At 55.8% G+C, this 57,671-nt stretch carries 55 protein-coding genes (1 of these 55 cut by a window edge); 32 read left to right on the top strand and 23 right to left on the bottom strand.

All coding sequences use genetic code 11. The features are described from left to right. The first annotated feature begins 8 nt into the window (after positions 1-8). Positions 9-1,253, top strand: a complete 1,245-nt coding sequence (gene rlmN / locus Q8O73_RS14235) for a 23S rRNA (adenine(2503)-C(2))-methyltransferase RlmN (RefSeq protein WP_305558825.1) — start codon at positions 9-11, stop codon at positions 1,251-1,253. A 694-nt stretch (positions 1,254-1,947) separates the two neighbouring features. After that, positions 1,948-2,850, top strand: coding sequence for an EamA family transporter (locus tag Q8O73_RS14230; protein ID WP_305558824.1), 903 nt, complete (start codon positions 1,948-1,950; stop codon positions 2,848-2,850). Positions 2,851-2,858: 8 nt separating this feature from the next. Here the strand turns inward: Q8O73_RS14230 and Q8O73_RS14225 are convergent, their stop codons facing one another. Together Q8O73_RS14225 and Q8O73_RS14220 are read right to left on the bottom strand one after the other, a co-directional pair. Continuing rightward, positions 2,859-4,145, bottom strand: a complete 1,287-nt coding sequence (locus tag Q8O73_RS14225; RefSeq protein WP_305558823.1) for a murein transglycosylase A — start codon at positions 4,143-4,145, stop codon at positions 2,859-2,861. A gap of 135 nt (positions 4,146-4,280) precedes the next feature. Beyond that, positions 4,281-5,012, bottom strand: a complete 732-nt coding sequence (locus Q8O73_RS14220; protein WP_305558822.1) for a Tim44/TimA family putative adaptor protein — start codon at positions 5,010-5,012, stop codon at positions 4,281-4,283. A 316-nt stretch (positions 5,013-5,328) separates the two neighbouring features. Here Q8O73_RS14220 and Q8O73_RS14215 point away from each other — a divergent pair, with 316 nt between their 5' ends. Both Q8O73_RS14215 and secB read left to right on the top strand, forming a co-directional pair. Further along, a complete protein-coding gene (locus Q8O73_RS14215) occupies positions 5,329-5,883 on the top strand; it encodes an FxsA family protein (RefSeq protein WP_305558821.1) in 555 nt (184 codons plus the stop codon). Positions 5,884-6,102: 219 nt separating this feature from the next. Beyond that, positions 6,103-6,591, top strand: a complete 489-nt coding sequence (secB, locus tag Q8O73_RS14210; protein ID WP_305558820.1) for a protein-export chaperone SecB — start codon at positions 6,103-6,105, stop codon at positions 6,589-6,591. A gap of 88 nt (positions 6,592-6,679) precedes the next feature. On the opposite strand, the gene hemJ is transcribed toward secB, so the two are convergent. The 3 genes from hemJ to hemE form a co-directional block, all read right to left on the bottom strand. Next, positions 6,680-7,108 (bottom strand): protoporphyrinogen oxidase HemJ, encoded by a 429-nt coding sequence (hemJ, locus tag Q8O73_RS14205; protein ID WP_305558819.1) that lies wholly within the window; start codon positions 7,106-7,108, stop codon positions 6,680-6,682. A 23-nt stretch (positions 7,109-7,131) separates the two neighbouring features. Next, positions 7,132-8,241 carry a ferrochelatase gene (gene hemH / locus Q8O73_RS14200; protein ID WP_305558818.1) on the bottom strand — a complete coding sequence of 370 codons (1,110 nt, stop codon included), beginning with the start codon at positions 8,239-8,241 and terminating at the stop codon, positions 7,132-7,134. Between the two features lie 174 nt (positions 8,242-8,415). Further along, positions 8,416-9,453 carry a uroporphyrinogen decarboxylase gene (gene hemE / locus Q8O73_RS14195; RefSeq protein WP_305558817.1) on the bottom strand — a complete coding sequence of 346 codons (1,038 nt, stop codon included), beginning with the start codon at positions 9,451-9,453 and terminating at the stop codon, positions 8,416-8,418. Between the two features lie 530 nt (positions 9,454-9,983). Between hemE and Q8O73_RS14190 the strand changes: the two genes are divergently transcribed. From Q8O73_RS14190 to rho, 12 genes are all read left to right on the top strand, one after another. Further along, entirely contained in the window at positions 9,984-10,826 is an 843-nt protein-coding gene (locus tag Q8O73_RS14190) for a pyruvate, water dikinase regulatory protein (RefSeq protein ID WP_305558816.1), read from the top strand. Further along, positions 10,823-11,419, top strand: a complete 597-nt coding sequence (locus Q8O73_RS14185; protein WP_305558815.1) for a nucleoside triphosphate pyrophosphatase — start codon at positions 10,823-10,825, stop codon at positions 11,417-11,419. Before Q8O73_RS14190 ends, Q8O73_RS14185 begins: the two co-directional genes overlap by 4 nt. 28 nt (positions 11,420-11,447) lie before the next feature. Further along, positions 11,448-12,311 (top strand): shikimate dehydrogenase, encoded by an 864-nt coding sequence (locus Q8O73_RS14180; RefSeq protein ID WP_305558814.1) that lies wholly within the window; start codon positions 11,448-11,450, stop codon positions 12,309-12,311. A 20-nt stretch (positions 12,312-12,331) separates the two neighbouring features. Beyond that, a complete protein-coding gene (gene coaE / locus Q8O73_RS14175) occupies positions 12,332-12,934 on the top strand; it encodes a dephospho-CoA kinase (RefSeq protein ID WP_305558813.1) in 603 nt (200 codons plus the stop codon). Next, a complete protein-coding gene (dnaQ, locus tag Q8O73_RS14170; protein WP_305558812.1) occupies positions 12,927-13,613 on the top strand; it encodes a DNA polymerase III subunit epsilon in 687 nt (228 codons plus the stop codon). The genes coaE and dnaQ overlap by 8 nt, the downstream gene beginning before the upstream one ends. 4 nt (positions 13,614-13,617) lie before the next feature. Continuing rightward, a complete protein-coding gene (locus Q8O73_RS14165) occupies positions 13,618-14,517 on the top strand; it encodes an ABC transporter substrate-binding protein (RefSeq protein ID WP_305558811.1) in 900 nt (299 codons plus the stop codon). Positions 14,518-14,671: 154 nt separating this feature from the next. Then, the gene (locus Q8O73_RS14160; RefSeq protein ID WP_305558810.1) at positions 14,672-15,463 is read left to right on the top strand and encodes a (Fe-S)-binding protein; all 792 of its coding nucleotides are present in this window, start codon (positions 14,672-14,674) and stop codon (positions 15,461-15,463) included. A 4-nt stretch (positions 15,464-15,467) separates the two neighbouring features. Then, positions 15,468-16,916 carry a LutB/LldF family L-lactate oxidation iron-sulfur protein gene (locus Q8O73_RS14155; RefSeq protein WP_305558809.1) on the top strand — a complete coding sequence of 483 codons (1,449 nt, stop codon included), beginning with the start codon at positions 15,468-15,470 and terminating at the stop codon, positions 16,914-16,916. Beyond that, a complete protein-coding gene (locus Q8O73_RS14150) occupies positions 16,913-17,608 on the top strand; it encodes an LUD domain-containing protein (RefSeq protein WP_305558808.1) in 696 nt (231 codons plus the stop codon). Before Q8O73_RS14155 ends, Q8O73_RS14150 begins: the two co-directional genes overlap by 4 nt. After that, on the top strand, positions 17,598-18,284 hold the full coding sequence (locus tag Q8O73_RS14145; protein ID WP_305558807.1) for a Smr/MutS family protein: 687 nt from the start codon (positions 17,598-17,600) through the stop codon (positions 18,282-18,284). The genes Q8O73_RS14150 and Q8O73_RS14145 overlap by 11 nt, the downstream gene beginning before the upstream one ends. Next, entirely contained in the window at positions 18,281-18,640 is a 360-nt protein-coding gene (locus tag Q8O73_RS14140) for a helix-turn-helix domain-containing protein (RefSeq protein WP_305558806.1), read from the top strand. The genes Q8O73_RS14145 and Q8O73_RS14140 overlap by 4 nt, the downstream gene beginning before the upstream one ends. A 291-nt stretch (positions 18,641-18,931) precedes the next feature. Then, complete coding sequence (gene rho, locus Q8O73_RS14135) at positions 18,932-20,194, top strand: transcription termination factor Rho (protein WP_305558805.1); 1,263 nt, start codon at positions 18,932-18,934, stop codon at positions 20,192-20,194. 69 nt (positions 20,195-20,263) lie between these two features. Here the strand turns inward: rho and Q8O73_RS14130 are convergent, their stop codons facing one another. Next, positions 20,264-20,569, bottom strand: coding sequence for a hypothetical protein (locus tag Q8O73_RS14130; RefSeq protein WP_305558804.1), 306 nt, complete (start codon positions 20,567-20,569; stop codon positions 20,264-20,266). A 133-nt stretch (positions 20,570-20,702) separates the two neighbouring features. Here Q8O73_RS14130 and Q8O73_RS14125 point away from each other — a divergent pair, with 133 nt between their 5' ends. Continuing rightward, a complete protein-coding gene (locus Q8O73_RS14125; protein ID WP_305558803.1) occupies positions 20,703-21,257 on the top strand; it encodes an HD domain-containing protein in 555 nt (184 codons plus the stop codon). Between the two features lie 2 nt (positions 21,258-21,259). Here Q8O73_RS14125 and Q8O73_RS14120 read toward each other — a convergent pair whose 3' ends face one another. Further along, positions 21,260-21,742 (bottom strand): methylated-DNA--[protein]-cysteine S-methyltransferase, encoded by a 483-nt coding sequence (locus tag Q8O73_RS14120; protein ID WP_305558802.1) that lies wholly within the window; start codon positions 21,740-21,742, stop codon positions 21,260-21,262. Between the two features lie 44 nt (positions 21,743-21,786). Further along, positions 21,787-23,829 carry a thioredoxin domain-containing protein gene (locus tag Q8O73_RS14115; protein ID WP_305558801.1) on the bottom strand — a complete coding sequence of 681 codons (2,043 nt, stop codon included), beginning with the start codon at positions 23,827-23,829 and terminating at the stop codon, positions 21,787-21,789. A 165-nt stretch (positions 23,830-23,994) separates the two neighbouring features. On the opposite strand from Q8O73_RS14115, the gene Q8O73_RS14110 reads away from it, so the two are divergent. The 7 genes from Q8O73_RS14110 (at position 23,995) to Q8O73_RS14080 (ending at position 30,855) form a co-directional block, all read left to right on the top strand. After that, on the top strand, positions 23,995-24,246 hold the full coding sequence (locus Q8O73_RS14110; protein WP_305558800.1) for a DUF6489 family protein: 252 nt from the start codon (positions 23,995-23,997) through the stop codon (positions 24,244-24,246). A 6-nt stretch (positions 24,247-24,252) separates the two neighbouring features. After that, a complete protein-coding gene (locus Q8O73_RS14105) occupies positions 24,253-24,627 on the top strand; it encodes a ferredoxin (RefSeq protein WP_305558799.1) in 375 nt (124 codons plus the stop codon). Further along, positions 24,624-25,994: a tRNA uridine-5-carboxymethylaminomethyl(34) synthesis GTPase MnmE gene (gene mnmE / locus Q8O73_RS14100; RefSeq protein ID WP_305558798.1), complete on the top strand. Its 1,371-nt coding sequence runs from the start codon at positions 24,624-24,626 to the stop codon at positions 25,992-25,994. The genes Q8O73_RS14105 and mnmE overlap by 4 nt, the downstream gene beginning before the upstream one ends. Positions 25,995-26,157: 163 nt before the next feature. Further along, the gene (gene mnmG, locus Q8O73_RS14095; protein ID WP_305558797.1) at positions 26,158-28,050 is read left to right on the top strand and encodes a tRNA uridine-5-carboxymethylaminomethyl(34) synthesis enzyme MnmG; all 1,893 of its coding nucleotides are present in this window, start codon (positions 26,158-26,160) and stop codon (positions 28,048-28,050) included. 153 nt (positions 28,051-28,203) lie between these two features. Next, positions 28,204-28,851, top strand: a complete 648-nt coding sequence (gene rsmG / locus Q8O73_RS14090) for a 16S rRNA (guanine(527)-N(7))-methyltransferase RsmG (RefSeq protein ID WP_305558796.1) — start codon at positions 28,204-28,206, stop codon at positions 28,849-28,851. Then, positions 28,835-29,650 (top strand): ParA family protein, encoded by an 816-nt coding sequence (locus Q8O73_RS14085; protein ID WP_305558795.1) that lies wholly within the window; start codon positions 28,835-28,837, stop codon positions 29,648-29,650. Before rsmG ends, Q8O73_RS14085 begins: the two co-directional genes overlap by 17 nt. Further along, entirely contained in the window at positions 29,647-30,855 is a 1,209-nt protein-coding gene (locus Q8O73_RS14080; protein WP_305558794.1) for a ParB/RepB/Spo0J family partition protein, read from the top strand. The genes Q8O73_RS14085 and Q8O73_RS14080 overlap by 4 nt, the downstream gene beginning before the upstream one ends. 38 nt (positions 30,856-30,893) lie before the next feature. Here Q8O73_RS14080 and holA read toward each other — a convergent pair whose 3' ends face one another. The 4 genes from holA to Q8O73_RS14060 form a co-directional block, all read right to left on the bottom strand. Continuing rightward, entirely contained in the window at positions 30,894-31,925 is a 1,032-nt protein-coding gene (gene holA, locus Q8O73_RS14075) for a DNA polymerase III subunit delta (RefSeq protein WP_305558793.1), read from the bottom strand. A 15-nt stretch (positions 31,926-31,940) separates the two neighbouring features. Next, entirely contained in the window at positions 31,941-32,453 is a 513-nt protein-coding gene (locus Q8O73_RS14070; protein WP_305558792.1) for an LPS assembly lipoprotein LptE, read from the bottom strand. Then, positions 32,453-32,980, bottom strand: a complete 528-nt coding sequence (locus Q8O73_RS14065; protein ID WP_305558791.1) for a hypothetical protein — start codon at positions 32,978-32,980, stop codon at positions 32,453-32,455. Before Q8O73_RS14065 ends, Q8O73_RS14070 begins: the two co-directional genes overlap by 1 nt. A 98-nt stretch (positions 32,981-33,078) precedes the next feature. Next, the gene (locus Q8O73_RS14060) at positions 33,079-33,639 is read right to left on the bottom strand and encodes a DUF3576 domain-containing protein (RefSeq protein WP_305558790.1); all 561 of its coding nucleotides are present in this window, start codon (positions 33,637-33,639) and stop codon (positions 33,079-33,081) included. Positions 33,640-33,881: 242 nt separating this feature from the next. On the opposite strand from Q8O73_RS14060, the gene Q8O73_RS14055 reads away from it, so the two are divergent. Both Q8O73_RS14055 and Q8O73_RS14050 read left to right on the top strand, forming a co-directional pair. Next, the gene (locus Q8O73_RS14055) at positions 33,882-34,925 is read left to right on the top strand and encodes a porin (RefSeq protein ID WP_305558789.1); all 1,044 of its coding nucleotides are present in this window, start codon (positions 33,882-33,884) and stop codon (positions 34,923-34,925) included. A gap of 290 nt (positions 34,926-35,215) precedes the next feature. Continuing rightward, complete coding sequence (locus Q8O73_RS14050) at positions 35,216-36,238, top strand: porin (protein WP_305558788.1); 1,023 nt, start codon at positions 35,216-35,218, stop codon at positions 36,236-36,238. 69 nt (positions 36,239-36,307) lie between these two features. Here the strand turns inward: Q8O73_RS14050 and Q8O73_RS14045 are convergent, their stop codons facing one another. After that, positions 36,308-36,943, bottom strand: coding sequence for a thiamine phosphate synthase (locus tag Q8O73_RS14045; RefSeq protein WP_305558787.1), 636 nt, complete (start codon positions 36,941-36,943; stop codon positions 36,308-36,310). Between the two features lie 47 nt (positions 36,944-36,990). On the opposite strand from Q8O73_RS14045, the gene Q8O73_RS14040 reads away from it, so the two are divergent. Continuing rightward, positions 36,991-37,698, top strand: a complete 708-nt coding sequence (locus tag Q8O73_RS14040; protein ID WP_305558786.1) for a YggS family pyridoxal phosphate-dependent enzyme — start codon at positions 36,991-36,993, stop codon at positions 37,696-37,698. Positions 37,699-37,895: 197 nt separating this feature from the next. On the opposite strand, the gene Q8O73_RS14035 is transcribed toward Q8O73_RS14040, so the two are convergent. Then, positions 37,896-38,585 carry a response regulator transcription factor gene (locus tag Q8O73_RS14035; protein WP_305558785.1) on the bottom strand — a complete coding sequence of 230 codons (690 nt, stop codon included), beginning with the start codon at positions 38,583-38,585 and terminating at the stop codon, positions 37,896-37,898. 245 nt (positions 38,586-38,830) lie between these two features. Here Q8O73_RS14035 and ribA point away from each other — a divergent pair, with 245 nt between their 5' ends. Beyond that, entirely contained in the window at positions 38,831-39,994 is a 1,164-nt protein-coding gene (ribA, locus tag Q8O73_RS14030; RefSeq protein WP_305558784.1) for a GTP cyclohydrolase II, read from the top strand. 147 nt (positions 39,995-40,141) lie between these two features. Further along, entirely contained in the window at positions 40,142-41,554 is a 1,413-nt protein-coding gene (locus Q8O73_RS14025; RefSeq protein WP_305558783.1) for a hypothetical protein, read from the top strand. A gap of 69 nt (positions 41,555-41,623) precedes the next feature. On the opposite strand, the gene trpS is transcribed toward Q8O73_RS14025, so the two are convergent. The 4 genes from trpS to mutS all read right to left on the bottom strand — a co-directional run bounded on the left by trpS (position 41,624) and on the right by mutS (position 50,189). Continuing rightward, on the bottom strand, positions 41,624-42,622 hold the full coding sequence (trpS, locus tag Q8O73_RS14020) for a tryptophan--tRNA ligase (RefSeq protein ID WP_305558782.1): 999 nt from the start codon (positions 42,620-42,622) through the stop codon (positions 41,624-41,626). Between the two features lie 139 nt (positions 42,623-42,761). Next, on the bottom strand, positions 42,762-44,315 hold the full coding sequence (gene murJ, locus Q8O73_RS14015) for a murein biosynthesis integral membrane protein MurJ (protein ID WP_305558781.1): 1,554 nt from the start codon (positions 44,313-44,315) through the stop codon (positions 42,762-42,764). A 379-nt stretch (positions 44,316-44,694) separates the two neighbouring features. Then, on the bottom strand, positions 44,695-47,436 hold the full coding sequence (locus Q8O73_RS14010) for a [protein-PII] uridylyltransferase (protein ID WP_305558780.1): 2,742 nt from the start codon (positions 47,434-47,436) through the stop codon (positions 44,695-44,697). A gap of 38 nt (positions 47,437-47,474) precedes the next feature. Then, positions 47,475-50,189, bottom strand: a complete 2,715-nt coding sequence (gene mutS, locus Q8O73_RS14005; protein ID WP_305558779.1) for a DNA mismatch repair protein MutS — start codon at positions 50,187-50,189, stop codon at positions 47,475-47,477. A 123-nt stretch (positions 50,190-50,312) separates the two neighbouring features. Between mutS and Q8O73_RS14000 the strand changes: the two genes are divergently transcribed. The 3 genes from Q8O73_RS14000 (at position 50,313) to Q8O73_RS13990 (ending at position 53,931) form a co-directional block, all read left to right on the top strand. After that, positions 50,313-50,825, top strand: coding sequence for a hypothetical protein (locus Q8O73_RS14000; protein WP_305558778.1), 513 nt, complete (start codon positions 50,313-50,315; stop codon positions 50,823-50,825). Between the two features lie 256 nt (positions 50,826-51,081). Next, positions 51,082-53,349 carry an NADP-dependent malic enzyme gene (locus tag Q8O73_RS13995; protein ID WP_305558777.1) on the top strand — a complete coding sequence of 756 codons (2,268 nt, stop codon included), beginning with the start codon at positions 51,082-51,084 and terminating at the stop codon, positions 53,347-53,349. Between the two features lie 129 nt (positions 53,350-53,478). Next, entirely contained in the window at positions 53,479-53,931 is a 453-nt protein-coding gene (locus Q8O73_RS13990) for a hypothetical protein (RefSeq protein ID WP_305558776.1), read from the top strand. A gap of 77 nt (positions 53,932-54,008) precedes the next feature. Here Q8O73_RS13990 and Q8O73_RS13985 read toward each other — a convergent pair whose 3' ends face one another. The 5 genes from Q8O73_RS13985 to ppa all read right to left on the bottom strand — a co-directional run. Beyond that, positions 54,009-54,878, bottom strand: a complete 870-nt coding sequence (locus tag Q8O73_RS13985; RefSeq protein WP_305558775.1) for a glucosaminidase domain-containing protein — start codon at positions 54,876-54,878, stop codon at positions 54,009-54,011. A gap of 316 nt (positions 54,879-55,194) precedes the next feature. Further along, positions 55,195-55,764, bottom strand: a complete 570-nt coding sequence (locus tag Q8O73_RS13980; protein WP_305558774.1) for a NifU family protein — start codon at positions 55,762-55,764, stop codon at positions 55,195-55,197. A gap of 150 nt (positions 55,765-55,914) precedes the next feature. Next, a complete protein-coding gene (locus Q8O73_RS13975) occupies positions 55,915-56,889 on the bottom strand; it encodes a DUF2333 family protein (RefSeq protein WP_305558773.1) in 975 nt (324 codons plus the stop codon). 85 nt (positions 56,890-56,974) lie between these two features. Continuing rightward, positions 56,975-57,508 (bottom strand): L,D-transpeptidase, encoded by a 534-nt coding sequence (locus tag Q8O73_RS13970; RefSeq protein WP_305558772.1) that lies wholly within the window; start codon positions 57,506-57,508, stop codon positions 56,975-56,977. A gap of 107 nt (positions 57,509-57,615) precedes the next feature. Continuing rightward, positions 57,616-57,671, bottom strand: partial view of an inorganic diphosphatase gene (gene ppa, locus Q8O73_RS13965; RefSeq protein WP_305558771.1) — the 3' end only. Its footprint extends 469 nt past the window's final position; 56 of the gene's 525 nt are visible here — the last part of the coding sequence; its start codon lies beyond the right edge, outside the window; the stop codon is at positions 57,616-57,618.

The following is a 57,671-nucleotide window of genomic DNA, read 5'->3' as shown; positions in this document are numbered from 1 at the left end:
AAACCGGGATGACTGACGTCCTGACCGCCACAGACTCCGGCCTGATCAACAGCAATGTCGCGTCCAATGGGCCGACACTGACAGATTTTGTTGGCCGTGCCCGCGCCGGACAGGCTTTTGACGGTCGTACCGACCTGATCGGTCTGTCGCGCGAGGAACTGACGGAAATCCTTTCAAGCCTTGGCGAAAGCAAATTTCGCGTCAAGCAGGTCTGGAACTGGATATATAACCGCGGTGTCACCAGCATCGACGGCATGTCCAATATTTCCAAAAAACTGCGCGAACGTCTGGAACAGGATTATTATATCGGTCGCCCGGTCCTGACGGCGGATCAGAAAAGCGAAGACGACACCCATAAATGGCTGATGCGGTTTAACGACGGCAACGAGGCCGAAACCGTCTATATCCCGGATCGCAACGAGGATCGCGGCGCGGTTTGCGTGTCATCCCAGGTCGGCTGCACCCTGACATGCCGGTTTTGTCATACCGGCACGCAATTGCTGGTGCGCAACCTGACACCGGGCGAAATCATCAGCCAGTTCATGGTGGCACGCGACAGTTACGGCGAATGGCCGACCCCGGCCAATGGCATCCGCCGCCTGTCCAACATCGTGATGATGGGCATGGGCGAACCGCTGTTTAATTATGAAAATGTCCGCACCGCCCTGAAAATCGCCATGGATGGCGAAGGTATTTCGATTTCACGCCGCCGTATTACCCTGTCCACATCCGGGGTGGTGCCCGAAATCGTCCGGGCGGGCGAGGAACTGGGCGTGGGTCTGGCGATTTCGCTGCATGCGCCCGATGATGATCTGCGCAATGAACTGATGCCGATCAACAAGAAATACCCGTTGAAGGAATTGATGGCGGCCTGCCGCAATTATCCGGGCATTTCCAATTCGCGACCGATCACCATGGAATATGTGATGCTTCGGGGCATCAATGATCAGCCGGAACATGCAAGGGCGCTGGCCAAACTGGTGCAGGGGGTCCATTGCAAATTCAACCTGATTCCGTTCAATAAATGGCCGGGATCGGATTATGAATGCACGCCGACATCGGGCATCAAGAAATTTGCCGCAACGCTGAATGAAAACGGGTACGAAGCACCGATCCGCTGGCCGCGGGGCCGCGATATTCTGGCGGCCTGCGGGCAGTTGAAATCCGAAAGCCAGCGCCTGCGCAAATCCCGCGCCTGTGCCCGCGAAGCAGAAGAAACAGACGCCAGCCCCGCGATATCTGCCGCCGAATGACAGAATTGTCGCCGTGATGGTGCATGTGAAGTTTTTTGCTTTTTGGGTAAAATAGTTCTTGATTTGTTCTTTTCGCTATGGCATAAGACAAAAATCAACGGGGCAAATGCGCCCGGAGAGAAACCCGCAAGGCCTTGTGTCTTGCGGGTTTTTGCGTTTGGCGGCAAGTGAAAGAGGCGATGATGATGCGGCGATATAAAGACAGACAAGGCGGCGGGCCAGCCCGCAAGACCCTGACCGGCGGATGGAAAAGCCATTACGGGGGCAGTGCGCAGGCGGTCTGACCCGGCCATTTGTCAGGACGCCCGAATTGCGTCTTGTCTGCGGCGTGCATGGTGGCAACATTTCCTGACAGTTTCGGTCGGTGTCCGGTTTTGCCGGGGGCGGCGGGAGCGGATATCGGGTCCGTTGGCGAGGCTGGCGGATGCCCGAGGTGTGTCTGGTGGCTGTCCGGATTCCGTGTTCACGACAAAGACGGGCTTTGAGTGGGGAATCCCCTTTGTCATCACACTGGCGAAAGCGGATGATCCTGGCGCAGCACCTTCACCTGTTGGTTTTTGAGGATACTGCAACGCCGCATGAACACCCGCCCTTGGCGGCTGTGACGGAATTGTGGTATCCCTGCCTTGCCCCCCAAATGACCAAAACCCAAAAAGATATGTGCATCCTTTTGTAATCGTGGGAGATACCCCTGATGTCTGTTGGCCAGTTATCTGCGATCCTGCTGGTGGTTGTCATCTGGGGCGCGAATTTTACCGTCATTCGGCTGGGACTGGACGAAATCCCGCCGATCCTGCTGTCCTCTCTGCGCTTTGCCTTTGCGGCGATTCCGGCGGTGTTTTTCCTGCCGCGCCCGAAATGTTCCTGGCGTTATATCGTCGGCTTTGGCGTCATGCTGGGCTGCGTCAAATTTTCCCTGTTATTTATCGGCATGGATGTCGGCCTGTCTGCCGGACTGGCGTCGCTGGTCCTGCAATTGCAGGCGTTTTTTACCCTGATTCTGGGTTTTGTCTGGCTGCGCGAACCGATCGGGCCGCATCGCTATGTTGCGATGGTCGTTGCCTTTTCCGGGGTCGCCTTGCTGATGCTGGTATCCGATGGTTCGATGAGCGGGGCAGGGTTGCTGTTTGTTGTGCTGGCCGCCGCCGCATGGGGCGTTGCCAATATCATCATGAAACAGGCCGGACGTATCGAGATGTTGTCCTTTGTCGTCTGGGCCAGTCTGGTGCCGCCGATCCCGCTTTTGATTCTGTCACTGCTGATCGAAGATCGCGCCAGTCTGGATCATCTGGTCGCCTCGGTCGGCTGGACCAGCATCGGCGCAGTGTTTTATCTGGCTTATCCGGTGACGCTTCTGGGCTTTGCCATTTGGGGGCATTTGCTGTCCACCCTGCCGGTCGGGCTGATCGCGCCCTTTACCTTGCTGGTGCCAATTGTCGGTATGGCTACATCGGCACTGGTACTGGAGGAACAGTTCGGGCCGGTCAAGATCGTTGCGGCCCTTCTGGTGATCGCTGGATTGCTGATCAATATTTTCGGCCACCGGGCATGGCAGGCATTGTTTGCCCGCCGTCAGCCCGGCCCCGGCCCGGTTTAAACCGGTTTTTATTGCGTCGGGGCTTCTGTTATTGCCGGTACCGCATCCACCCCGCGGGGTAACAGGATAAATTTCCGGCCCTGCCGGTTCATATGCCCGGCATAAAGGGCGGCCTCGTCTCCCGGCCCAAAGAAAATATCGCCGCGCACTGGCCCGCGAATCGCCCCGCCGGTATCCTGGGCAATCATCAGGCGGTGAAATTGCCGGTCGGCATTCATCGCATCGCTGGTTTCCAGCCATACCGGCGCGCCCATCGCATGAAACCGCCGGTCCACGGCCAAAGACCGCCCGGTTTCAAGCGGCACCCCCTGCGACCCCAGCGGCCCGGCATCGGGATCGCCCGGCAAACTGGTGAAAAAGACATAGGACGCATTTTTATTCATCACATCGGCCGCCTGATCGGGATTGGCCGACAACCACGCCTGAATAGTCTGCAAGGATACGGTTTCGCGGGTCAGGGCACCGCGTTCAATCAGATCGCGGCCAATGGCAAAATAGGGATGGCCATTGGTTGCGGCATAGCCAACCTTGAGAACAGACCCATCTTCCAGAACCACCCGGCCTGATCCCTGAATTTGCAGAAAAAACGCCGCCACCGCATCATCAACCCAGACCAGTTCCAGATCCTGCCCGGCAAGGGCACCGCCCTCGATCGCGGTCCGGTCATGATAGGGTTGCAACCGCCCGCCTGATACAAGTCCGGCAATGCGTTTTCCGGCAAGATCGCTGCTGAAATCGCCCAGATTGACCTCGATCAGATCATCAGGCCGGGCATAAAGCGGGGTTTGATAATTGCCGTGGCGGGTCAGGCTGCCCTGAAGTTCCGGTTCGTAATAGCCGGTAAACAATCCTTCGGCCTTGCCATTATTGCCCGCCAGCCATGGGGTAAATCCGGCCTCGAAAAAGGCGCGGGCGGCATCGTCTGTGATCTGGTCTGCATCGAGCATCAGGGCGGTTTCACAGACACCGCGCCATTGACCGGTGGTGCCCATGCGAGGATCAGGGCCAAAATCGCGATCATCGTCCCGTTTGAGGATCGGCGTGCAGGATCGCTGAAAGGCGCGCAGCGCCCCTTGCATGTCATCTACCCGCCAGCCCGCCAGATCGTCAAAACCGGCCCGGGTCAGGGTCAGGGCATCGGCAGGCTGTTCGTCAGGTTCCCCGACCGGGACGATGCCGGTGATCTGTGGCCAGAACATCCAGATCAGGGCGGCAATCGCCCCCAACCCAAGGGGGCCGATCCAGACAATCCGTTTCATCAGGGGCGACAGGGGATTTTTTTTCAAAGCCGACATCCAGATACCCGAAATTCTCAAAACACAGAGGTCAGAGATACCGCAAAGGAGTTAAAAAAACCCGATGACCGGATGGCAGGACCAAAGAAAAAGGCGGCACATGCCGCCTTGATCGTCAGATATGTCCGGTTTGGCCTATTCGGCAGCGTCCGGGGTTTCGGTCGCGACAAGCTGCCAGTTGGGATCGGAGCTTTGCACATTGCGGGCGAAAGTCCACAAATCCTCGGCCTCGATCACCTGATTGGGATCGCCCGAAATCACATCGCCCTTGCTGTCGCGGATCACGGAAACTTCTTCGGAGACAAAACGCACCGTCACATAAGCGGTGCGGCCTTCCAGCGTCGCATCGTGAATTTGCGCCGATTTGATGCCAACCAGTGTGGTTTCTTCGTATTCGCCTTTTTCCGCGCGGGCATCAATCGCCTGGGCAAAGTTTTTGTAAACTTCCGGCGACAAAAGCGGGTTCAGCGAATCCTTGTCACCCTTGGCGAACAATTCGACAATCATTTCAAAGGCCATCCGCGCACCGCCGACAAATTCCTGCGGATTGAAGGACGGATCGGCGCGTTCGATCTGGGCCAGAACCGCAGCCTTGCCAGTCGGCACCACATCCTCGGCGGCACCATCGGCAGCATCGCTTCCCGGCAGGCGATAGACATTGTCATTTCCTGCACTGCCATTGGCAGTATCACCGGGTGCGACCGGACCATCGGCCTTGTCGTCATGCTGACGACGGCCAAAAACATCGGTGGGACCCTGTTTTTCATTGCCGGTACGACGGCCCAGCACATTGCGCAGGCGCAACACCAGAAAAACAGCAATCAGCGCAAAAAGGATAATATCGAAAAACTGCAAACCCGGACCCATGATCTGTGAGGTGCCAAAATGGCGGGATGCCACATATTAGAGGCTGTGAACGAAAAATGGTATGAACTGAAGCAAATGCAAGGGCAACCTTCGATTAGCACAGATGTGACCAACATCACCTGATTTTGCGCAAAGCGGTGCAAAAAATCATGCCGGGACTGGCAACCTGCCGCATTTTTGTCCAGTTATGTCTTTAGGTAGTCGAGATATTCATCATAATAGAGCATAAATCAAGATGTTGGCGCAACCGGGCCTTATCGGGCATCTGATTAAATAATTCAGTTTTTAATAATATACATTGCCAGCCGGAGCAACCATGGCCTTTTTTATCCTGATCGCCTTTATCGCCATTCCGATTATCGAAATTGCCGTTTTTATTCAGGCCGGGGCACTGATCGGTTTGTGGCCGACCATTGCCATTGTAATCCTGACGGCGGTGGCCGGAACAGCCCTGATGCGCGCCCAGGGTTTGCAAACCCTTGCCCGCGCTCAGCAGGAAATGGATCAGGGCAATATGCCGCTGGGCCCGCTGTTTGACGGCCTGTGCCTTTTGATTGCGGGTATGCTGTTGCTGACCCCCGGTTTTGTCACCGATACCATCGGGTTTTTGTTGCTGGTGCCGCCCTTGCGCAAGGCAATCGGGGCCGGATTGATCCTGAAACTGATGAAATCGGGAAAATTCCGCATGAATGTCGGCGGTCGCCCGATGGGCGGCGGACCCCGCGGAGGACCCCATGGAGGAATGGGCGGACGCGGACAGGGACCGATCATTGATGGCGATTTTGAAGATCTGAGCAATGATAACCGCCCCGATCACGGGAATGGCAACGACGAAAACACCGGCCCGGACCGCCATCTGCCCCGGAATTGAGGCGGGGCAAAATCATCGATAAAACATCCCGCCGGAATGGCTTTTTAGCGTGTGCTGCTGCTTGCCCGGCGGGGGCAGACATGCTAGGCCATTGGGCATAAAAACCGCGTCTGGCGGTGTCAAAAACAAGTTGAATAGCCCCGGTTTGCAAACGATTCTGCCCGGCTGCGCAGCTTGTTTCTGGCCCTATATGATGAATTTTGCAGGAGTGACCCTTTAATGGCTGACGAAAATACCGGTGCAGGCGCAGAGGCCAAACAGCCCGCAGGCAATCCGATTACCCTTCATACCCAGTATATCAAGGATCTGTCGTTCGAGAATCCGAACGCCCCGGAAAGCGTTGCCATGCAACAGCAGCCCAAGATCGCCATTGATGTCGATGTCGAAGCCCGCACGACCCAGGATCAGAAACTGCATGAAGTGATCCTGAAAATCAACATCAAGGCCGAAGCCGGGGACAAGGTCGCCTTTATTGCCGAATTGCAGTATGGCGCGGTTGTGACCCTTAATGTGCCCGAAGAACATCGCCTGCCGGTTCTGCTGATCGAAGTGCCGCGTCTGTTGTTCCCCTATGCGCGCAAGATTATCTCGGGTCTGACATCGGATGGCGGTTTCCCGCCGCTGATGATGCATCCGATTGATTTCGCAGAACTTTTCCGCAAGAAATTTGCGCAGCGCATCGAACAGGAACCGGCCGGGAACGCCTGATTGCGTTTTCGGATCGAAACCAAAACAAAGGCCGCCTGATGGGCGGCCTTTTTATTTTGGTATCGTAACTTTTATCGATGCCGGGCGATCAGAAAGGTTTTCCGATGACCATAAAGATGATGATAACCATTAAAACTGTCGGTACTTCGTTGAAAAACCGATAGAATTTTTCAGATTTGGTATTGGCATCATATTCAAACTGGCGACGGTATTTTGCCAGCATCATATGGGCCGCCGTCATCAGGACAACGCAAAGCAGTTTGACATGAAACCACGGTTGCGACAGCGCACCGGCCCCGTGGATCAGATATCCGCCAAACACCCAGGAGGCGATCATTGCCGGATTCATGATGGCACGCAGCAAGCGGCGTTCCATCACCTTGAATTTTTCCGAGGCTTCGGACCCCGTTGCCACCTGACAGTGATAAACAAACAGGCGCGGCAAATAAAACAATCCTGCCATCCAGGCGATGACGCTGATCACATGCAGCGATTTGATAATACTAAATAAATCCATCAATCTCTCGTGGTTTATTGTTTTCAGGCCGACGCATCTGCCGGTTTTGGACCGGGTTGTTTTGCCACCGCACAGCTATGGTCGTCCGGGCACCACCAGCCGCGTGTTTCAATACGATGATCATCCGATCCTTTTTCATCAAGTTCTTTCTGGGTTTCTTCTACCACAGAAACCAGACCTTCGATAAAGCGCGGATGCGAACAGACGGTTTTGACCCGTTCATAGACCGGAATGTTCAAATGATCCGCAATTTCGCGATATTCGATATCGAGTTCAACCAGCGTTTCGGAATGTTCCGTCACAAAGGCAATCGGCACAATCACCAAAGGCACACCATCCTTGCCTGCCCGTTCAATTTCATGTTCGGTCGAGGGTCCGATCCATTCCATCGGCCCCACCCGGCTTTGATAACAAACCAGCCAGTCGAGATCGGCAATCGCCATTTTATCGACCACCGCCTGCGCCGATTTTTCAATTTGCAACTGATAGGGATCGTTGCGTTTTTTGATGACGGCAACCGGAACGCCGTGGGCAGAAAACAACAGGCGCGGTTTACCCTTGTTTTGGGCGACGGCACGGTCATAACCGGCGCGGATCATTTCGGCACTGGCATCAATGAAACCGGGATTGGTCGGATAGCAACAGGCCGTCTTGATCGGGGTGCGCAGGCCAACCTGTGCGCAGGCTGCTTTCCAGTCCTTGACCGATGATCCGCTGGTGGTTGTTGAAAATTGCGGATACAGCGGCAGCAAAATCTGTTCATCAGCACCCCAATCGCGCACCTGACGCGCCGTATCCGCCGCAAAAGGTTTCCAATAACGCATGGCGATAAAACAGCGGTTTTCATAACCGTTATCCCCGTCATTCAGGGCCTTTTCCAGCGCGTTCGCCTGATCGCGGGTCAGTTCCAGAAGCGGTGATTTGCCCCCGATATGGGCATAGATTTCCTGTGCAACCGGTGCCCGGCGCGTTGAAATCAGTTTTGCCAGCAACCAGCGAAACGGGTTGGGCAGGCTGATAATCGCCGGGTCATTGAACAGATTGAACAAAAAGGGTTGAACGGCTTCTGGACTGTCGGGACCGCCAAGATTGAACAATATAATTGCCCGTTTCCGGCGCAGTGTTTCAGACATCGGATGATCCTTATGCGTTTTGGCAATGGCCGATCAATTGACAGCCATGGCCCGACGAAATCCGTTCCCTATTCCCCATACCGTGCGGCAAATAAGGTTTATTTACAGGGATGGCAACGGCTTAACCCCTCAGATACGCAGCAAATTTCCCGGCAGATCGGAAATTTGAAAATTTCATTTCTGCGCCCGGATATAATCCACCAGCAATCCGACATTTTCCGGCGGCGTTTCGGGTGTAATGCCGTGACCCAGATTGAAAATAAACGGGCCATTGCCCAGCACATCCAAAATCCGCCGGACTTCGGCCAACATTTCATCGCCACCGGTAATCAGATACATCGGGTCCAGATTGCCCTGAACCGGACCCAGTTTTTGCAGGTTTTCCGCCACCCATTTTAATGGAACGCCACTGTCAAGGCCGACGGCATCGACACCGGTGAGGGTTTTGAAATCGATCAAATGCAAACCGGCACCCCTTGGAAAGCCAATCACCGGAACATCCGGGTGAACAGCCTTGAGATTGGCGACAATTCGTCTGGTCGGTTCAATAACCCAACGATGGAACCCGTTTTCGGACAAAACACCGCCCCAGGTTTCAAACAATTGAATGCATTCAGCGCCTGCCGCAACCTGACGCAACAGATATTGCGTCGTGGCTTCGACCAGAATGTCGATCAGCTTTGAAAAGCCTTCGGGATCGCCATAGGCAAAGCGTCTGATATTGGCAAAATCCTTGCTGCCCTTGCCTTCGACCATATAGGTCGCGACCGTCCAAGGGGCGCCGGCAAAGCCGATCAGCGCCGTATGGGCGGGAATGGCATCGGACAGCAGGGAAACTGTTTCGTAAACCGGCCCCAATGTTTCATGGATTTTATCGATATTCAGGCGTGAAAGCCCGCTGGCATCACGGATCGGATCAAGCTGTGGGCCTTCGCCCTGTTTGAAGGCCAGTTCCTGACCCAATGCTTGGGGGATGACCAGAATGTCGGAAAACAGAATGGCCGCATCGAAATCATAGCGCCGAAGCGGTTGCAAGGTGACTTCGCAGGCCAGTTTCGGGTTATAACAGAGGTCGAGAAACGATCCTGCCTCGGTACGGGTGGCACGGTATTCCGGCAAATAGCGCCCGGCCTGACGCATCAGCCAGATCGGAGGAATGGCAAGGGTTTCGCCTGCCAGCGCACGCAAGAACCGTTTTTGTTCAGAAGGCATATGTTTTCCAGCTTTCTTGTCGCAGAACCCGATGAAACCGGTTGTTTATCGGGCCCCGTGGCCTTTCCAGGCGGTTTTCCCTCGTGGTCTCTAACAAAAGAATCTTTATTTAAAAAGGATGTTGTTTGTTAGTGGTTCCCTGTGGATAACCGGGATTAAATTTCATGCACATCTTATCCACATCGGGACTCGAATAAATTGATCGACCGCAAGATTTTACGGGAAAAACTGGGGATGGTTTTAACAGACTCCCTGATATTGTGGTGTGGACAAGCGATTTTTAAAAACGGGGATAACGGGGATAAAACTGTTTTTCGCCGGGTTATCCCTGTTATCACAGAAAAAATTTTCCGGTTATCCAGCACGGGATAGAGTCATAGAAGAAAAAGGGAGAGGGGGGAGGATAAAAATTCCCCCGACAAAACAGGTGGAGTCGTACCCGTTATCCCGACTTATCCACAGGGGCGACTCCGGTTTGATCAATTTACCTTTGATTTTTGTCGTATCTGAACAAAAAAGCGATGCCGATTATGAGTGACGATACCAACGACACTACCGTTTTTCATCTGCATCTGGTTTCAGATTCCACCGGGGAAACCGTTGATGGTGTGGCGCGTGCCTGTGTCGCACAGTTTCCCGATGTTCAGGCCCATGAACATGTCTGGCCGCTGATCCGTACCGATGCGCAGCTGGCCCGTGTTCTGGCCGATATCGAGCGGCATCCGGGCATTGTGCTTTATACGGTTTTCAATACCGATATCCGCCGCAAGCTTGAAGAAGGCTGTCGCCGGTTGCAGGTGCCCCACAGCCATGTTCTGGATAATACCGTCACCATGATGGCAGGCTATCTGGGCCAGCAATCGCGCGGACGCACCGGCGCCCTTCATAAAATGGATGAGGATTATTTCGACCGGATCGAAGCGATTGATTACGCCCTGGCCCATGATGACGGGCAATCGACCTGGGATCTGGAAGAAGCCGATGTGGTGATTGTCGGGGTTTCGCGGACCTCGAAAACCCCGACCTCGGTTTATCTGGCCAATCGCGGGATCAAGACGGCGAATGTGCCGTTTGTGCCGGGCTGTCCCTTGCCGCCGGAGCTTGATCTGCTTAAAAAGCCGCTGGTGGTCGGGTTGATCAAGGATGTCGATCAGCTGGTATCGATCCGAAAAAACCGCCTGCGCCAGATTGAACGGGGCGAAGGCGGCAATTATGTGGATCCGGTTGCCGTTCGCGAGGAAGTGTTTCAGGCACGGCGTTATTTTACCGAACGTGGCTGGAAAATTATCAATGTCACCCGGCGTTCCATCGAGGAAACCGCGGCGATGATCATGTCCACGATCCATGACCGGCGGGAGATTGAAGAACAATGACGCGGCTTATTCTGGCATCGGCCAGTGCATCCCGGCAAATGATGTTGAAAAATGCCGGGGTGGACTGCGAGGCGATTGCCTCGATGATTGACGAGGATTCCTTTAAACAATCGCTGAAATCCGAAGGGGCGAGTGCAGACGAAGCCGCCGAAATGCTGGCGGAAATGAAGGCGATGCGCATGTATCGCCAGCATCCCGAGGCGATTGTGATTGCAGCCGACCAGATGCTGGAATGCAATGGTGTGTGGTTTGACAAACCGGTCGATGCCGATCATTGCCGGGCACAGCTTCAGGCGTTGCGCGGTAAAACCCACAAACTGGTTTCAGCCGCCGTGGTGTTTAAGGAAGGATCGCGGATTTGGGGCAAGATCGACAGTGCCGATCTGACCATGCGCAATTTCAGTGATGAATGGCTGGACTGGTATTTGCACCAGGCCGGGCCGGATATTTTGAACTGTGTCGGCGGTTATCAGCTTGAAGGGCTGGGTGCGCAGCTTTTTACAGCTGTGCGGGGCGATTATTTTACCGTTCTGGGATTGCCGCTGTTGCCGTTGATCGGGTTTTTGCGCGATCATGGCATTCTGAAATCATAAAAAGAACCGGGCGGGAGAAACGACCATCATGTCTGCACCAAAAATTCGCACCCTGACCGGAACCTCGCGCCTGGCCGGGGTGATGGGGTGGCCGGTATCGCATTCAAAATCGCCGCGATTACAGGGATACTGGCTGGCGAAATACGGGATTGATGGCAGTTATATGCCCTTGCCGGTCGAACCGAAAAATTTTCAGGCGGCTCTGGAATCCTTGCGCAATCTGGGCTTTGCCGGGGTCAATGTGACAATTCCGCAAAAGGAAATGGCCCTGCCGGAATGTGATGAATTATCCGAACGTGCCCGGCGGATCGGCGCGGTCAATACTGTGACATTCGCCAGGGATGGCCGGATTCAGGGCGATAATACCGATGGGTATGGGTTTATCGAAAATCTGCGTCAGGAAACCCCCGATTTTGATTTTGGCAGCGGCCCCGCAGTGATTTTGGGGGCAGGCGGGGCGGCGCGGGCTGTTTTGGTGGCGTTGCTTGATGAAGGATGCCCGGAAATTCGCCTGACCAATCGCACCCGTGCGCGGGCAGAAGAATTGGCCGATGCCCTGAATGATCCGCGTATCTGCGTGGTTGACTGGCCCCTTGCCACATCGGGCATGGCCGATGCCGCCTTGCTGGTCAACAGCACGGCTTTGGGCATGGTCGGACAACCGAAACTCGATATCGATCTGGATGGTTTGCCACAAACCGCCCTTGTGACCGATATTGTCTATGCGCCGTTGATGACCGATTTGCTGGATCAGGCGCAAAAGCGCGGCAACCGGGTGGTTGACGGTTTGGGGATGTTGTTGCATCAGGCCCGGCCGGGTTTTCGGCGATGGTTTGGAATTGATCCTGAAGTGACATCGGAATTGCGCGAATTCGTGCTTTCGCCCGATTAAAATAACCGGATTAGGATATAATGATTATTCTTGGTCTGACAGGATCAATCGCAATGGGCAAATCGACCGCGGCCGGGATGTTTCGGTATCTGGGTGTTCCGGTTCATGATGCCGATGCGGTTGTGCATGATCTGATGAAACCGGGTGGGGCGGCGTTTGACGCGATTGCCAAAAATTTTCCGGGGGCAATACAGGCAGGCAAGGTTGACCGTAAAATTCTGGGCGGGCTTGTGTTTGGCAATGCGCCGGAATTGGCCAGGCTTGAAGGCATTTTGCATCCCTTGGTCCAGTCCCGCGAAAAGGCGTTTTTGCGCCAGCAGCGCCGGGTGGGGCGGCGGCTTGTGGTTCTCGATATTCCGTTATTGTTTGAAACCGGTGGGGATGCCCGTTGCGATTATGTGGCGGTGGTATCGGCGCCGGCCTTTGTCCAGCGTCAGCGGGTTTTGGCCCGGCCCGATATGAATGATGAAAAATTCCGGCATATTTTACAAAAACAGATGCCCGATCGTGATAAACGCCGCCGGGCGGATTTTATCATTCCAACAGGACTGGGTCGTGCGGTGACTTTTGGCTATATTCGATCCATCGTGACTGCCCTTGCAAAACGGAACCATCATGCGTGAAATCGTTCTCGATACCGAAACCACCGGTCTTGATCCCTATGCCGACCATCGTCTGGTTGAAATCGGGTGTATCGAACTGTTCGATCACTTGCCGACCGGGCGGCAATATCACCAATATATCAATCCGCAACGCCCGGTTCCCAAAGAAGCCTTTGACGTGCATGGCCTTGGGGATGAATTTTTGGCGAAACAGCCGGTTTTCAGCGTCATTGTGGACGAGTTTCTTGAATTCATCGGCCATGATTCCCATCTGGTGATTCACAATGCCGCCTTTGACATGAAATTTTTGAATGCGGAACTGGGCTGGATCAACAAGCCATTGATCGCGATGGAACGCGCCATTGATACGGTTCAAATGGCGCGCCGGAAATTTCCGGGATCGCCGGTCAATCTGGATGCCCTGTGCCGCCGGTTTAAAATCGACAATACCAACCGGACCCTGCACGGGGCGTTGCTTGACTCGGACTTGCTGGCGCAGGTTTATCTTGAACTGATTGGCGGGCGGCAACATGGCCTGTTGCTGGACCCCAATGCCGGGGATGGCGATGCCGCTGAACGCATATTGGGACCGAAATCCGGGATGCGTCCGCCGCGCCCCCACGCCGCAAAACCCGACGAACTGGCCGCACATCAGGCCTATATTCGCGAAAAAATAAAGGATTCCCTTTGGCTGAAATAGCAAAATGACATGCAGGGTACCGGGCAGGGCCGGTACATTCAGGGTCTGGCAAAATATTGCTGGCCGTCTTTTGTCTTTGCTGTTTTTCGGGGGCTTTCCGGTTTGTAGCAGTGCCGGGCAGCAGATTGATCTCGCCGCCCCCTATACCCTGCATCTTTATGAAATCGACAATTCCGGTCCCCGGCCCGATCTGGCCTATTTTGATACATTGGTTCAAACCGTGTTTGATCAGGCGGGCCTGCCGCATATCGAGGAAAAAAATCCCTGGAAACGCGCCTATCAGGCGACCCTGAGCGGGCCGCGTCAGGTGATATATCCCACGACCCGCACCCCGGACCGCGAGGATTTGTTTACATGGGTCGGGCCGGTCAGCCGTACCGTCTGGTCGCTTTATGGATTAAGCGACGGGCCTTGGCGCGAGATGCCGTTTGAAAATGTCCTGTCACAGGCGCGAATCGGGGTGGCGATGGGGGCTGCCCGCGAGGATTATCTGCGGCAACGCGGGGTGGCAAACCTTGTATCGGTGCCGCGCCAGGAATTGCTGGTTCCGATGTTGATGGCGCAACGTCTTGATCTGGTGGCGCTTGGTATCAGTCATCTGCGTGCCGACCTTGCCACCCACAATATCCCGGCCAACAGGATTTCCTCGATGGCGGTGTACCGGATTTGTTATCTGTATCTTGCGTTAAGCCGCGATACTCCGTCCGATCATCTTGATGCTCTGCAAAAATCATTAAACAGGATCAAGGAAAGTGGCGAATTTGCGAAAGTTCGCCAGAAATTTGGCCTTGAAAGTGACGAACAGGGGTCTTTCATGCGGGCGATGATGGATCGCGGCAATGATGGCCTGGGCTGTGTGGATGTTGGCAGCGGTATGGAAAGCGGTTCTACCACCGGCGAATGACCCTGCTGTAAATCCGGACTGGCGATCATTTTGTGGACCGGGGGTGGCAAAATTGGTATTACCAGTTGTGGCGTATCTGCATCACGGTTGGGGAACCGCGCAGACAGGCCATTGACCGTCCCGCATTCATCCGGTCCGCAGAGAGGAAACCGCCATGACGTCACCGATTCCGCCCGTTCGTCCCCGGGTTGGCCTGTTTGTTACCTGTCTGGTTGACATGTTTCGACCCACCGTCGGGTTTTCGGCGGTCAAATTGCTTGAAGATGCCGGATGTATCGTCGATATGCCGATGGACCAGACCTGCTGCGGGCAGCCTGCCTTTAATTCCGGCGACCGCGACTCGGCCAAAAAGGTGGCGCGGCCGTTAATTGCGATGTTTGCCGGTTATGATTATGTTGTCGCGCCCAGCGGGTCCTGTGCCGGGATGATCAGCAAACATTTTCCCGAACTGTTTGCCGATGAACCGGCGATTTTGGCCGATGTCAAAGCCTTGTCGGCCAAGACCCATGAACTGGTGTCGTTTTTGACCGATATCATGCAGGTGAAAACCCTGAATGTGCAGTTTGACGGCACGGTGACCTATCATGACAGTTGTTCGGGCCTGCGCGAACTGGGCGTCAAACAGCAGCCGCGTGCGCTTTTGCAAACAGTATCGGGGCTTGCGATCCGCGAAATGAAGGAACCCGAAACCTGTTGCGGTTTTGGCGGGACCTTTTGCGTCAAATATCCTGAAATTTCCGGCAAGATGGTCGGGGATAAAACCGCCGATATTGCTGCAACCGGGGCCACCACCCTGTTGGCGGGCGATCTGGGTTGTCTGATGAATATGGCCGGAAAATTGCGGCGCGAGGGATCGGATATCGAAGTTCGCCATGTTGCCGAAATTCTGGCCGGGATGACAGACCATGCACCGGGCATTGCCGGTCGCGATCCGGAAGGGAAATAACGCCATGCATGTTTCGACATCCCCGAAATTTCGCGAAAATGCCCATGACGCGCTGTTGGATCAAAGCCTGCAACGTGCCCTTGGCCGACTGAAAACCGGGTTTAAGGACAAACGCAGTGCCGCGATTGCCGCGTTGCCGGAATTTGAGGCGCTGCGCGACAAGGCGGTGGAGATCAAAAACCACACGCTGGAAAATCTGGATCATTATCTGACGGCGTTTGAAGCCAATGTGAAAGCCAATGGCGGGCATGTGCACTGGTGCAAGGATTCCGAAGAAGCCTGTCAGACGATTTTGAAGATTTGCCGTGACAAGGATGCCAAATCAGTCCTGAAGGGCAAATCGATGATTTCCGAGGAAATCGGCCTGAATGCCTTTTTGGAAAAACAGGATTTGCAGGTCGTGGAAACCGATCTGGGCGAATATATCATCCAGTTGCGCCATGAACCGCCCAGCCACATCATCGCGCCCGCCATCCATGTCCACAAGGAACAGGTTGCCGACAGTTTCCGCGCCACCCACAAGGGCCGTGATCCCAACCGGGTGCTGGATGAACCGCGTGATTTGCTGGACGAAGCCCGCGAGGTGATGCGCGAACATTTCTTTGCCGCCGATATCGGCATTACCGGGGCCAATTTCCTGATTGCGGAAACCGGGACATCGGTAATTGTCACCAATGAAGGCAATGGCGATCTGACGCAAACCCTGTCACGGGTGCATATCGCGGTTGCCAGTCTGGAAAAGGTGGTGCCGACCCTTGAAGACGCATCAACCATCCTGCGCGTTCTGGCGCGGTCCGCCACCGGACAGGAAATGTCGTCCTACACCACGTTTTCGACCGGGCCGCGCCGGGCAGAAGACCTTGACGGGCCGCAGGAATATCATGTGGTCCTGCTTGATAATGGCCGGTCCAACATGCTGGGCACCGATTTTCAGGATATGTTGCGCTGTATCCGCTGTGCCGCCTGCATGAATCATTGCCCGGTTTACGGGGCGGTGGGCGGTCATGCCTATGGCTGGGTTTATCCGGGGCCGATGGGATCGGTTCTGACGCCATCCCTGATCGGGATCAATCAGTCGGGGCATTTGCCCAATGCCTCGACTTTCTGCGGGAAATGCGAGGAAGTCTGTCCGATGCGCATTCCCTTGCCGAAAATGATGCGCCATTGGCGCGAACGCGAATTTGAAAAACATCTGGGGGCCAGTTCGGTGCGTTATGGCCTGAAAGGCTGGGCCTTTATGGCTTCCAGACCCCGCCTGTACCGGGCGGCGACCGGGCTTGCAGCGCGATTATTGCGGATTCTGGGCGGTGGCAGGGGAGCCTTGCGATCCTTGCCTTTTGCCGGAGGCTGGACGCAAATCCGTGATTTGCCGGTGCCTGAGGGCAAAACTTTCAAACAGCTTTGGGAGGAACAGCAAAAAAACAAATCCCGGCAGGACGGAGGACCGAAATGAGCAATTCCACATCGCGAGATGCCATTCTGGGCCGTATCCGTCACAGTCTGGGTCGTCCGGCCCAGATGCCTGATACCCCACCTGATACCCCGGATGAGGTGACAGACCGCCTGAAAAACCCGGTGGCAAACCTGATTCCGGCCCGTGCGCAATTGCCCCATGCACAACAGATTGATCTGTTCATCAAGATGGCAACGCAGGTTTCCGCCACGGTGACACGGGTGGGCAGCCCGGATGATATTCCGCGTGAAGTGGCGCGGTATCTGGCCGATCAGAACCTGCCTGCACGGGTGCGTGTTGCTCCGGATGCGGGTATTTCCGGTCTGGCGTGGGATCAGACCATGCTGGATATTTCTGCCGGGATTGCCGGGCCGGAAGACGCGGTCAGCGTCACCCCCAGTTTTGCCGCTGTGGCGGAAACCGGCACGGTCATGGTGCGATCCGGTCCGGATCATCCCTATACCCTGAACCTTTTGCCCGACACCCATATTGTGGTTGTCCACGCCAGCAGGGTGACCGGATGTTACGAAGATGTATGGGCACGGTTGCGTCAAAGCGAAGGACACGGCAATATGCCGCGAACATTCCTTTGGGTGACGGGTCCGTCGCGGACAGGCGATATCGAACAAACGATACAGCTGGGCGCACATGGACCGCGTCGCCTGCATATCGTTCTGGTCGATGACACGTAATCACAAACCCAAAAAGCATCGCAGCGTCAGCGACAGTGAAAAAGCCCTGTGGGAGGCTTTTACACATGATGTCAAACCCCTGCGTTCCCGTAAAAAGGAACGTAAAGGTGCCACTATATCCGGGTTGTTAGGCGATGTTGCCAATGGTCCCGATAATGGCGGCGAAGACGGCGATACCGCCCTGTCACAACCGGGTTTCCCAACGCAGCCCCTGCGCGAGGCAATGGCAAAATCCGAGGAAAACCGTGCAACGCGCAATTTACCGTCGGCGCGTGATGCAGACCGTGGGCCCCAGATCAAAAACCCGCAAACCACCGAATTGAAACCCGGTGTAACCGCCGGAATTGATGGATCGACGGCGCGCAAATTCCAGAAAGGCCAGATGACGATTGATGGCCGGATCGATTTGCACGGCATGACCCAGGAAGTGGCCCACCATGCGCTGGATGCCTTTATCAATGATTGCTGGTATGCCGGGAAACGCTGCGTTCTGGTGATTACCGGCAAGGGGTCGCGGGCCGATGAATATGGCCGCACCGGACTTTTGCGGTCCCGCACGCCGCAATGGCTGAGCGCGCCGCATTTGCGACCGCGCATTCTGGCGATCAGTCAGGCCAGCATCCAGCATGGCGGGGCGGGGGCCTATTATGTTTTGCTGAAACGGAGACGCCCGTGACACCTTTTGGCAACCGCATTCGCGAATTGCGGGCACGGCACAATGTTACCCTGACCGATATGGCCAATGCGCTGCAATTGTCGCCGGCCTATCTGTCGGCGCTGGAACATGGACATCGCGGCCGGCCCAGCCCCGGACTGGTGCAGCAGATTTGCGGTTATTTCAATCTGGTGTGGGATGATGTTGACGATATCAAACGTCTGGCGCAGTTGTCCCACCCCAAGGTGACGGTCGATACCGCCGGACTGGCCCCCGAGGCGACCGAACTTGCCAATCTTCTGGCGGAACGGATTGCCGGGATGGGGGATCAGCAATTGGCGAGGATGCTGGAAATTGTGCGGGAAAAATCCGCATAAAGGATCGCGATTATGAACCAGATCACAATAAAAGGTGCGATTTTGGCGATGATTTGCCCGATTTCATCCGTGCAGGTGCGAAACACGGTTTGACTATTGCAAAAATCGGGGGTATCTATCAGCAGGGTTTCGATCCTGTTGAACGAAACTGCCCTGCCTTATAGCAACCCAAGGGATAATTCGGACGCAAGGCGACCGTGATACAACCCGGGCCTGTCTGAACTTCATTTCCTGAAAATCATCCCTTCCCGTTTTCGCCCTTCCCGGCAATTACAGATCATTTTTGCACATATGCATCTCCAAGACCTGAAAAAGAAATCTCCGACCGAGCTTCTTGCCCTGTCCGAGGAACTTGAAATCGAAAATGCCAGCACCTTGCGCAAGCAGGAGCTGATGTTTGCCATTCTCAAACAGCTTGCCGAAAACGACCATGCCATTTTTGGCCTTGGCGTTCTTGAAGTGCTGCCGGATGGTTTCGGTTTTTTACGCAGTCCCGAAGCCAATTATCTGGCCGGTCCGGACGATATTTATGTTTCGCCCAGCCAGGTGCGGCGGTTTAGCCTGCGCACCGGTGATACGGTAGAAGGCCAGATCCGGTCCCCCAAGGAAGGCGAACGTTATTTCGCGCTTTTGAAGGTGGACAAGGTCAATTTTGATGCGCCGGAAAAAGTCCGTCATCGCATCAATTTTGACAATCTGACGCCGCTTTATCCGGACGAACGTCTGAATATGGAGCGCGAATTTGACCGCGAAGGCAACAAGGACATCACCAACCGGGTGATTGAACTGGTGTCGCCGCTGGGTAAGGGGCAGCGCGCCCTGATCGTCGCACCGCCGCGCACCGGTAAAACGGTGATGCTGCAAAATATCGCGCATGCCATCGAGGAAAACCATCCCGAGGCCTATCTGATCGTTCTTCTGATTGACGAACGGCCGGAAGAAGTCACGGATATGGACCGCTCGGTCAAGGGTGAGGTGATCAGTTCGACCTTTGACGAACCGGCATCGCGCCACGTTCAGGTTACCGAAATGGTGCTGGAAAAGGCCAAGCGTCTGGTGGAACACAAGCATGATGTTGTCATCTTGCTGGACTCGATCACCCGTCTGGCCCGTGCCTATAACACTGTCGTGCCCAGTTCCGGCAAGGTTCTGACCGGTGGTGTGGATGCCAACGCCCTGCAACGTCCCAAGCGTTTCTTTGGGGCGGCCCGTAATATCGAAGAAGGCGGGTCGTTGACCATTATCGCGACCGCGCTGATCGATACCGGATCGCGCATGGACGAGGTGATCTTTGAGGAATTCAAGGGTACGGGCAATTCTGAATTGATTCTGGATCGGAAACTGGCCGACCGGCGCATCTTCCCGGCGATTGATATTCTGAAATCCGGCACCCGTAAGGAAGAATTGCTGGTCAGCAAGAATGTCCTTGCCAAAATGTGGGTTCTGCGCCGGATTCTCAACCCGATGGGGTCGCAGGATGCGATGGAATTCCTGCTGGGCAAGCTCAAAACCACCAAGAACAACGACGATTTCTTCGATTCGATGAATGGCTGATCCGGCCTGATCGGATTGCAGGTAAATCTTTTAAAACGGGGTCCGGCTGCGGGCCCCGTTTTTGTTTGGTCAGGGGCGAAAGGCAAGGGTGATTTCGGCATTCTGACCATCGAGTTTCTGACCGGTCAGGATGGTGTTGCCGGGATCGACGCGAACGGTACCGTCACCCAGATGCAATTCAACATGATGCGCACCATAATGCAGGGTAATCGCCAGTTCATCATTGGCGATGATATAACACGGCACCACATCACCGGGGGCCAGATGACGGGGCGGGGCATCCTGCCAGCCGTCCTGCGGTGCAAGGGCGGTCAGGCTGAGGGGATCGTTGCTGTCATTTTGCAAGATCAGTTTGAGATGCAGGCTGGCAGGCATGGCGATATCCTTTTGCGGTAATCCCTGTTGTTTTTATGTGGGGGCTGTGTCGCAAAAGTCGAGATAACAGGGCTTGAAGTGACGGGCGTGACATGGGAATCTGGCAGAAGTATCCACAATTGCTGACAGGCTGATGCAGCTTCTTTTGAAATCCATCGATTTTGCCGCCCGTGCGCATCGGGACCAACGCCGCAAGGGCCCGGCCAATGAACCCTATATCAATCATCCCATCGAGGTTGCGCGCCTGATTGCCGAATGTGAACCGGCAACATCCCAAGACATTTTGTGTGCAGCGATCCTGCATGATGTGATCGAGGATTGCGGGGCGACGCAAGATGAAATTGCCATCTGTTTTAACCCGGTAATTGCCGGGATTGTCGCCGAAGTCAGTGATGACAAGGATTTGCCGCGCCCGGTGCGCAAGGCCCGACAGATTGAAACGGCACCCGATTTGTCCGATGCGGCCAAATTGGTGCGGCTGGCGGATAAAATTGCCAATGTCGGGGCGATGTTGACCGATACACCGATTGGCTGGGACCGTGCGGAAATCCTGCGTTATGTCGATTGGGCCGAGGCGGTGGTTGCCCCGTGCCGCCCGGTCAGTCCGGCGTTAAGTGCGCGGTTTGATGCCATTATCCGCGATGTGCGTGTCTGGCATCTTGAAGAAAATCAACAAACCGGGACGTGATCTTAAACCGCCAGCTTTCCCTGCACGCCCCCAAGGTCAACACCTTCAAGGCGCAGCAGGGCGGCCTTGGTTTCCAACCCGCCCCAGCCGGAATAACCGCCCGGTTTGCCACCTGCGGCCAGAACGCGGTGGCAGGGGATCAGGATCGGGATCGGGTTGCGGCCACAGGCCATGCCAACGGCGCGGAAACCCTTGGGTGACCCTGCGGCAATCGCCAGTTCCTGATAGGTGGCGGTTTTGCCTGCTGGAATTTTGCACATGGCCTGCCAGACGGCTTGTTGGAACGGGGTGCCGTGGGGGGCAAGCGGCAGATCAAAATCTGCACGCTTTCCGGCGAAATAGGCCTCAAGTTGCGATTTGGCCTCGTTTAAAACCGGGCTGGGATCCATATCCTCAACAAAGCCCCAGTCAAGGGCGACGATTTGATCGTCAAATTCAAACAGGGTCAGGGCGCCGACCGGGCTGTTGATGGAAATCTGGGGCATGGTTTTTCCAGTGAGGGGACGGAAAATGAATCAGTCTTTGGGATTTATGCCGTTTCCCCGGCCATGTCGGCAAGTAGTTTTGCAAGATCATTGGCATCGGTTACCGGAGCAGAACACACCGGACCCTGACAGACATAGGCTGTGACCTTGTCCTCCATCATGGTTTTGCCCTGTGCCGGATGCCCGTCGGGCAGAATATCGCCCTTTTGCAGGATTGTGATGGCGCGATTGGGCAGGCAGGCGGCAAAGATTGCACGCCGCATCAGGATGAAATCCTGACTGCGGGCATTGGTGATCAGCACGATTTGCACCGGATTTTGCAGCATTTCCGCCGCCAGAAGCAGGCCCGGCATATTGGGGAACTGTTCCTCTATCCGACCGGCAAAGGCGGCAATGGTGGTTTCGGCGCGGTCGCGATATTTTGTCTCGCCCGTCAGGGCATAAAGCCGGGCCAGATTTTGCGCCATAATGCCATTACCAGACGGTACGGCATTATCCATAAAGGGTTTTTGCCGGATCACCAGATCGCTGGCATCGGATGCCGACTGAAAATAACCGCCCTTGGCATCGGCAAACAGTTCTTCGACCTTGTCGCACCAGACTGTTGCCGTGCGCAGATAGGCTTGTTCGCCAAAGCATTCATACAGCCGCAAGGCTGTGCGGATCATCTGGGCATAATCTTCGAGCATCCCGGCATGTTGGGCCTTGCCATTGCGATAGCTGTGCAAAAAGCGATCGCCGATCATCAGATTGCGGATCACAAAATTATAGGCAAGTTTGGCATAATCCAGCCAGTCCGGGCGGTTGAAAACCATTGCCGCCTCGGCCATTGCGGCAATGGTCATGGCGTTCCAATCGGTCAGAACCTTGTCATCCCAGCCCGGCCAGATGCGTTTGTCCCGCACTGCCAGCAAGGTATTGCGCAGATCGGCCAGCCGTTTTTCGGTGGCGTCATCGCGCAGTTCCATCCCGGATTGCGTGCGGTTCAGAATGGTGCTGTGTTCCCAGTTTCCCTGCGGTGTGACGTCATAGATATCGGCAAACAGGGTGGCGTCATCGGCTGGCAACAGGGATGTGATTTCAGCAATATCCCAGACATAAAATTTGCCTTCCACCCCCTCGCTGTCGGCGTCCAGACTGGCGGCAAAGGCCCCGCCATCGGCGCGCATGTCCCGCAGAAGCCAGGTGATGGTTTCCTCGATGCGAGCGGCATAAAGCGGATTGCGGGTGACGCGCCAGACATCGCATAAAAGGTCAATCAGCTGGGCATTGTCATAAAGCATCTTTTCAAAATGCGGCACCAGCCAGTGTTCATCGACGGCATAGCGGGCAAAACCGCCGCCCAGATGATCATAAATGCCGCCCTGTGACAGGCGGTTCAGGGTCAATTGCACGGCGGCGGACAGGATTTTGTCGCCGGTGCGGTTTGCGACCCGCCAGATCAGGGAAAACAGCGAAGGTTGCGGGAATTTGGGGGCACCTTTGGTGCCGCCATTGTCGGGATCCACCAGTTGCAGGCAGCTTTTGCCAAATTCATCAATTTTTTCCGGGGCGGGAATCGTGCCACTGCGCCCGGCATTCAGGCGGTGCAGGGCGGTGCTGATCTGGCTGACATTGTGGGCGACGCTATCGGGCTGATTTTGATAGATGTTGGAGACGGTCTGCAAGACATCGCCAAATCCGGGGCGGCCATAACGCGGTTCTTTGGGGAAATAGGTGCCCCCCCAGAACGGATTGCCATCGGGGGTCAGAAACATCGTCAGGGGCCAGCCGCCCTGTTGGCCCAGCAGGGCCAGGGCATTTTGATAGAGGCTGTCCAGATCGGGACGTTCTTCGCGGTCGAGTTTGACATTGATGAACAGATCATTCATCAGGGCGGCAATGCCATCATCCTCGAAACTTTCATGGGCCATGACATGGCACCAGTGACAGGCGGCATAGCCGACCGAAAGCAGGACCGGCTTGTTTTGCGCTTTGGCCTCGGCCAGAATTTCGGCTGACCACGGTTGCCAATGCACCGGATTGTCGCGGTGTTGCAAAAGATAGGGGCTGGTTTCTGTGTCGAGATTGTTGCGGGTCGTATCCATGTCCGTTCCTGTGCCCGGTTGGGCTGTTTTGGCGTTTCCGGTTTCTTTCAGGGTAAGGCCGATATCGGGAAAGGCAAGGACTTGATAAAAAAAGCCGGTTATTGATTGTGAAGACGCCATTGCCGGGCATAATGGCGAAAGAACCTTATAAAGGAGATCAGGGCGATGAAAGTGACCGTCGATATCGATTGCACGCCGGAAGAATTGCGGACGTTTTTCGGGCTTCCGGATGTGCAGCCCATGCAGCAGGCCTTGATGAAGGATATCGAGGATCGTATGAAGACCAATCTTGCGGCGATGGACCCAGATACCCTGTTGAAAACCTGGCTGCCGCAGGGCATGCAGAACTGGGAACAGATGCAAAAGGTATTCTGGGGACAGTTCAATGCCGGAAACGGACCCGCCAAAAAGGACTGAGCCAAATTGAAAGCCGATGTGACGCCGACCCTGTCCTATTTCAAGGACCATGTTTTTGTTTGCCAGAATGAACGCCCTGCCGGTCATGAGCGCGGCTGTTGCCACAGCAAGGGGGCGACAAAGCTGCGCAATTACATGAAGGTGCGGGCCAAGGAAATGGGCCTGCCGCAAACCCGGATCAATACGGCCGGATGTCTGGACCGGTGCGAATTGGGGCCGGTGATGGTGATTTATCCGCAAGGGGTCTGGTATCGGTTTGAGACGATGGCCGATATTGATGAAATTCTGCAACGCCATCTGGTCGATGGGGAGATTGTCGAACGCCTGCGGCTTTCGGATCTTCCGGCGGGATTGGATCAGGAAGCGGTTGGACGGGCATGAGACGCGAAACGATTTTTGCGCTCTCAAGCGGGGCGGGGCGCGCCGGGGTGGCGGTCATTCGGTTGTCCGGTCCGCAATCCGGGGCGGTTTTAAATGAATTGCTGGGCCGCAACAGCCCGCCAAAACCCCGACATGCGATCTATGCGCCGATTTCAGACCCGGCAAGTGGCGAACGCCTTGATGATGCGGTGGCTATCTATTTTCAGGGTCCGGCCAGCTTTACCGGTGAAGATGTGGTTGAACTGCATGTTCATGGCGGGCGGGCGGTGATTGACGGGGTGCTGGATTGCCTGTCGCGCCAGCCGGGATTGCGGCTGGCAGAACCGGGGGAATATACCCGGCGGGCCTTTGAAAACGGCAAGATGGATTTGACCGCCGCCGAAGGCATTGCCGATCTGATTGATGCCGAAACCGCCGCCCAGCGCCGTCAGGCGGTGCGACAGATGGCGGGGGAACTGGGCGCGCTTTATGAAAGCTGGCGGGCGCGGTTGATGAAGGCCCTGGCCCATATCGAGGCCGATATTGATTTCCCGGACGAAGATTTGCCCGACGGGATTGTGCCGGTGGTGCGCGGCGATCTGGCGGCGGTGTATGATGACATCATCGCCCATCTTGCCGATAACCGGCGAGGTGAAAGGCTGCGTGATGGGTATCAGATTGTCATTCTGGGCGCGCCGAATGCCGGGAAATCAAGCTTGCTGAACCGGCTGGCGCGGCGCGAGGCGGCGATTGTGTCCGACATTGCCGGGACGACACGCGATATCATCGAGGTACATCTTGATCTGGGCGGATTTCCGGTGACGATGGTGGATACCGCCGGTTTGCGCGACAGCAGCGATGTGATCGAATCCGAAGGGGTGCGCCGGGCCACCGCCCGGGCGCAGGACGCCGATTTGCGGCTGGTGGTGGTGGATCGTGCCTATTGGCCCCATATAGACCCGGAAACCGCAAAGCTGATTGATAGCGGAACGGTGATTCTGGTTAACAAGGTTGATGACGGGGCTGCTGCGGCAAGCCTTCCGTCGCAATGGCGCGGGCAGGCACAGGATGGCCGCGAGGTTGAGCTTCCCGTTTTGGCGATATCGGCCATGAGCGGGGCGGGGATGGAAAGTCTCTTGCACCATCTGGAAAGTCGCGTAAAAGAGGGTCTTGATTTTGCCGGGCCGGTGCCGCTGACGCGGTTGCGCCATCGTCGGGCGCTGGAAGATACCAGCACGCATCTGGCGCGCGGATTGCGCAGCGATGTTGCCGAACTGGCCGCCGAAGATGTGCGGTTGGCGGTGCGTGAAATCGGCAAGATAACCGGCCGGGTCGATGTTGAGGATTTGCTGGATATTATTTTCGGCGATTTCTGCATCGGCAAATAAGCCGATGATAGTCCCGACCTGTGCCGGATGGCCTATAAACAAGCGGGATTTAAGCATATCAAAAAGTGTTTCACGTGAAACATCGTCGACTTCGATGGCGGCGTGATGATGAATTAAGAGCAGTATGGAAGGCGATCCGAAAGGATTGCCAATGAGGGTTTCAATGTCGCAGAACCGTTTTGATGTCATTGTTGTCGGCGGCGGCCATGCCGGGTGCGAGGCCGCAGCAGCGTCTGCGCGGAGCGGCGCACAGACAGCCCTGATTACCCACCGCGCCGACCGTATTGGCGAAATGTCCTGCAACCCGGCGATTGGCGGACTGGGCAAGGGGCATATGGTCCGCGAGGTTGATGCGCTTGACGGGGTGATGGGCCGGGCGATTGACCGGGCCGGGATTCAGTTTCGCATGCTTAACCGGTCGAAGGGCCCAGCCGTGCGAGGTCCGCGTGCTCAGGCCGATCGCAAGCTCTATCGCAATGCCGTTCAGGATATTCTGGCAGAGCAGCCCAATCTGACGGTGATTGAGGCGGCGGTTGAAGATTTGATGATCGATGATGCCAATATCCGTGTGACCGGGGTGATGGCGGATGATGGAAGGTGTTTTCAAGCCGGGGCGGTGGTCTTGACCACTGGCACTTTTCTGCGCGGTCTGATTCATATTGGTGAAGAAACCATGCCGGCAGGCCGGGTGGGCGATGCGCCGTCGGTCGGTTTGTCCTATACCCTGAAACGGTTTGGATTTCGTCTGGGGCGGCTTAAGACCGGGACCCCGGCGCGGCTGGATGGACGCACCATTGACTGGTCGGGTCTTTTGGAACAGGCAGGCGATACACCGCCCGATCCCTTTTCCTTTTTGACCGATGCAATCCGGGTACCGCAGATTTCCTGTTTTATGACCCATACCACCGAAGCAACACATCAGATCATTCGCGATAATCTGCATCGCGCCCCGATGTATAGCGGCCAGATCAGCAGCACCGGCCCGCGTTATTGCCCGTCGATTGAAGACAAGGTGGTGCGCTTTGCCGAAAAGGGCCAGCACCAGATTTTTTTGGAACCCGAAGGGCTGGACGATCCGACGGTTTATCCGAACGGTATTTCAACCTCCTTGCCCAAGGACGTGCAGCTTGCCCTTTTGGCGACGATTCCGGGCTTGGAAAAGGTCGAAATTTTCCGGCCCGGTTATGCGGTTGAATATGATTTCATTGATCCGCGTGAATTGCGCCATACCTTGGAAACCAAAAAAGTCGGCGGGCTGTTTTTTGCGGGCCAGATCAATGGTACCACCGGTTATGAAGAAGCGGCCGGGCAGGGGTTGGTGGCTGGTGTCAATGCTGCGCTTTTGACCGGCGGGTCGGATCGTGAATTTATTCTCGATCGGGCCGATGCCTATATCGGGGTGATGATTGACGATCTGGTGACGATGGGGACGCGCGAACCTTACCGGATGTTTACCTCGCGGGCGGAATATCGGTTGATGATGCGCGCCGATAATGCCGATCAACGTTTGACGGATCGCGGCATTGAATTTGGATGTGTCGATTCGACCCGTCGGGTGGTGTGGACGGCCAAGAAGGACGCACTGGCAACCGCCAAGCGTCTGGTCGGGGAATTGGCCGAAACGCCGAATCAACTGGTCAAGTATGGCATTCGTGTTAATCAGGATGGGGCGCGGCGCAGCGCCTATGATTTGCTGGCGTATCCGGATGTCGGTTTTGATCAGTTGTTTGCGGTCTGGCCACAATTGCGGGACCTTGATCCGGCGATTCGCGAACAGGTGGCGATTGACGCGCAATATAAGGGATATCTGGAACGTCAGGCCGCGGATGTGGCAGCATTCCGCCGGGATGAAGATTTACGATTACCCCGCGATCTGGATTATGATCGGGTGGGCGGGTTGTCGTCCGAAATCAAATTAAAGCTGAAAGAGATTGCGCCGGAAACAATCGGGGCGGCGTCGCGCATTCCTGGTGTGACTCCGGCGGCGGTGACGGCATTGCTGGGCCATATCAAAACCCACAAACATCAAAAATCGTTGCAGCAAAAAACGGCTTAATTTCCCTCGATATTTCAAAACAGGATCAATATATCGGACCGGCAATGTTTCACGTGAAACATTGCCGGTATTTTTGTGCTCAAAAGACGAAAAAACTGAAAGCAGATGAAGTCTGCGCTGGCGTGATGTCGGGGACGGACTTATAAGAGACTTATGCAGAAAAATTCCATCGCCGTTCAAAGCTGGTTTGAAGACGATCTGAGTGTTTCACGTGAAACATTGGAGCGTCTGAACCGTTATGCCGATTTGGTTGTCAAATGGCAGCCGCGCATCAATATTGTCGGGGCGAGTACCGCCGATGATGTTTGGTCCCGTCATTTGCATGATTCGGCACAATTGTGGCCCTATGTGTGCGATGTTGCCGCCAGTGGCAAAATTGTCGATTTCGGGTCCGGTGCCGGGTTTCCCGGGATTGTTTTGGCGATTCTGGGCGCACAACATGTCACGCTGATGGAATCCAATACCAAAAAAACGGTGTTTCTGATGGAGGCGACCCGGATTTGTGGCTGTCTGGATCAGATTGATATTGCCCGCGAACGGATTGAGGCTGCTGCACCCGGTGCCGCCGATCTGATTACCGCACGGGCCTTTGCTCCTTTGCCGAAATTGCTGGAAATGGGGCAACGCCATCTGAAACCGGGCGGGACATATGTCTTGCTCAAGGGCCGAAGTTTTGAAGATGAAGTTGCGGAAGCCCGTGCTGCGGGCTGGCATTTTGCCATCGACACGCATGCCAGTCTGGTTGATCCGACGGGTGTGGTGATGATTTTACAGGGGGTTCATCGTGACGGACGTGATTGATCTACCGATTTCGACCGGCGGGCATCGGCCCCGCATTATCTCGGTTGCCAACCAGAAGGGCGGGGTGGGTAAAACCACAACGACAATCAATCTGGCAACGGCCCTTGCCGCCGTCAAACAACGGGTGTTGATTGTTGATCTTGATCCGCAGGGCAATGCCAGCACCGGTTTGGGTATTCGTCCGGCCGAACGGCAAATCAGTTCCTATGATGTGTTGATCAATGGGGCGAGCCTCGCCGAAGCGCGGTTGGAAACCTCGATCCCGCAATTAAGCCTTGTGCCGTCGGGCATGGATTTATCCGGGGCGGAAATTGAACTGGTTGATTTTGAACGCCGCGAAATGCAGCTGAAAGAATCCCTGGCGCGATTGCCGCAGGATGTCGATTATGTCCTGATCGATTGCCCCCCTTCTTTGGGCTTGTTGACGCTGAATGCATTAGTGGCATCCGATGCGGTTCTGGTGCCGTTGCAATGCGAATTTTTTGCGCTGGAAGGCATCAGTCATCTGGTCCGGACCATCAAGCGGGTCAAAAAGGCGTTTAATCCGGCGCTGGAAATTCAGGGTATTGTCCTGACCATGTATGACAAGCGCAATAATCTGTCAGCACAGGTGGCAACGGATGTGCGCGGTTATTTTGGCGATGTGGTTTATCGCACGGTGATTCCGCGCAATGTGCGGGTATCCGAAGCCCCCAGTCATGGCAAGCCAGTTCTGGTTTATGACATGAAATGTCCGGGGGCGAAGGCTTATCTCAATCTGGCGAGTGAGGTCCTGAAACGCGAAGGAGTAAAGGCATGAGCGAGGTCAAGAAACGCGGTTTGGGCAAGGGCCTGTCGGCATTGCTGGGCGAGGATGATGAAGACATTGGTTCCGCCATTGCCGGACGCAATCCGGGACCGGGCGGCACGACCCGCCATGTTGCGATTTCCGATCTTGCCCCATCACCGTTTCAGCCGCGGCTGAATTTTGATGATGAGGCGATTGACGATCTGGCGGCCTCAATCCGGGAAAAAGGCATTATCCAGCCGATTCTGGTGCGGGCTTCGTCCACCGGGGCGACGCAATATGAAATCATCGCCGGGGAACGACGCTGGCGCGCTGCCCAGCGGGCGCAACTGCATGAAGTGCCGGTTTTGGTGCGCGATTTTGATGATCGGGAAACCGCCGAAATCGCCCTGATTGAAAATTTGCAGCGACAGGATCTGTCGGCACTGGAAGAAGCCGAGGGTTATAACCGCCTGATGGCGGAATTTTCCCATACCCAGGAAGCCCTGGGTCAGGCTTTGGGCAAAAGCCGCAGCCATATCGCCAATTCGTTGCGGCTGCTCTCCTTGCCCGGCCCGATCAAGCAGATGCTGGCGGACAAGGTGCTGAGTTCCGGCCATGCGCGGGCTTTGCTGGGGGCGGATAATGCCGTCGAGCTGGCCAATCAGATCGTCCGTAAAGGGTTGAATGTTCGCCAGACCGAAAAGCTGGTGAAAACGGCGGGCGGCAAAACCGCCCGACCGAAAAAACCCAGCACCGCAGCGGGCGGACACAAAGACCCGGATACGGTGGCGCTGGAGCGCGATCTGAGCAATATGTTGGGTCTTGCGGTTTCTATCGATTTTGACGGGGCCGGGGGGCGGCTGTCGGTGCGGTATGAAACGTTGGAGCAGCTTGATGATATATTGCAGCGTCTGACGCATAGCCGTGCCGTGGCGTCTGAAGCCCTGCGTGATGATCCTGAATCCGATGTCTTACCCGCCCGGGAAGACGACAATGAATTCGATTCGATGTTTCTAGATGATGGGGCGGATACGCCCGATGGTGATGACACGACGGATGATTTGACGGCAGAACTTGAATCGATTGCCGATGCCACGGATATCAATTTTGGCAGCAGCGATGATGAAGACGACGATGATTTTCTGAGCGGACCGGAAGGCGATGATCCGGAAGATCAGGAAGAGGTCGATGTCGATATTCTCGATCAGGTTGTCGATGCGGGTGAAAAACGTTAGTCGGCAGAATTTTGCAATGCAGCATAGCGGGGCGGGGATCAGTTCCTGCCCTGTTTCTGTCGGGCGACGGCAACCTTGATCATGGCGCGGTGCGCCAGGGTTTCCGGGATGGCAAGACCGCTTTTGCAGTCTTTTTCGGCTTCCAGCAGGATTTGCAGGGCACGTTGCAAATGGCCGAGCGGCCAAGCTGACAGATTGGCGCGAAACAGATCCGCCGCCTTGAAAAACAGCGGCGGGCGCAGCGATTTGATCGCCTGATCTGGCGACATGCCATTGGCGATCTGGCCCTTGACCAGATGCAGTTTTTGAAAATAACCGATCATCATACGCAGTGCGCCGACCGGGCTTAGGCCTTCTTCGACCAGCCGGGTCAGGGCGCTGTCAAGCTTTGTCACATTGCCCTGTGACACCGCCGACACCACATCATCATAATGGCGGGCGGAACTGTCGCCGACACAGGCCATGGCGTCGGCCAGGGTCACTTGCCCGGTTTTCAGGGCATAGAGGGCCAGTTTTTCAAGTTCGCTGCGCGAGATCATGCGGTCACTGCCAAGATTGGCGACAAGGAATCGCACGGCATCGCGATCAATCCGCAATTGATGATCGGCCATGACAGAACTGATCAGGCCTTCCAGATCGCGGCCCGAATCGGCATAACAGGGCAGGGCCATGGCATTGGCTGCTTTTTCAACCGCCTGACGCAGTTTTGATTTGGCTGCCAGACTGCCCGACTCGCAAATGATCAGGGCATCGCCCGCCGGATCGTCCAGAAAATCGGCAATCACCGGCGCCTGGGCATCGCCAATATCACGCAGCCGCAAAACGCGCCGCCCGCCACCAAAACTGATGGCGGCGGCTTCGTCGCGCAGACGACCGGCATCTTCTTTAAGTTGGGCCGGGCCCAGTTCGGCAATGCGGAACGGGTCCTGCAAATCCGCGACCACGGTTTTGGCAAGGGTCGCGGCGCGTTCACGCACCAGTCCTTCATCCTCGCCATAAATCAGAATCAATTGCGCCCGCGCATCCGGGGCGCGGAGAAACTGTTCGACCTGGGCGGCTTTGAGTTTCATCGGTGGATATCAGCCCTATTGCGCACTGCGCAGGCCAACCGCGACCTGATTGGAAACCTGTCGGGCCAGATTGCGGGCGGCATCGCGGCGGGCGGCATTTTCAGCCTCCAGACTGGCGAAATCGGAATCAACCAGATTGTAACTGGTACGGGCTGTCAACTTACCTTTTCGCAACAAGACGTTGTCTGATGTGCGATAAAGATTGTAATCCGCATATAACAGGTAATCGGCGATGGTCGCCTCGTTTGCCTTTGTAAAACCCAGTTCGGAGGTGGTTTCTGACAGGGTGATGTCCAGCCGGTATAGCGGGCGGGCCACCTGTCCACGCGGGGTCAGGGTTTCGATCAGGGCGTTGCGGGTCAATTGGCCGATTCGGTCCTCGATCAGCACGATTTTAACAGCGGCCATTTCGGATGCGGTGCTTTGACCCTGTTTGTCTTCGGCATAAAGCGGGCGAAAGCCGCAAGCCGACAGGCTGCTGATACCAATCAGAACAAGGGCGATGAGGGCCGGGCGCAACAGATGCATCAGTCGGGACTCCGCTTTGCAGATGATTCGATCCTGCCATAGCGATACAACAATTCCGCCCCGATGTAAGGACAAAACCACTGCAAGGCGGTCAGAAAGCCAAGATGACGGGTGGGGGGCATGTTATCAAACGGCTTTGCCGACAATGCGCGAAAGGCCAGATGCAGATGGGCAATGGCGGTATGGTATTTTTGCTGTTGCAGGCTGGTGAGGATGTTTGGCGGAATTTCAGCCGTTTGTGGCAACTGTTCCGGACCGGGTTCTTTATAATAAGTCCAGACATGCCGCAACCAGCGCCAGTGACCGGTGAAATTTTCATGCGACAGCATAAGGGGACGGTGCAAGGGCACATCGGCCAGCAGGGAAAGCCAGACGATATCGGGACCCAGTTCGGCAATCAGGGTTTCCGAATCGGTATTTTCGCGGAATGTCACCGGGCCGGTCAAGCGGCGTTCAGATTGTATGACGATGTCTGCGGCCTGCAAAACTGCTTGGGCGATCTGGGCGCGATAATACCGAAGTTGCATGGCATCCGAAACATCACCCAGACGGTTCCGATATAAAGACCCCCATGCACGGGCGAGCGCATGGGGGTTATAACGGCCTGACTGATACACGGACCCTGTTATTGCCCGGCGGCGGTATCAATGCGCAATTGCCGCGCCCGGGTTAGAATCGAATCTTCCATTGCGGTTGCGGTGCCCGGTTCGACCACGGCATCGGCCCATTGATCTGACCCGGCGCGTACCTGACGGAAGACGGAGACTCGTACCCCGTCGGACCGAAGGGCGGTGCCCAATATATAAGTCGTGATCTTGAAGCGTTCATTGGGGGTTTCCGCCGGGCTGTACCAGTCGGTGATGATCACCCCGCCAAACGGATCGGCGGAACTGAGCGGCATGAAAGACAGGGTGTCAAGCGAGGCCCGCCACAGGAAGCTGTTTACGCCAATGCCGGAACCGCCGCCCTGTTGCGGGTTGTCGCCACTACCAAACAGGCCACCATCTCCAAGCAGGCTCCCGCGTTCTTTCATGTCGGCAATGGTCGCGCTGCTGCCATTGATTCTTTCATTACCGGGTGCCGATCCGGGAAAACTGTCATAATCGGCCTGGGTACCGGCACAGGCTGAGAGGATCAAAGACATCGCGATAAGACTGCCAATTTTGGCAAGGGATGAAATGGTCATTTAGTCCTTCACTTTTTCGGGCATATACGCTGGATCGCACTATAAAGGGCTGTAGTTTTCCCGCAAACAAAAACATGTGTGTTGTTTTTGCAACATCACATGGAAAATGTTACTTCAATGCCACAGGATGGTTGACGGGGGGCGATTTTGCTGGCTCCATTCGTCTCGAACCGGATGGCACTTCGCTGTCCATACTACTTTCTCCGCAGTGATGCGGTAGTAAATAGACGTTGAGGGAAAAGATGAAAAAGATTCTCGTAGCTTCCAGCGCGCTCGTCGCTGTTGCCTTCGCCGGTCAGGCTTCTGCTTCTGAACCGATCAAATTGTCGGTTGGTGGTTACATGGAACAGTGGGCCGGTGTTGCCGATCAGGAAAACGGATTCGCTTCGCGTAACGCATTCCAGTCCGACACCGAAGTTCACTTCAAGGGTTCGACCACCCTTGACAACGGCATTGAAATCGGTGCTGCCATCGAACTCGAAGGCCAAGGTGGTGCCAGCAATCAGGTTGACGAACAGTATCTGTACGTCAACGGCGGTTTTGGTCAGGTAAAGCTGGGTGCCGAAGACGGTGCCGCTGCTGACATGGCGACCCTTGCGCCGTCGACCGGTGCGGTTATCGCCCAGGATGGCGATCTGGGTAACTGGGTTGATATTTCGACCCCGAATGCCAACTATCTTGGTGCTGGTGGTGGTGCCGATGCAGCAAGTGACTCAAAGCGCGTTACCTACTACACTCCGGTTCTTGGTGGCTTCCGTGCCGGTATTTCCTATGCTGACAGCATCAATTCTGAAACCAACAACACCGTCACTGACAATGACTCCCGTGTTTCAGCTGGCGTTGAATACAAAGGTGACTTTGACGCTGTTTCGGTGAAAGTTTCGGCTGTTGGTGAAGACGATCAGGCTTCTGAAGGTCAGTGGTGGCATGTTGGTGCCAATGTTGGCTTCGGCAACTTCACCGTTGGCGCTTCCTATGGTATTCAGGACTCTGAATTCAACGCTGGTACTAGCACCGGCAATGATCAGGAAGTCGAAGGTTACGACCTTGGCGTTTCGTACAAAATGGATGCCGCAACCGTTTCTGCGACTTACTACGGTGAAACCGAAGAACAGGGCGTTGGCGCTGGCGAAGACTCACTTGACGTTGTTGCTCTCGGCCTGACCTACACCCTTGGTGCCGGTGTTGAGTGGCGTTCGTCTGTCTTCTGGTTCGAAAATGATCGTGTTGCTGCTGCCGACAACGAAGGTTACGGCCTTGTTACCGGTATTAAATTGTCCTTCTAATTCTTCGGAATTTGATGCGATTAGGAAGGGAGCGGCTTGCCGCTCCCTTCTTTTTTGTCTTTTTCAAAAGTAAATGACTGAAGGTCATAAAATAAACATTATTTTTATAATTCATGATTTACACTTTTTATTAAATCCCCAAACTGTTGCATAACAGGCACAGCTGTTCTGAAAAAATCACTATGCTACAATCTTATAATTGACCACGGGTCACTTGTTTGGCTTTATAAATCCCAATCCAGACTAGATATTCGATCTGGCCCTTTGGTTTTCCAAAAATGAGGAAAAAGATGAAAAAGCTTCTTGTTGCATCCAGTGCGCTTGCCGCTGTTGCATTTGCCGGTCAGGCTTACGCTTCTGAACCGATCAAATTGTCGGTTGGTGGTTATATGGAACAATGGATGGGGGTTGCCGATCAGGACCGCGATAGCGCTGCTAACATCAATGCCTTTCAGTCTGACACCGAAGTTCATTTCAAGGGTTCGACGACCCTTGATAATGGTATCGAAGTGGGGGCCGTAATCGAACTTGAAGGCCAGGGTGGCAGCAGCAATCAGGTTGACGAACAGTATCTGTATGTCAATGGCGGTTTCGGTCAGGTTCGCTTGGGTGCTGATGACAGTGCCGCAGACAGCATGGCGATCGTTGCGCCTTTTGTCGGTATGGTCGGCGTCAATGACGAAGACCTGACCAACTGGGTCGATGCCTATGCGATTGACACTGTCCCCAGCGATGGCGACGCCAAGAAATTTACCTATTATACCCCGATACTGGGCGGATTCCGTGCCGGTTTCTCTTATACAGATGACAGTACTTCGGAAACCAACAATACAGCAACCGAAGGCGACAACGTTGTTTCGGGTGGTCTTGAATATAACGCCGATTTCAATGGCTGGTCGCTTGGCCTGTCGGCTGTTGGTGAAAACAAGGGCGAAGGCAACTGGTACAGCTTTGGCACCAATGTCGGCTTTGGCAACTTCACCGTTGGCGGTTCCTATGGTCATCTTGAAGGCGATTATGGCTTGACGGATCGTGATACTGCCGGTGGCGATACCGACAGCTATGACATCGGCGTTGCCTATGCCATGGATGCAGCCAAAGTCTCGCTGTCCTATGCCTATGCTGATTACGCCAATGGCGAAACCAACCGCACCACCGGCGAAATGAGCACGGTTGACCTTGGTCTTGCTTATACCCTTGGGGCAGGCGTGACCTGGAAAACTTCGGTGTTCTGGTTTGATGACGACAACAACAATAACAGCTTTGATAACGAAGGTTATGGTGCTGTTACCGGTTTGCGTCTGGACTTCTGATCCATCCAGCCTAAAATCTACAGAGGGAAGGGAGCGCTTTGTCGCTCCCTTTTCCTTTTGGGGATGTTTTCACAGACCAAAACCGATACCTGCAAAGCCGCAGGCTTTTGTGGGCCGCAGGGAAAGGGCTGTGTTGCGGTTAATCCCCCCCAAGGCGACGGCATGAAGATAATGCCATCGCGCAAGAGCCGCCATTTCAGAAAAAGTCGCAATACCAAGACAGGGTGCATATGGATGCGAGAGGCTGGCAAACACGGGTGAAATCAGTACGGCATCCGGTCTGGCCGAACAGGGCAGGGCGATGATTTTGGCAAGGGCCTGTCGGCTGTGACAGGCGATGGTGCGAATCGCATTTCCCTTGGCAGTGCGCAAGTGGGCGCGATCCTGCCAGAGATGATATTCCGGGAAATGGTCGCCATCCGCGCCCAGACGCCGGGCGAGGTGCGGATCATTGGCGATGATAAACAAATGCCCGTATCGTCGGCAGGCCCGCCGGGTGGCAAGGGCGATCCGGTGACGGTTCGGATGATCATAATGACGGAAAATTACCATGCTGCCACGGGGCAATCGGCTGATCGTGGGCACCGGATCGGGCAGGCGCTGGCTGTCGGTCATCAGGATAATCGGGGGAATCGGTTTTATTCTGGTCTGGATGCCATTGCGCAAATTGAGTTGTCGCGCCAGCTTTGCTAGTTTGGCGTCCATGCGGTTTTCCGTTTCCATCCCGTCGTCTTACCAAGGCATCCTGTTGCATGAGTGATCATACTGTTTCCAACGCCAATGTCGATATCGCTGCCAATCTGGCAATTGTTCAGACCAGGATTGATCAGGCCGCCGGGGCCGCCGGGCGCAACCCGGCAGAGGTGACGCTGGTTTGTGTCAGCAAAACCCACGATGCCGATCATGTGCGCGGCGCACTGGATGCCGGACGGCGGGTATTTGGTGAAAACCGGGTGCAGGAAGCCGCCGGAAAATGGCCGAAATTGAAAGCAGCCTATGCCGGGGTGGAATTGCATCTGATCGGGCCACTGCAAACCAATAAAATCAAGGATGTGATCGGCCTGTTTGATGTGATTGAAACGCTGGATCGGCCCAAACTGGCCGAAGCGTTGGCCCGGCAGCGCGACAAGATGGGTATCTGCCCGGATTTGTATATTCAGATCAATACCGGCGAGGAGCAGCAAAAGGCTGGAATTGCGCCGACCGACGCCGATGATTTTATCGATGATTGTATCAACCGTCTGAAATTGCCGGTGCGTGGCCTGATGTGCATTCCGCCGGTCGATGAAGAACCGGCCCTGCATTTTGCCTTGCTGGTCAAAATCGCCGACCGGCATGGCCTGAAAATCCGCAGCATGGGCATGAGCAGCGATTACGAGGCTGCAATTCGCCTTGGTGCGACCCATATTCGGGTTGGGACAGCCATTTTTGGTCATCGCAGCTATGATTTGGCTCAGTAAGCCGGAATTTTACGGTGAAAAACGGTATTTGGCGTCGTATTCTGTATAAAATAGCCCGATTTCATTAAAAAACGCCGCATTTTCCAAAAATGCGGCGTTTTGGTCTGTTCTGTGGATAAAGATCATCCTGTCCCCAGACGTTTGGGCGGCCGTGTTGTGAAATCTTTTTTGAAAAAAATTCACCGCGGGGTTCTGAATCACGGCACCAGCTTGTATCCACCCGGTTCGGTGATCAGGATCATCGCATTGGACGGGTCTTTTTCGATTTTCTGGCGCAGGCGGTAAACATGGGTTTCCAGCGTATGGGTGGTGACCCCGGCATTATAGCCCCAGACTTCATCGAGCAGGGTTTCGCGTGAAACCGGTTTGTCCCCGGCGCGAAACAGGAATTTGAGGATCGAGGTTTCCTTTTCCGTCAGGCGGACCTTTTTCCCGTTGGTAACCTCAATCAGGATCTTCGCACCGGGCTGGAAGCTGTAGGGGCCGATGGCGAAAATGGCGTCTTCGCTTTGTTCATGACTGCGGATATGGGCGCGGATGCGTGCCAGCAGGACATTGAGGCGAAACGGTTTGGTGACATAATCATTGGCCCCGGATTCAAGGCCAAGAATGGTGTCCGAATCGCTATTGGCCCCGGTCAGCATGATCACCGGCGATTTGACCCCGGAACGACGCATCAGCTTGCACACATCGCGGCCATCCATATCAGGCAGGCCGACATCCAGCAAAATAACGTCAAAATAGCTGTCCTTGACGGCTTCAAGGGCTTCATGGCCGCTATGAACGGCAATACAGTCAAATTCTTCGTGAAGGCGAAGCTGTTCGGTCAGCGACTGGCTGAGCGCCGTATCATCCTCGACCACCAAAACCTGTTTTCCTGTTGTCATTGCCGCCCCTTGCTGGTGTGTCAAACCGGTCTATATCAGGATATGCCCCTTGATAACGGCACGATCCCGGATTTTTATGATCATGGTTATCGCAAGGATGACCATGATCTGTGAAGTCTCCCACTGTCCTTGCCGCCATTTCAAGAACAAACTGTTGTTGCTTTAGCCCATTGACGAAACAATGATCCAGTCCCATACCCACCTGATCGCGATGTTGTGATGATAAAACGAATTTCTGATAAACAATGACCCAGCATAAATCTGCCACCGGCCATCCGGTTCATTCCCGACCTGCTGCCGATCTTGTATCGGTGTCGCGTGCTGTTGCCGATTTGCGGCGCGGCGAGATTGTGCTGGTCGAAGGGGATCAGGGATGTGTGGCGGTGATTGCCACCGAGCCTTTGTCTGATCAGGGGCTGGCGCGGTTGCGCCTTCTGGCGAAAGACGCCGGATCATCTGAAGAAAGCCTGGCAATTGTTCTGCCGCGTGTGCGGGCGCGGTTTCTGGGCCATGCCGGGATCGGCAGTGGCTTTGTCGCCTTTTGCCCGGAACCCCCTGTTGCGCCCGATGCTGAAACGTGCGGGGCGCTGGCCAATCCGTTGTTTGATGATGCGGTGTTGCCGACGGGGGGCTGGCGGGCAACGTCAAGCGCCGAAGATGCGGCCATCCGTCTGGCGAAACTGGCGCGTTTGTTACCGGCAATCGTTGCCATGCCGCTGGGGCGTTGTGATGCCGCCGGGATGGCTGTTCGCGAAAATCTGTTATGGCTGGATGCGGCGGGTATCAATGGCTATGAAGATGCATCTGCGGGTTCCTTGCGGGCGGTAAGCGAGGCACGGGTGCCGCTGGAAAATGCCGAAAATGCCCGGATCATTGCGTTTCGCCCCGAAGATGGTGGTCAGGAACATCTGGCGATTGTCATTGACGAACCGCAGGCGGGTGAAGATGGCGAACCGGTTCTGGTGCGGCTGCATTCGGAATGTTTTACCGGCGATCTGATTGGATCATTGCGGTGTGATTGCGGGCCGCAATTGCGGGGTGCGATTGCCGAAATCGCCAAAAGCGGCAAGGGCGGCATTATCCTGTATTTGCGTCAGGAAGGACGGGGCATTGGCCTTGTCAATAAATTGCGGGCCTATGCCTTGCAGGATCGTGGCTTTGACACGCTGGATGCCAACGAGGAACTGGGGTTTGACGCCGATGAACGGGTCTACCGTCCGGCGGCCGAGATGTTACGGCAACTGGGTTTTGGCACGGTAAGGCTGCTGACGAATAATCCGGAAAAACTGGCCGGTCTGGAAAAATGGGGCGTTGCGGTACGCGAACGGGTGGCACATGCCTTTCCGTCGAATGGTCATAATGCCTTCTATCTGCAAACCAAAAAAGACCGTGCCGGGCATTTGTTCTAGCTGATCCCGGCAGATCCTGCCGGGTGGGCAGGGATGCGCCGGGCATTATTCCGGCATCCTGAAAAATATCGTCTATTTTCAATCCTATAGGTTAAGGCCAAATCTGGCATCACGGTTGCATCTCCTGTTGGCAAGAGGAGGACAATCATGTCAATTGGTGCAGATTGGCGGCAAATATCGCCCAGTGTGAATGCGAGTGTGAGCGCGCCTGCCGTGGCCGCGACCAGCAATACTGCGTCCGCAACAGGACCCGATGCGTCTTCCAATGCGGATGAGGCAGAAGGGCGGAGCTTTTCAGAAGTCCTGTTTGGCGAAGACGGGTTTGAATTCACCGATATGCTTGATGTGATCAATCCGCTGCAACATATTCCGATTGTCGGCATGTTGTATCGCTCCATTACCGGCGATGAACTGGGCAATGGCGCACGGGTTGCCGGTGGTACTTTGTTTGGCGGCATTTTTGGTCTTGCCGGTGCGGCAATTGATGCGGTGGTGGATATGACCACCGGCCAGGATACCGGTAGCCACGTCATGGCGGTGTTTGAAAGTGGCGAGGAAGCCCCGGACGAGGGGCCGGTGATGGCCAATGCGACACCGGCGACGGGAACGTCCGCATCGGAGTCCACTGCCGGAAATGGTCTTGTCCTGCCATGGACAGCGATGGACGATAGCGGGGCGGCAAATATTACCGCCGCCATGCTGGCCGATGACGCAACCCTGCCCGATGATATTGTGGCCGCACCGCGTGGTGCGGTTGAAACCGTGGCGATGGCCGATGAACCGGGTGATCTGACGACCGAAATCATGTCGGAAACCACCATGGCGTCGTCGTCGGCCTTTGCGGCGGCCACGGCTTCTGCCCCGCAGGCCCAGCGCAGTTTTGCCCGCGATGGTTTCAGTAGCCAAACTATTGCCAGTTCCAGCTCCACGGCCAATGCCGAACCTGATCCTGCTGAACTGGCCGTTACTCTGGCCCGTGCGGGGCGCAGCGATGTTGCCTCGAACCTGATCGGTCAGAAGGCCAGTTCCAGCCGGATGACGGCCTCGACCACCCCGATCAGAAGCGATGGCGAAACCGTGTGGCAACGTGCCCAGAAAGCAGGCCGTCTGAATACCGCGTCAACATCCCTTGGCCTTGATCGGGCAATGGTCGATGCCAATGCCAAATGGCGTCCGGCAAAGGCCGAAACCCCGGCGACCGGGGCCACCCATGCCGATGATGATATGGCCCCGCTGAGTGATACCGAATTGATGGCGCGTTTTAACGCCGCGCTGAAACGCGACACGGCGACAGAAATGGCAGCAGAAGCCCGCAATGTTGCCATGATAAACCCGGTGGCCGATGCCCGCCCGGCAAAATCGGCTGCACCGGTTCAGGCCACGGCAGACAATTCGGAAACGGCTGAGACCGAAATTTCCGAAGCCCATCCGCTGATTGATCAGGTACGCGACCATCAGGTCGGCGATGCGCCGGTCGGGGCATGGTTCAGTCAGACTATGATGGAAGGCCTGCAAAAATATCAGGCGATGCAAAGCCGTCAGGGTGATGGATCGATCTGATCACGGAAAAATATCAAAGGCCCGGCCAGATTTCTGACCGGGCCTTTTTGATGTGCGGATGTCTTGTGTTTAGCGGTTAAGGAAACCGACGATTTCCTTGACCTCGCGCAGGATCGGCTGGGCGATGGCATCGGCGCGATCCGCCCCTTTGGACAGCACGCTGTCGATATAGGGGATATCGTTTTTCAGCCGGGCCATTTCGGTTGTGATCGGGGCCAGTTTATCGACCACAACATCGGTCAATGCCTGTTTGAAGCCGGAAAACTGCGTGCCGCCATGCTCTGACAGAACGGCATCCACACCCTGATCCATCAGGGCTGCATAAATCGTTACCAGATTGCGGGCTTCGGGTCGCCCTTCCAGACCGGCGGCCTCGGAAGGCAGGGGTTCGGCATCGGTTTTGGCCTTGCGGATTTTGCGCGACAGGGTATCGGCATCATCGGTCATGTTAAGGCGGGACATATCCGACGTATCGGATTTCGACATTTTTTTCGTGCCTTCACGCAGCGACATGACGCGGGTGGCCGGACCCAGAATCAGCGGTTCCGGGGTCGGGAAGAAATCGACGCCAAAATCATTATTGAATTTGATCGCAATGTCGCGGGTCAGTTCAAGATGCTGTTTCTGGTCTTCGCCAACCGGAACATGGGTCGCCTTGTAGGCCAGAATGTCGGCCGCCATCAGGCTGGGATAGGCATAAAGACCAAGCGATGCGTTTTCGCGATTCTTGCCGGCCTTTTCCTTGAACTGGGTCATGCGATTCAGCCAGCCGATGCGCGCCACACAGTTAAATATCCACGCCAGTTCGGCATGGGCCGATACCTGACTTTGATTGAACAGCACATGTTTTTGCGGATCAATGCCCGAGGCGATCATGCTGGCGGCAAGTTCGCGGATGTTGGACCGCAATTCCTGCGGATCCTGCCAGACCGTGATGGCATGCAAATCAACAACGCAGAAAACGCATTCAAAATCTTTTTGCAGGGCGACCCAGTTGCGAATAGCGCCCAGATAATTGCCAAGATGCAGATTGCCGGTGGGCTGTGCGCCCGAAAAAATACGGTCCATATGCTGTCGTCCATTTCCAGAATTGACACAATATCCCCAAGCTCCGCCAGGTTGTGGACACCCGCCGGCGGACGAGCTTGCAGATCGATCGGCGGAGTTAATCTTTCGCGCAGCCTTTGGTCAAGAGCTTATCGGATTGTCAGCTGCCGGTTTTGCCGCGCCGCAGGATGGTTTTGAGTTCCGAAAAGCGGGTGGCCCCGGAAAGCTGGGCGGACAGGCCGTAAATCACGACACCGCCGGTCACAATCACCGTCATCATGATCACCCGTTCAAGGGTGGGCACGTCAAAACGCCAGACCAGATCAATCACCAGCCACAACACCGCCCCCATCAGGGCAGAGGATAACGCGATACGCGGCACCCGCCGACGCAGCCTTGCATCAAATACCAGATGGCCGCGCCGATGCAGGGTAATTGCCAGACAGGCGGCATTGATCCAGACCGAAACCGACGTTGCCGCCGCAATGCCCAGATGCCCGAAAAACGGCATCAGACACAGGATCAGGACGATGTTGAGCACCATCGCCATAATGCCAATCCGGATCGGGGTTTTGGTATCTTCACGGGCAAAGAATCCGGGGGCCAGAACCTTGACCAATACGGCGGCGGGCAGGCCAAAGGCAAACACCGTCAAGGCCATGCCGGTGGCAAGGGTTTCATCCACACCAAACGCCCCGCGCTGAAACAAAACATTGATCAGCGGCATTCCCATGACCCCCAGCGCAACAGCGGCAGGCAGGGTCAGCAACAGGGCGATTTCCATACCGCGATTCTGGCTGTACATCGCGATTGCCGGGTCATCACCCTGCAATTGGCGTGACAGGGTGGGCAACAGGGCGGTGCCAACCGCAATGCCAATAACGCCCAGCGGCAATTGATGCACCCGGTCGGCATAATAAAGCCATGACACCGCCCCGTCGGATACCAGGGTCGCCAGCATGGTATCGATCAGAAGATTAAGCTGATAAACACCCGCGCCAATCATGCCCGGCACCATGCGTTTGCCCAGCAATTTGATGCGATCATCGATTTTGGGCCATTGCCAGCGGATGGCAAATCCGGCGCGTTTGCAAGCCACAACCAGCCAGATAAATTGCGCCACCCCGGCGGCGGCCACCCCCCATGACAGGGCATGGGCGCTGGTCTGGGTAAAAGGTGTCAGGCCCAGCAAGGCGGCAATCAGGCAGATATTGAGCACAATCGGCGCCGCGGCCGCCGCAGCATAATGATGCAGGGTATTGAGCACACCCGACATCAGGGCAACGGCCGAAATAAACACCAGATAGGGAAAGGTAATACGCGACAATTCAACGGCCAGCGCGAATTTTTCCGGATCATCGGCAAAACCCGGCGCAATCACATGCATTGCCCACGGCATGGTGATTTCAATGATCGCGACCAGAAACCCGACAATTACCAGCATCATCGCCATGGCACGGGCGGCAAATTCGCGGGCGGCCTCCAGACCGCGTTTTTCAATGTCGCCTGCCAGAAGCGGGATGAAGGCCGCGGAAAACGCGCCTTCGCCAAACAGGCGGCGAAACAGGTTGGGAAATTTGAAGGCAACAAAAAAGGCATCTGCCATGCCGCCTGCGCCCAGCATCGCGGCAATCATGATGTCACGGGCAAATCCCAACAGGCGGGAAAGCAGGGTAAAACCACTTACGGTGGCAATCGAGCGAACAAGCGACATGATTTTCCGTTTGAAAGGCCGTCATCAGGGCGGCGTGCAAGCCCCCGATCATATTGCGGATAACTTTGCCAGCCGAAGGTGAAGGAAGTCGTAACAGGGGATTGTCGTAAAATATAAGATTCATTTGCAGTTTGTGACGGTCGTCACAGATGAAGCCGGGTGCAATGGGCTAAATTGATCTTGCCGAGGATTCGTTGGGACACGAGACTCTGCTTTGTTAAAGACAGACGAGAGCGATAACAGACCGTTCTCACCCAAATCTGGTTGCATTCCGAGGAAAACGACATTTTGGTGCATGACACAAAATGTCTGGTCGGAGATCAGGTCTGGCTCTCGTCATGTTTTTAATTCCTCTCCCCCGGACTTTACCCCTTTTCCCTTATTCTTCCGATTTCAGCGCCTCGATCAGGGCTTCGCGGATTTGCGTGAATTTGGTGCGGCTGTCGATTTTCAGGCCAAAGATATCCTTGACGTAAAACACGTCCACCGCCCGTTCGCCAAAGGTTGAAATCCGTGCCGAAGCAATTTGTAGCGAAAGATCGCGCAGGGACCGGGTGATGTCATACAGCAATCCCTGCCGGTCGCGCGCGGTGACTTCGATCACGGTATGGGTGCGGCTGGCCTTGTTGTCGATGATGACATTGGGTTCGACCCGGAAGACCGATGTGCGGCTTTTGTTTTCGGAAATCTGGCGTTTTTCGATTTCCTGGCTGGGCCGCATTTGCCCGGAAATCACCTTTTCCAGAGTGCTGCGCAATTTATCAAGGCGGGCCTTGTCGTTAAAGGCTTCGCCATTGCCATCCTGAATCCAGAAAGTGTCCAGCGCCATGCCATCGGCAAGGGTCAGGATTTTGGCATCGACGATATTGGCCCCGCAAACTGCCATCGCCCCGGCAATCTGAGAAAACAGGCCGGGATGGTCGGCGACATGAACGGTGATTTCGGTGGCGTCAATATCGGTTTCAATCCGCACATCAATGGTGATTTCCGACCCCTTGGCCTTGGCATCGCGGGTCAGATTGGCGTGATGGATGTGGGTTTTGGTATCGAAACTTAGCCAATAGGACGGATAGCCGCGTTCGATGAAATCATCGATATCTGATTGCGGCCATTTTTTCAGGGCATCGCGCACCGCCTGACGGGCGCGGGCCACGCGGGCATCGCGGTCATCGGCATTCAGTCCGCCCGATAACAAATCATCGGTGGCGTAATAAAGCTGCCGCAGCAGGGTGGCCTTCCAGCCATTCCAGACATTGGGCCCCACCGCCCGGATATCGGCAACCGTCAGACATAACAACAGGCGTAAGCGTTCCTGCGATTGCACCAGATCGGCAAAGGCGCGAATCGTGGTTGGATCATTGATATCGCGTTTGAATGCCGTCAGGCTCATCCACAGATGCGCCTTGACCAGCCATGATACGGTTTCGGTATCGGCGGGGGACAGGCCCAGCCGCGGACAAAGCTTTTGGGCGACTTTGGCCCCCAGTTCGGAATGATCGCCACCGCGTCCCTTGGCGATGTCATGCAGCAGGACGGCGACATACAGCACCTCGCGCGAGATCACCTTGGAAATCACCTGTGTCGCCACCGGGGCTTCGTCGGCAAGGGCACCGGTTTCGATCTGGTTCAGGACACCAATGGCGCGGATGGTGTGTTCGTCCACCGTATAGGTATGATACATATCATATTGCATCTGGGCGACGACGCGCCCGAAATCCGGCAGAAACCGGCCCATAATTCCGGCTTCGTTCATTTTGCGCAGCGGAATGTCCGGGCTTTCACGATGGCACAGGATTTTCAGAAAAATCTGGTTGGCGACGGGGTCTTTTTGCAGCTTGCGGTCCACCAGTTTCAGGTTTTGGGTGACCCAGCGCAGAGTTTCGGGATGAATGCCGATGCCGTTTTGATGGGCGGCGAGAAACAGTTGCAACATGCGAACCGGGTCGGTGCGAAACACCTCCTGATTTTCAACAGCCAGCCGGTCATTGCGCAATTGGAACCCGTCAATTTCCTTGTTGCCAAAGAATCGTGCCGGAAAACGGATCAACGGGCGGCGCTGATGGCGTTCTTCAAGGGCGGCACAGAAAATCCGGGTCAGATTGCCGACATGTTTGACCATCAGATAATAGTGTTTCATGAACCGCTCAACGCCACTGGCCCCGGCATGATCGGTATAGCCCAGCCGGGTGGCGATTTCGCGCTGCATGTCAAAGGTCAGGCGGTCTTCGGGGCGGTTGGACAGGTAATGCAGCCAGCATCGCACCGACCACAGGAAATTTTGCGCCTTGAGAAATCCCTGCGCTTCCTTGCGGGTCAGAACCTTTTGATCGACCAGTTCCATCGGCGAATTGACGCGATACAGATATTTGCCGATCCAGAACAGGGTGTGCAGATCACGCAGACCGCCCTTGCCATCCTTGACATTGGGCTCAACGACATAGCGGGAATCGCCCATGCGCAAATGCCGGTCATCCCGTTCGCCCAGTTTGGCCTCGATAAATTCATGGCCAGTGGTTTTGACCAGTTCGTCCATGAAACGGGTGCGAAATACCGTATAGGTTTCCTCATCCCCCCAGACATACCGGCTTTCAAGCAGGTTGGTCCGAATGGTGATGTCCTGTTTGCCCATGCGCAGGCAATCATCAATCGACCGGGTGGCATGGCCGACCTTCAGGCCCAGATCCCACAGCATATAGAGGATATATTCCACTACCTGTTCGCCGTGCGCGGTCTGTTTATAGGGAAACAGAAACAGGATATCGACATCTGATTGCGGGGCCATATCGCCCCGGCCATACCCGCCGACCGCGACCACCGTCATGCGCTGTTCGCGGGTCGGGTTATGCAGCGGATAGGCAAATTGCGATGCGTAATCATGAATAACGCGGACGATCTGGTCGATCAGGAAGCTGTATGAAAACACCGCATCATGGCCGGAATTGGTTTCTTCAAAGCGACGGCGGATTTCGGTGCGACCGTGCTGCAAGGCCTCCTTGAGGCGGGCAAGGATGGCGGCACGCTGTTTGATGGTTTTAAGCGATGTATCGGCGGCAACCGCCGCCAGACCGGCAAACACCACGCGGCGGTCGATAATGTCGCGCTGTTTTTTGACTTTATACATGGTCGGGGACTTTGTCCTTCTCGGCGATGTCAAAAATATTATGCGTCACGGCCCAGCATCCGCAACCGATACAGCGTTTCCAGTGCGTCGCGCGGCGTCATTTCATCGGGATCAAGGGCTGATACCGCGTCCAGCACCGCCTTTTGTGCCGGTGACAGCAAGGGTTCCGCCGTTTTTTCTTCTTTTTCCGCCTGTTTCAGCGCGACCGCAAACAAGGGCAGATCATCGGCAAGGCGGGCAACAGCGCCGCCCTGTTCGCCCTTTTCCAGGGTTTTAAGGACCTGTTCGGCGCGTTTGGTCACACCCCGCGGCAATCCGGCCAGACGGGCGACATGAATGCCATAAGACCGGTCGGCACTGCCGGGGCCGACTTCGTGCAGGAACACGACTTCGCCCTGCCATTCCTTGATCAGCATGGTGTGGCACGACAAATGCGCCAGCGTTGCCGCCAGTGCGGTCAATTCATGATAATGGGTGGCAAACAGGCCGCGGCACTGATTGACCTCATGCAGGTTTTCCACCACCGCCCAGGCAATCGACAATCCGTCATAGGTCGCCGTTCCTCGGCCGATTTCATCAAGTATCACCAATGATCGTGCGGTTGCCTGATTAAGAATGGCGGCGGTTTCAACCATTTCAACCATGAAGGTTGACCGGCCCCGTGCCAGATCATCGGCCGCCCCGACCCGCGAAAACAGCCGGTCGATCACGCCGATATGGGCGGATTGTGCGGGCACAAACGCCCCGATTTGCGCCAGAACGGCAATCAGGGCATTCTGGCGCAGAAAGGTCGATTTACCCGCCATGTTCGGCCCGGTAATCAGCCACAGTTTTTGGGCATCTTCAAGGCGGCAATCATTGGCGACAAAGGGTGAATCGCCCGAATCGCGCAAGGCGGCCTCGACCACCGGGTGACGTCCGCCGCGAATGTCAAAGGCCAGACTGTTATCAATATGGGGGCGCACGCAATCGCGATCCCGTGCCAGTTCCGCCAGGGCTGACGACACATCAAGGGCGGCAAGTGCGCCGGCACACAATGCAATGGCATCGGCATGGGCCAGAACGCCCTGCACCAGTGTTTCAAACAATTCAAGTTCGACGGCCATCGCCTGATCGGCGGCCTTGGAAACCTTGCTTTCCAGTTCCGACAAATCGACGGTGGTAAAGCGCACAGCATTGGCCATCGTCTGACGATGAATGAATTGCGGGTCGCCCATCATCCGGTCGCCCTGTTTGGCCGGAACCTCGATAAAATATCCCAATACGTTATTGTGTTTGACCTTAAGGCTGGAAATACCCGTCTGATCCGTATAATTCGCCTGTAAATTGGCAATCAGCTTTTTGCTTTCGCGTGACAGGCTGCGCAATTCATCAAGCGGCGGGTGATAGCCTTGGGCAATAAAGCCGCCATCGCGTGCCATAAGCGGCAATTCTTCGGCCAAAGACCGGCGCAGCAAATCAATCAGATCGCCATGATGGCCCATATCGCGCAAATGATCGGCAAGGGCAGCGGGCATGGCGGCCAGCCGGTCGGAGCCGGGGTGATCCAGCAAATTTGCGATGGCAAAGGCACAGGACAGGCCATCACGCAGGGCGGCCAGATCGCGCGGGCCGCCACGCCCGACCGACAGGCGCGACAGGGCGCGTTCGATATCGGGGCACTGTCCCAATGCATCGCGCAGATCGTGGCGGATATCATCCTGATCATGAAACCAGCCGACCAGATCAAGACGTTTGTTGATGGCCGCCGCATCGGTCAGGGGGGCGGCCAGCCGGGCTGCCAACAGACGCGCACCGGCCCCGGTACGGGTACGGTCAATAACCGACAACAACGATCCCTTGCGCGCGCCGCTTTGGGTCTGGCTCAGTTCCAGACTGCGCCGGGTGGCGGCATCGATTTCCATCAACGCCCCCTGTGCCATGCGCACCGGCGGCGACAGGCGGGGCATCTGGCCCTTCTGGGTCAGATCGACATAATCAATCAGCGCCCCTGCGGCGGATAATTCGGCACGTTCAAACCCGCCAAAAGCATCAAGGGCGGCGACTTCATACAGTTTTTTCAGGCGCAATTCGGCATTGTCGGCATCAAACCGTGCCGAGGGTTGCGGCGTGATGATGTTTTTATAATCGGCATAAAGATCAAACAGTTCAGGCCGCGCCAAAAGCCGATCCGGCATCAGGATTTCGCCGGGGTCGAGCCGCGCCAGCGTCGCGGCCAGATCGGCCAGATCGCAAGGCTGAACGCAAAATTCGCTGGTGGACATATCGAGCCACGCAACGCCCAGTTTGCCACGGCTTTCCGATACGGCGACCAGATAATTGTGGCGGCGGGCATCCAGAAGACTGTCTTCGGTCAGGGTGCCGGGCGTGATCAGGCGCACGACATCGCGTTTGACCACCGATTTGGCCCCGCGTTTCTTGGCCTCGGCCGGGTCTTCCATCTGTTCGCAGACGGCAACCCGGAAACCTTTGCGAATCAGCCGCTGCAAATAGGTTTCGTGACTGTGGACCGGAACCCCGGCCATCGGAATTTCGTTACCCTGATGTTTGCCGCGTTTGGTCAGGGCAATATCAAGCGCCTCGGCGGCCTTGACTGCATCGTCAAAGAACAGCTCGTAAAAATCGCCCATGCGATAAAACAGCAGGCAATCCTGATACTGTTCCTTGATCGCAAGGAACTGCACCATCATGGGTGTTGCCCCCTCCAATGAAAAGTCGGGGGCATCGGGTGTGGTATTGGAATGATCGGGCATCTGGTTCATGGCGATAGTGATAGCAAACCCGGAAAATAAAGGCGAGAGCGGTCGTTATTTAGCCCTAAAGTTTTGCAAAATATGATAAATTATCATGATAATCAGCGACCAGTGGAGACTGAAATGACAACAGAAACAGCGACCCGGCCCGCGCCGGAACTGGTGGGCGTGTTTGATACCAAAGACCGTTTTGATGCCGCCATCCGCGCTCTTTTGGCCAGCGGGTTCGCCCGCACCGATCTTTCGGTGCTGAGTTCGCACGAATCGATTGATGTCGCTGGCGAAGATGGCCGTTCATGGTCGGACGTCCTGACTGCACTGGTCGGCGAAGCCAAATACGAGGTGCCATTGGTGGCATCGGGCGCAATTGCGCTGTTTGGCGGGGTGGCAACGGCACCTGTGGCGCTGGCAATCGGGGCCGGGGTTGGCGCGGTTGCCCTTCGGGAATTTATCGGCGAGGTGACATCCACCCCCCATACCGAGGATTTTGCCCGTGCGGTCAATGCCGGGTCGGTGATTTTATGGGTGCGGATCGAACCGGGCCATGCCCCGGCCGAAGCCAATGCCCGCAAAATCCTTGAAGAAAACGGTGCCACCAACATCCATTTGCATCAGAAAAACCTGCTGGCGGATTAAGCCCGCCCGGTTTGGGATGGCAGATGATATTTTGAAACGATCCCGGTTCCTGCCGGGGTCGTTTTTTTAGGTCCGTTTCGCATTGCTGCACCGCAACATCCTAAAAACATTACGCATTTTTACGGTTGCCGTTAACGTCGCCTTTGACCCGGCGGCGCAAGCCTGATTTATTGGCAGACCCGGTTGATGTGGCGCGGGTCAGGACCCCGCGCGATGTGCATCTTTTCCCACCACCTCGCAGATGTCAGTGAAGCATATGGAAGAAAATGAAATCAGGGTCAGTGACCGCGAAGCGTTGCTGTTCCATTCAAGTGGCCGCCCCGGCAAGATCGAAATCACCGCGTCAAAGCCGCTGACCACCCAGCGCGACCTGTCGCTGGCCTATTCACCCGGTGTTGCCGTTCCCTGTCTGGAAATCGCCAAAAATCCGGCGACTGCCTATGATTACACCTCCAAGGGCAACCTTGTGGCGGTGATTTCCAATGGCACGGCGGTTCTGGGTCTTGGCAATCTGGGCGCACTGGCGTCCAAGCCGGTGATGGAAGGCAAGGCGGTGCTGTTCAAACGCTTTGCCGATGTTGACGGCATGGATCTGGAAGTATCGACCGAAGATGTCGATGAATTTGTCAATTGCGTGCGCTTTTTGGGGGCGACCTTTGGCGGCATCAATCTGGAAGACATCAAGGCCCCGGAATGTTTCATCATTGAACAACGCCTGCGCGAAATCATGGACATTCCGGTGTTTCATGATGACCAGCACGGTACTGCGATCATTGCCGCATCGGGCCTGATCAATGCCTGTGATCTGACCGGGCGCAAGCTTTCGGAAATCAGGCTGGTGGTCAATGGTGCCGGGGCGGCGGCAATTGCCTGTGCCGAACTGGTCAAAAGCATGGGGGTGAACCCCGATAATGTCATTATGTGCGATTCGCGCGGGGTGATTTACAAGGGCCGTGAAGATGGCATGAATCAGTGGAAATCGGCCCATGCCGCCCAAACCGATGCCCGTACCCTTGAAGAAGCCATGGTCGGCGCCGATGCGTTCTTTGGCCTGTCGGTCAGGGGGGCGGTGACGGGCGCGATGGTCAAAGGCATGGCCAAAAACCCGATCATTTTTGCGATGGCCAATCCGGACCCGGAAATCAGCCCCGAAGAAGTGGCGGCGATTCGCAGTGATGCGATTTGTGCGACCGGGCGGTCGGATTATGCCAACCAGATCAACAATGTTCTGGGTTTCCCCTATATCTTCCGCGGGGCGCTGGATGTTCAGGCCTCGACCATCAATGAGGATATGAAAATTGCTGCCGCCCATGCGGTGGCAGCACTGGCGCGCGAAGATGTGCCCGACGAGGTGGCGGCGGCCTATTCCGGGCGTCGGTTGCGCTATGGCCCGGAATATATCATTCCCGCCCCGTTTGACCCACGCCTGATCATCGCGGTGCCCAAGGCTGTGGCGCAGGCCGCCATGGATAGCGGCGTTGCCCGCCGTCCGATTTTCGACATGGTGGAATATGAAAACCAGTTGCGGTCGCGTCTGGATCCGACGGCATCGCATCTGCAACTGATTTCCGATTATGTCCGCGCCCATCCCAAACGCATCGCCTTTGCCGAAGGCGAAGAAGAAACGGTGATCCGTGCCGCTGTTGCTTTCCGCAATTCCGGCTATGGCACACCGATTCTGATCGGGCGCGAAGACCGCATTGCCGAAACCGCAAAGGGTCTTGGCATTGAAAGCCTGGACGGGGTGGAAATCAGCAATGCCGCACTCAGCAAATCGAACCGCGATTATGCGGAATTTTTGTATGAGCGGTTACAGCGCAAGGGATTCCTGTGGCGTGATTGTCAGCGCATGGTCAATCAGAAACGCAATGTGTTTGCGGCAGCCATGGTGGCAAAAGGCCATGCCGATGGCCTGATTACCGGCCTGACCCGCAATTTCCATCGCAGCTTTACCGATATCAGTGCTGTGATCGACGCCAAGGAAGGCGAGATTCCGATGGGTCTGTCGATTGCGATTGCCAAGGGCCGGACGGTGTTTATCGCCGATACCCGTGTTCATGACGTGCCCGATGCCGAACAACTGGCAGAAATTGCCATTCAGGCGGCGCAAAAAGCCCGGCAACTGGGCCATGAACCGCGTGTGGCAATGATTTCGCATTCGACCTTCGGCAATCCATGGACCGAGGATACGGACCGTATCCGCGAGGCGGTGGAAATCCTCAAGGCCGGTCAGGTTGATTTTGAATTTGATGGCGATATGGCGGTTGATGTTGCGCTCGATACCGAACTTTTGAAGCTTTATCCGTTCTGTCGTTTGTCCGGTCCGGCCAATATTCTGGTGATGCCGGCCCTGCATGCGGCAACGACGGCATCGAAACTTCTGGGCAAGTTGGGCGGTGGCACGGTGATTGGCCCGGTGATGATCGGGCTGGCGAAACCCGCCCAGATCACCCAGATGGGGGCAACAGTCAACGATCTGGTCAATCTGGCGGCCCTTGCCGCCCACGAGGCAGAACACGGTTAAAACCGTTTTTCAGGGGGTCTGTGAAGATGTGTGGCGGAAATCGGCAAATCCGGTTTTCGCCACATGTTTTTTGATATGCTGCCGCACAGGTTTATGATCTGGTGCCGCAAAACCGCAGGAGGTATGAGGATGCGCCGTTTTTCAAAACTGATGGCCCTGTTTCTGGTTCTGCCGTGGCTGGCGGCCTGTGATGCGGTGGTTGCAAGCGGCCCCGATGATGATGAAATCACCACGGCGGTGATCGAACGGTTTCGCAGCGATCCCTATGCCCGGGTCGGCCATGTGGAAAATGTCACCAAAACCAACAGTGTCAAAAACGGCACCGACGAGGTGGTGGTGATGGTGCGGTATGATCTGGTGTTTGATCGCTCGATTTCCGAATTTGCCGATGATGTCACACAACAGGGCAAACAGGCAGGCGACCTTGACGCGCTGGGCAATGTGATGGGCGATGCGGTCGAGGTGATGAAGATGAAAATGCTGGCCCTGAAAGAAGGCGGTTTTACCGTCGGTGACCGCCGAAGCATCAGCAATGAAATCCGGCTGGTCAAATCGGAACAGGGCTGGATTTACCGGCCATAAATGTGTGAAGCAGACTCAAAAACGGGGAACCTGATGGGCTCCCCGTTTTTTGTGTCTGGTCCGTTCGGATGCTGTTGTCAGTCCTGCAAGGATGCCAGCAGGCCGGGCGGGGGGGCGACATCGTCACCGCCAAATTGCAGATGGTCAAAATCATTCAGATTATTGACCTTCATGATGGCGTGCAGGCTGTCGACATATTCGGCACCGCGTTCGGAATATTGGGTCAGGCTGGTCGCCAGTTCCCAGCCGGTGATGTCCTGACCGCTGGCGCGCATATCGGCGCGGGCCTGACGCAGCCCGGCATAGGCCGGATGGGAATTGATGTTGCGGGCATAGGCGCGCACGGAATCCATCAGACTGTCAAACGCCTTGATGACGTGGGTTTTGCCTTCTTCACGGTTTTCCGGGACGATGCCTTCATCCTCGTTCCAGGCCCATTGCCCGAACAGCGCATTGCCATTGCGCACGAACCGCGAGGTGCCCCAACCGCTTTCCTCGGCCGATTGCGCAAGCATCAGGGAGGGCGGGATGACATCAATGCGTTCCAGCAGCGCGGCCGTGCCGCCTTCGCTGATACGATATTTCTTCATCAGCCCGTCGATCCATTCTTTTTCCGACGGTGTGGCGGCAATGCCGGAATATTCATTGCGCCGGATCGACAACAACCGGTCACGATTGGCGGAAATTTCCTCGTTCACTTTCAGCGACAGCGGCAACATGATGCGCAGGAAAATGCGCTTGCGCTCGTCCACTGATGCCAGATCGCGCAGGCCCTTGGGCACGCGATTGATATAGACGCGCGGGACATGGGTGGCATCTTCAAGTGTATAACCAATGCTTTTGAAATACTGGTCAAGGGCGACAACCTCGGGGTTGCGCTGATAGAGTTTCTTGACCTTGGCCCGCACCGGCTGTTCCGGTGTTTCTGCGGTGATATCACCCGACATGGCCAAAGGCTTAGGTGATATATCCCATCCGCCAAAAGCACCAAAATACTGTAAAAATACTGCTCCGATAAGCGAAGCAAGCGCAATTTTCCTGAAATTGCCTTGTTTTGCGCTAATCATATGCGTTCTCCAGGATGATGAACCTGTTGGTCTTGCGCGAGCGCTCATATATGCCCCCATGGGCCATCGGGCGCAACCCGCAATGTAAACCAAAAGGCGACAGCCCGCAGGCACGTTCGCTTTTTGCTTTGCATGACAACGCCCGAAAGACGATTAAAATCGCCCCGGGCGTTTCAAAAGGTTTCGAATCGGTTAATTATTCAGCCATCACGGCTTCGACGGCCTGCACTTCAGGCACGTAATAGCGCAGCATGTTTTCGATACCCATTTTCAGGGTCGCGGTGCTGCTGGGGCAGCCGGAACAGGCCCCGTGCATTTCCAGATAGACAACGCCTTCTTCAAAGCGATGAAACACGATATCGCCGCCATCCTGTGCCACCGCCGGACGGACACGGGTATCGAGCAGTTCCTTGATCTGGGAAACCAGCTCATCGTCGTCTTCGCTGGCACTGCTTGTGCCGGTGGTTGCACCAGATCCCTGATCAATTACGGGCAGGCCGGAGGTATAATGCTCCATGATCGCGCCCAGAATTTGCGGTTTCAGGGTCTGCCAGTCCTTGCTGTCTTCCTTGGTGATGGTGATAAAATCACCGCCCAGAAAAACGCCGGTGATGCCTTCAACGCCAAACAGTTTGGTGGCCAGCGGCGATTTGATCGCGGTGTCGCTGACGGTAAAGTTGGCCGTGCCCTGACGGCCCATGACGTCTTCGCCGGGCAGGAATTTCAGGGTCGCCGGATTTGGTGTCGGTTCGGTTTGAATAAACATGTGTCTTGCAATCCTCTTGCTGCGGCGACCGGGGCTTGCGCCCGCACGGATACCGTCAATTTCAGTGCTTAGGCCCTAAATGGGGCAAAATCGTGAAAAGATCAAGTCCGACCATGCAACTCAGGTATTCACCATTCAACCCTGTGGATATCAGCGTTGCAGGATACTGGAAATTTCATTCATCTGGGTGCGGGCGCGGAGCAAATAGAAACCAAGTCCGGCCAGATGGTTGGGCATCAAAATGCCATCGGCCGACCCATTGATCACCACCACCGGGTCAAGGGCGGCGGCGGCTTGCAGCGACTGAATCATTTCCGCCCAGACATTGGCGACCTGCCGTTCGGCAATCACCTGGGAAAAATCGGTGCCCAGATCCCGCATGATCAGGCTATAGGCATAAAGGCGGCCCTTGGTGGCATAAAACACATCATCGGCGGTGCGATCAAACAGCGATGGTGCTTCGACCTTGTCATCAATCAGGGCCGAGGCCGATCCAAGATCGTTGGCAACCCGGTTCAGGGTTTCCTGCAAATTATCCGCCCGGCGTTCAAAAACAGCCTGTCCTGCGGCCAGACGGGTATTGTAGCGCAGCAGGGCGGCAAGGGCATCGCGATATTGCTGTTCGGAAGTCACACCGGGCAACAGCGATACCGATGGATCAAACACCCATTTGTCGCCGCGAAATTTCAACATGCCGGCGGCATTATCCAGATCACGATCCACCTGGCTGGAACCACGAGTACGACCAATCTGGTCGGACAGTTCGATGGAAAAGCGCGACAGGGCATAAATGATGCCGGTCTGGAAATTCGGCATATTGTCAAGGGCGGCACCGGGCAGAAAGAACGGATCATTGGCGACCCAGCGGTTCTGGTTCACCTCGCGGTCAATCAGGGCGGTGGCGGTGGCAACCGCATGGCTGCCGCCTTCGTAAGAACCGGTGAAATCGGGATTGTCATCGATCTTGTGCACGATGATCATGCCGACCGGGTAATAGATCAGGGCGACAAAAACAATCACGGCAAGGCTGCGCAGCCAGAAACGACCGCTGCCGAAAATCCGGCGCAGGCGCTGCCCGGCTCCGGCGATACCGCGTTTGTTATAAAGATAGTCGTCTTCGATCATGATCCGTTCCGTTCTGTTGGGAAGGCTGATTCCGGTCAGCACCCTAGGCCATATTGCCGGTAAATTGAACCATTCTGTTTGAAAATCAGGCGGGTGATGTTTGCGGCAGGATGACGATATGGGTATCGCGGCGGCAATCGCCAAGGACGGTTTCAAGATCATCGGCGGCAAGGGCAATGCAGCCTTCGGTGCCGCTGTAACCGGGGCGGGCGATATGCATGAAAATCGCCGATCCGTTGCCCGGTATGGCGGGGGCGTCGTTATGGGTCAGGGTCACGACCAGATCGTAAAGACCGTCCTCGCGCCACAGTTTTTCATGGCTGGCGGCACAGGGCAGGCGCACCGGGCGGTTATAGGACGCATGGGCCGGATCATCGCACCAGCCATCATCGGGGGTGATGGCCTGAACAGGCAGGGCCGTCACCGGTGCCGCCCTGCGGTCGGCACGATACAGCACATAGCGCAATTTCCAGCGGCCCACCGGTGTTGCGCCATCGCCTTCGCGTTTGGTATCGGTGATGCCGGTTTTGCCCAACGCACAGCGAAACGACCGGCCCTTGCAAACCAGAATGCCATCGGATGTGACAACAAGATCGGAAGGATGGGGGATGTGCGACATGACGGTTCCTGTATCTGTTTGGCCGAATGTCGGGCAAAGACGGATCAAAAGCAACAACGCCCCGCAAAAGCGGGGCGTTGGGCAAAACCGCGCCGGAAGGCGGACGGTTATTTCTGGTAACGGGTCACACCTTCATTGATCAGGGCGGCGGCTTTTTCAGCAC

This window comes from Thalassospira sp. (assembly GCF_030690045.1).
Taxonomy (GTDB): domain Bacteria; phylum Pseudomonadota; class Alphaproteobacteria; order Rhodospirillales; family Thalassospiraceae; genus Thalassospira.
This window is presented reverse-complemented; position numbering and strand designations above follow the sequence as displayed.

Coding starts and splice junctions, on each gene's coding strand:
- Q8O73_RS14040 (WP_305558786.1), top strand. CDS start 36,991: ATGAGTGATCATACTGTTTCCAACGCCAATGTCGATATCGCTGCCAAT.
- hemH (WP_305558818.1), bottom strand. CDS start 8,241: ATGTCTGAAACACTGCGCCGGAAACGGGCAATTATATTGTTCAATCTT.
- hemJ (WP_305558819.1), bottom strand. CDS start 7,108: ATGGATTTATTTAGTATTATCAAATCGCTGCATGTGATCAGCGTCATC.
- holA (WP_305558793.1), bottom strand. CDS start 31,925: ATGAAACTCAAAGCCGCCCAGGTCGAACAGTTTCTCCGCGCCCCGGAT.
- secB (WP_305558820.1), top strand. CDS start 6,103: ATGGCTGACGAAAATACCGGTGCAGGCGCAGAGGCCAAACAGCCCGCA.
- ribA (WP_305558784.1), top strand. CDS start 38,831: ATGACCCAGCATAAATCTGCCACCGGCCATCCGGTTCATTCCCGACCT.
- Q8O73_RS13980 (WP_305558774.1), bottom strand. CDS start 55,764: ATGTTTATTCAAACCGAACCGACACCAAATCCGGCGACCCTGAAATTC.
- Q8O73_RS14125 (WP_305558803.1), top strand. CDS start 20,703: ATGCAGCTTCTTTTGAAATCCATCGATTTTGCCGCCCGTGCGCATCGG.
- hemE (WP_305558817.1), bottom strand. CDS start 9,453: ATGCCTTCTGAACAAAAACGGTTCTTGCGTGCGCTGGCAGGCGAAACC.
- Q8O73_RS14225 (WP_305558823.1), bottom strand. CDS start 4,145: ATGTCGGCTTTGAAAAAAAATCCCCTGTCGCCCCTGATGAAACGGATT.
- coaE (WP_305558813.1), top strand. CDS start 12,332: ATGATTATTCTTGGTCTGACAGGATCAATCGCAATGGGCAAATCGACC.
- Q8O73_RS14150 (WP_305558808.1), top strand. CDS start 16,913: ATGAGCAATTCCACATCGCGAGATGCCATTCTGGGCCGTATCCGTCAC.
- Q8O73_RS13995 (WP_305558777.1), top strand. CDS start 51,082: ATGGAAGAAAATGAAATCAGGGTCAGTGACCGCGAAGCGTTGCTGTTC.
- Q8O73_RS14180 (WP_305558814.1), top strand. CDS start 11,448: ATGTCTGCACCAAAAATTCGCACCCTGACCGGAACCTCGCGCCTGGCC.
- rlmN (WP_305558825.1), top strand. CDS start 9: ATGACTGACGTCCTGACCGCCACAGACTCCGGCCTGATCAACAGCAAT.
- Q8O73_RS14025 (WP_305558783.1), top strand. CDS start 40,142: ATGTCAATTGGTGCAGATTGGCGGCAAATATCGCCCAGTGTGAATGCG.
- rho (WP_305558805.1), top strand. CDS start 18,932: ATGCATCTCCAAGACCTGAAAAAGAAATCTCCGACCGAGCTTCTTGCC.
- mnmE (WP_305558798.1), top strand. CDS start 24,624: ATGAGACGCGAAACGATTTTTGCGCTCTCAAGCGGGGCGGGGCGCGCC.
- Q8O73_RS14120 (WP_305558802.1), bottom strand. CDS start 21,742: ATGCCCCAGATTTCCATCAACAGCCCGGTCGGCGCCCTGACCCTGTTT.
- Q8O73_RS14080 (WP_305558794.1), top strand. CDS start 29,647: ATGAGCGAGGTCAAGAAACGCGGTTTGGGCAAGGGCCTGTCGGCATTG.
- rsmG (WP_305558796.1), top strand. CDS start 28,204: ATGCAGAAAAATTCCATCGCCGTTCAAAGCTGGTTTGAAGACGATCTG.
- trpS (WP_305558782.1), bottom strand. CDS start 42,622: ATGGACCGTATTTTTTCGGGCGCACAGCCCACCGGCAATCTGCATCTT.
- Q8O73_RS14155 (WP_305558809.1), top strand. CDS start 15,468: ATGCATGTTTCGACATCCCCGAAATTTCGCGAAAATGCCCATGACGCG.
- Q8O73_RS14190 (WP_305558816.1), top strand. CDS start 9,984: ATGAGTGACGATACCAACGACACTACCGTTTTTCATCTGCATCTGGTT.
- Q8O73_RS14160 (WP_305558810.1), top strand. CDS start 14,672: ATGACGTCACCGATTCCGCCCGTTCGTCCCCGGGTTGGCCTGTTTGTT.
- Q8O73_RS14220 (WP_305558822.1), bottom strand. CDS start 5,012: ATGGGTCCGGGTTTGCAGTTTTTCGATATTATCCTTTTTGCGCTGATT.
- Q8O73_RS14000 (WP_305558778.1), top strand. CDS start 50,313: ATGACAACAGAAACAGCGACCCGGCCCGCGCCGGAACTGGTGGGCGTG.
- Q8O73_RS14145 (WP_305558807.1), top strand. CDS start 17,598: ATGACACGTAATCACAAACCCAAAAAGCATCGCAGCGTCAGCGACAGT.
- Q8O73_RS14130 (WP_305558804.1), bottom strand. CDS start 20,569: ATGCCTGCCAGCCTGCATCTCAAACTGATCTTGCAAAATGACAGCAAC.
- Q8O73_RS13985 (WP_305558775.1), bottom strand. CDS start 54,878: ATGTCGGGTGATATCACCGCAGAAACACCGGAACAGCCGGTGCGGGCC.
- Q8O73_RS14110 (WP_305558800.1), top strand. CDS start 23,995: ATGAAAGTGACCGTCGATATCGATTGCACGCCGGAAGAATTGCGGACG.
- Q8O73_RS14035 (WP_305558785.1), bottom strand. CDS start 38,585: ATGACAACAGGAAAACAGGTTTTGGTGGTCGAGGATGATACGGCGCTC.
- Q8O73_RS14055 (WP_305558789.1), top strand. CDS start 33,882: ATGAAAAAGATTCTCGTAGCTTCCAGCGCGCTCGTCGCTGTTGCCTTC.
- Q8O73_RS14165 (WP_305558811.1), top strand. CDS start 13,618: ATGACATGCAGGGTACCGGGCAGGGCCGGTACATTCAGGGTCTGGCAA.
- Q8O73_RS14070 (WP_305558792.1), bottom strand. CDS start 32,453: ATGCATCTGTTGCGCCCGGCCCTCATCGCCCTTGTTCTGATTGGTATC.
- Q8O73_RS14185 (WP_305558815.1), top strand. CDS start 10,823: ATGACGCGGCTTATTCTGGCATCGGCCAGTGCATCCCGGCAAATGATG.
- Q8O73_RS13975 (WP_305558773.1), bottom strand. CDS start 56,889: ATGATCGAAGACGACTATCTTTATAACAAACGCGGTATCGCCGGAGCC.
- Q8O73_RS14060 (WP_305558790.1), bottom strand. CDS start 33,639: ATGACCATTTCATCCCTTGCCAAAATTGGCAGTCTTATCGCGATGTCT.
- Q8O73_RS14215 (WP_305558821.1), top strand. CDS start 5,329: ATGGCCTTTTTTATCCTGATCGCCTTTATCGCCATTCCGATTATCGAA.
- Q8O73_RS14065 (WP_305558791.1), bottom strand. CDS start 32,980: ATGCAACTTCGGTATTATCGCGCCCAGATCGCCCAAGCAGTTTTGCAG.
- Q8O73_RS14010 (WP_305558780.1), bottom strand. CDS start 47,436: ATGTATAAAGTCAAAAAACAGCGCGACATTATCGACCGCCGCGTGGTG.
- Q8O73_RS14045 (WP_305558787.1), bottom strand. CDS start 36,943: ATGGACGCCAAACTAGCAAAGCTGGCGCGACAACTCAATTTGCGCAAT.
- mnmG (WP_305558797.1), top strand. CDS start 26,158: ATGTCGCAGAACCGTTTTGATGTCATTGTTGTCGGCGGCGGCCATGCC.
- Q8O73_RS14050 (WP_305558788.1), top strand. CDS start 35,216: ATGAAAAAGCTTCTTGTTGCATCCAGTGCGCTTGCCGCTGTTGCATTT.
- Q8O73_RS14115 (WP_305558801.1), bottom strand. CDS start 23,829: ATGGATACGACCCGCAACAATCTCGACACAGAAACCAGCCCCTATCTT.
- Q8O73_RS14230 (WP_305558824.1), top strand. CDS start 1,948: ATGTCTGTTGGCCAGTTATCTGCGATCCTGCTGGTGGTTGTCATCTGG.
- Q8O73_RS13970 (WP_305558772.1), bottom strand. CDS start 57,508: ATGTCGCACATCCCCCATCCTTCCGATCTTGTTGTCACATCCGATGGC.
- Q8O73_RS13990 (WP_305558776.1), top strand. CDS start 53,479: ATGCGCCGTTTTTCAAAACTGATGGCCCTGTTTCTGGTTCTGCCGTGG.
- mutS (WP_305558779.1), bottom strand. CDS start 50,189: ATGCCCGATCATTCCAATACCACACCCGATGCCCCCGACTTTTCATTG.
- dnaQ (WP_305558812.1), top strand. CDS start 12,927: ATGCGTGAAATCGTTCTCGATACCGAAACCACCGGTCTTGATCCCTAT.
- murJ (WP_305558781.1), bottom strand. CDS start 44,315: ATGTCGCTTGTTCGCTCGATTGCCACCGTAAGTGGTTTTACCCTGCTT.